Annotated in this window: 47 protein-coding genes and 9 pseudogenes; 17 read left to right on the forward strand and 39 right to left on the reverse strand. The window is 62.9% G+C overall.

Annotated elements, in window-relative coordinates; translation table 11 throughout:
* Positions 1–150 precede the first annotated feature (150 nt).
* The 3 genes from choV to choX all read right to left on the reverse strand — a co-directional run bounded on the left by choV (position 151) and on the right by choX (position 3,146).
* Entirely contained in the window at positions 151–1,182 is a 1,032-nt protein-coding gene (gene choV, locus QNO18_RS11670) for a choline ABC transporter ATP-binding protein (protein ID WP_283177794.1), read from the reverse strand.
* Positions 1,179–2,045: a choline ABC transporter permease subunit gene (gene choW / locus QNO18_RS11675; RefSeq protein ID WP_283177795.1), complete on the reverse strand. Its 867-nt coding sequence runs from the start codon at positions 2,043–2,045 to the stop codon at positions 1,179–1,181. The genes choV and choW overlap by 4 nt, the downstream gene beginning before the upstream one ends.
* A 171-nt stretch (positions 2,046–2,216) precedes the next feature.
* Positions 2,217–3,146 carry a choline ABC transporter substrate-binding protein gene (choX, locus tag QNO18_RS11680; protein ID WP_198836355.1) on the reverse strand — a complete coding sequence of 310 codons (930 nt, stop codon included), beginning with the start codon at positions 3,144–3,146 and terminating at the stop codon, positions 2,217–2,219.
* 145 nt (positions 3,147–3,291) lie between these two features.
* Between choX and betI the strand changes: the two genes are divergently transcribed.
* The 4 genes from betI (at position 3,292) to QNO18_RS11700 (ending at position 7,419) form a co-directional block, all read left to right on the forward strand.
* Positions 3,292–3,879 carry a transcriptional regulator BetI gene (betI, locus tag QNO18_RS11685; RefSeq protein WP_283177796.1) on the forward strand — a complete coding sequence of 196 codons (588 nt, stop codon included), beginning with the start codon at positions 3,292–3,294 and terminating at the stop codon, positions 3,877–3,879.
* Positions 3,876–5,330: a betaine-aldehyde dehydrogenase gene (gene betB / locus QNO18_RS11690; RefSeq protein ID WP_283177797.1), complete on the forward strand. Its 1,455-nt coding sequence runs from the start codon at positions 3,876–3,878 to the stop codon at positions 5,328–5,330. Before betI ends, betB begins: the two co-directional genes overlap by 4 nt.
* Before the next feature lie 117 nt (positions 5,331–5,447).
* The gene (betA, locus tag QNO18_RS11695) at positions 5,448–7,097 is read left to right on the forward strand and encodes a choline dehydrogenase (protein ID WP_283177798.1); all 1,650 of its coding nucleotides are present in this window, start codon (positions 5,448–5,450) and stop codon (positions 7,095–7,097) included.
* 82 nt (positions 7,098–7,179) lie between these two features.
* A complete protein-coding gene (locus tag QNO18_RS11700) occupies positions 7,180–7,419 on the forward strand; it encodes a DUF465 domain-containing protein (RefSeq protein ID WP_198836351.1) in 240 nt (79 codons plus the stop codon).
* 109 nt (positions 7,420–7,528) lie between these two features.
* Here QNO18_RS11700 and QNO18_RS11705 read toward each other — a convergent pair whose 3' ends face one another.
* The 13 genes and pseudogenes from QNO18_RS11705 to QNO18_RS11765 form a co-directional block, all read right to left on the reverse strand.
* Positions 7,529–8,860, reverse strand: a complete 1,332-nt coding sequence (locus QNO18_RS11705) for an FAD-binding oxidoreductase (RefSeq protein ID WP_283177799.1) — start codon at positions 8,858–8,860, stop codon at positions 7,529–7,531.
* Positions 8,860–10,215, reverse strand: coding sequence for a glutamine synthetase family protein (locus QNO18_RS11710; protein WP_283177800.1), 1,356 nt, complete (start codon positions 10,213–10,215; stop codon positions 8,860–8,862). Before QNO18_RS11710 ends, QNO18_RS11705 begins: the two co-directional genes overlap by 1 nt.
* A gap of 35 nt (positions 10,216–10,250) precedes the next feature.
* Positions 10,251–10,964: a type 1 glutamine amidotransferase gene (locus QNO18_RS11715; RefSeq protein ID WP_283177801.1), complete on the reverse strand. Its 714-nt coding sequence runs from the start codon at positions 10,962–10,964 to the stop codon at positions 10,251–10,253.
* 93 nt (positions 10,965–11,057) lie between these two features.
* Positions 11,058–12,391 (reverse strand): annotated as a pseudogene (locus tag QNO18_RS11720) (glutamine synthetase family protein).
* A 228-nt stretch (positions 12,392–12,619) separates the two neighbouring features.
* On the reverse strand, positions 12,620–13,450 hold the full coding sequence (locus tag QNO18_RS11725; RefSeq protein WP_283177802.1) for an ABC transporter permease subunit: 831 nt from the start codon (positions 13,448–13,450) through the stop codon (positions 12,620–12,622).
* Entirely contained in the window at positions 13,447–14,328 is an 882-nt protein-coding gene (locus QNO18_RS11730; protein WP_198836346.1) for an ABC transporter permease subunit, read from the reverse strand. The genes QNO18_RS11725 and QNO18_RS11730 overlap by 4 nt, the downstream gene beginning before the upstream one ends.
* Before the next feature lie 181 nt (positions 14,329–14,509).
* Entirely contained in the window at positions 14,510–15,223 is a 714-nt protein-coding gene (locus QNO18_RS11735; RefSeq protein WP_283177803.1) for a transporter substrate-binding domain-containing protein, read from the reverse strand.
* Between the two features lie 49 nt (positions 15,224–15,272).
* Positions 15,273–15,983, reverse strand: a complete 711-nt coding sequence (locus tag QNO18_RS11740; protein ID WP_283177804.1) for an ABC transporter substrate-binding protein — start codon at positions 15,981–15,983, stop codon at positions 15,273–15,275.
* A 7-nt stretch (positions 15,984–15,990) separates the two neighbouring features.
* Positions 15,991–16,760, reverse strand: a pseudogene (locus QNO18_RS11745) (amino acid ABC transporter ATP-binding protein).
* A gap of 199 nt (positions 16,761–16,959) precedes the next feature.
* Positions 16,960–17,724, reverse strand: coding sequence for a PhnD/SsuA/transferrin family substrate-binding protein (locus QNO18_RS11750; RefSeq protein WP_283177805.1), 765 nt, complete (start codon positions 17,722–17,724; stop codon positions 16,960–16,962).
* Positions 17,721–18,160, reverse strand: a pseudogene (locus QNO18_RS11755) (TerB family tellurite resistance protein). Before QNO18_RS11755 ends, QNO18_RS11750 begins: the two are co-directional and overlap by 4 nt.
* Positions 18,161–18,337: 177 nt before the next feature.
* Positions 18,338–19,115: pseudogene (gene rlmJ, locus QNO18_RS11760) on the reverse strand (23S rRNA (adenine(2030)-N(6))-methyltransferase RlmJ).
* A gap of 27 nt (positions 19,116–19,142) precedes the next feature.
* Complete coding sequence (locus QNO18_RS11765; protein WP_092897328.1) at positions 19,143–19,574, reverse strand: Lrp/AsnC family transcriptional regulator; 432 nt, start codon at positions 19,572–19,574, stop codon at positions 19,143–19,145.
* Between the two features lie 210 nt (positions 19,575–19,784).
* Here QNO18_RS11765 and QNO18_RS11770 point away from each other — a divergent pair, with 210 nt between their 5' ends.
* The gene (locus tag QNO18_RS11770) at positions 19,785–20,930 is read left to right on the forward strand and encodes a type III PLP-dependent enzyme (RefSeq protein ID WP_249495660.1); all 1,146 of its coding nucleotides are present in this window, start codon (positions 19,785–19,787) and stop codon (positions 20,928–20,930) included.
* A 251-nt stretch (positions 20,931–21,181) separates the two neighbouring features.
* Positions 21,182–22,207, forward strand: coding sequence for a DUF2235 domain-containing protein (locus QNO18_RS11775; protein ID WP_283177807.1), 1,026 nt, complete (start codon positions 21,182–21,184; stop codon positions 22,205–22,207).
* Here QNO18_RS11775 and QNO18_RS11780 read toward each other — a convergent pair.
* The 3 genes from QNO18_RS11780 to gltX form a co-directional block, all read right to left on the reverse strand.
* A complete protein-coding gene (locus tag QNO18_RS11780; protein ID WP_283177808.1) occupies positions 22,147–22,869 on the reverse strand; it encodes a heparan-alpha-glucosaminide N-acetyltransferase in 723 nt (240 codons plus the stop codon). The two genes, QNO18_RS11775 and QNO18_RS11780, sit on opposite strands and share 61 nt — an antisense overlap.
* A 264-nt stretch (positions 22,870–23,133) precedes the next feature.
* Positions 23,134–24,423, reverse strand: coding sequence for a citrate synthase (locus tag QNO18_RS11785; RefSeq protein WP_283177809.1), 1,290 nt, complete (start codon positions 24,421–24,423; stop codon positions 23,134–23,136).
* 106 nt (positions 24,424–24,529) lie between these two features.
* Positions 24,530–25,933 (reverse strand): glutamate--tRNA ligase, encoded by a 1,404-nt coding sequence (gltX, locus tag QNO18_RS11790; RefSeq protein WP_283177810.1) that lies wholly within the window; start codon positions 25,931–25,933, stop codon positions 24,530–24,532.
* 184 nt (positions 25,934–26,117) lie between these two features.
* Between gltX and QNO18_RS11795 the strand changes: the two genes are divergently transcribed.
* The 3 genes from QNO18_RS11795 to QNO18_RS11805 are packed head-to-tail and all read left to right on the forward strand — an operon-like array spanning position 26,118 to position 28,341.
* Positions 26,118–27,113: a ComEC/Rec2 family competence protein gene (locus tag QNO18_RS11795; protein ID WP_283177811.1), complete on the forward strand. Its 996-nt coding sequence runs from the start codon at positions 26,118–26,120 to the stop codon at positions 27,111–27,113.
* Positions 27,041–28,057, forward strand: coding sequence for a ComEC/Rec2 family competence protein (locus QNO18_RS11800; protein ID WP_283177812.1), 1,017 nt, complete (start codon positions 27,041–27,043; stop codon positions 28,055–28,057). Before QNO18_RS11795 ends, QNO18_RS11800 begins: the two co-directional genes overlap by 73 nt.
* A 53-nt stretch (positions 28,058–28,110) precedes the next feature.
* Positions 28,111–28,341 carry a hypothetical protein gene (locus tag QNO18_RS11805; protein ID WP_283177813.1) on the forward strand — a complete coding sequence of 77 codons (231 nt, stop codon included), beginning with the start codon at positions 28,111–28,113 and terminating at the stop codon, positions 28,339–28,341.
* Positions 28,342–28,540: 199 nt separating this feature from the next.
* On the opposite strand, the pseudogene QNO18_RS11810 reads toward QNO18_RS11805, so the two are convergent.
* Both QNO18_RS11810 and infC read right to left on the reverse strand, forming a co-directional pair.
* Positions 28,541–31,582, reverse strand: a pseudogene (locus QNO18_RS11810) (valine--tRNA ligase).
* Positions 31,583–31,845: 263 nt separating this feature from the next.
* A complete protein-coding gene (gene infC, locus QNO18_RS11815; protein WP_198836417.1) occupies positions 31,846–32,385 on the reverse strand; it encodes a translation initiation factor IF-3 in 540 nt (179 codons plus the stop codon).
* A gap of 324 nt (positions 32,386–32,709) precedes the next feature.
* On the opposite strand from infC, the gene QNO18_RS11820 reads away from it, so the two are divergent.
* Positions 32,710–33,387, forward strand: coding sequence for a hypothetical protein (locus QNO18_RS11820; RefSeq protein ID WP_283177814.1), 678 nt, complete (start codon positions 32,710–32,712; stop codon positions 33,385–33,387).
* Between the two features lie 179 nt (positions 33,388–33,566).
* On the opposite strand, the gene QNO18_RS11825 is transcribed toward QNO18_RS11820, so the two are convergent.
* From QNO18_RS11825 to cobA, 6 genes and pseudogenes are all read right to left on the reverse strand, one after another.
* Positions 33,567–34,388: a ferredoxin--NADP reductase gene (locus QNO18_RS11825; protein WP_283177815.1), complete on the reverse strand. Its 822-nt coding sequence runs from the start codon at positions 34,386–34,388 to the stop codon at positions 33,567–33,569.
* Between the two features lie 106 nt (positions 34,389–34,494).
* Positions 34,495–34,899 carry a DUF934 domain-containing protein gene (locus QNO18_RS11830; RefSeq protein ID WP_283177816.1) on the reverse strand — a complete coding sequence of 135 codons (405 nt, stop codon included), beginning with the start codon at positions 34,897–34,899 and terminating at the stop codon, positions 34,495–34,497.
* A gap of 89 nt (positions 34,900–34,988) precedes the next feature.
* Positions 34,989–35,738 carry a phosphoadenylyl-sulfate reductase gene (locus QNO18_RS11835; protein WP_283177817.1) on the reverse strand — a complete coding sequence of 250 codons (750 nt, stop codon included), beginning with the start codon at positions 35,736–35,738 and terminating at the stop codon, positions 34,989–34,991.
* A complete protein-coding gene (locus QNO18_RS11840) occupies positions 35,728–37,398 on the reverse strand; it encodes a nitrite/sulfite reductase (protein WP_283177818.1) in 1,671 nt (556 codons plus the stop codon). The genes QNO18_RS11835 and QNO18_RS11840 overlap by 11 nt, the downstream gene beginning before the upstream one ends.
* The gene (locus QNO18_RS11845; protein ID WP_198836328.1) at positions 37,391–37,699 is read right to left on the reverse strand and encodes a DUF2849 domain-containing protein; all 309 of its coding nucleotides are present in this window, start codon (positions 37,697–37,699) and stop codon (positions 37,391–37,393) included. Before QNO18_RS11845 ends, QNO18_RS11840 begins: the two co-directional genes overlap by 8 nt.
* Positions 37,696–38,418, reverse strand: a pseudogene (gene cobA / locus QNO18_RS11850) (uroporphyrinogen-III C-methyltransferase); the annotation flags it as partial. The pseudogene cobA and the gene QNO18_RS11845, both read right to left, overlap by 4 nt.
* Before the next feature lie 217 nt (positions 38,419–38,635).
* Here cobA and QNO18_RS11855 point away from each other — a divergent pair.
* Entirely contained in the window at positions 38,636–39,097 is a 462-nt protein-coding gene (locus QNO18_RS11855; RefSeq protein ID WP_092897358.1) for an Lrp/AsnC family transcriptional regulator, read from the forward strand.
* Here the strand turns inward: QNO18_RS11855 and QNO18_RS11860 are convergent.
* From QNO18_RS11860 to ssb, 5 genes and pseudogenes are all read right to left on the reverse strand, one after another.
* Positions 39,094–40,050, reverse strand: coding sequence for a DMT family transporter (locus QNO18_RS11860; protein WP_283177819.1), 957 nt, complete (start codon positions 40,048–40,050; stop codon positions 39,094–39,096). The two genes, QNO18_RS11855 and QNO18_RS11860, sit on opposite strands and share 4 nt — an antisense overlap.
* Positions 40,051–40,226: 176 nt before the next feature.
* Positions 40,227–40,969: pseudogene (gene tpiA, locus QNO18_RS11865) on the reverse strand (triose-phosphate isomerase).
* A gap of 183 nt (positions 40,970–41,152) precedes the next feature.
* Positions 41,153–41,523, reverse strand: a pseudogene (locus tag QNO18_RS11870) (iron-sulfur cluster assembly accessory protein).
* A gap of 225 nt (positions 41,524–41,748) precedes the next feature.
* Entirely contained in the window at positions 41,749–42,120 is a 372-nt protein-coding gene (locus tag QNO18_RS11875) for an SUF system Fe-S cluster assembly protein (protein ID WP_198836416.1), read from the reverse strand.
* Between the two features lie 385 nt (positions 42,121–42,505).
* A complete protein-coding gene (gene ssb / locus QNO18_RS11880) occupies positions 42,506–43,093 on the reverse strand; it encodes a single-stranded DNA-binding protein (protein ID WP_283177820.1) in 588 nt (195 codons plus the stop codon).
* Between the two features lie 338 nt (positions 43,094–43,431).
* Between ssb and QNO18_RS11885 the strand changes: the two genes are divergently transcribed.
* From QNO18_RS11885 to QNO18_RS11900, 4 genes are all read left to right on the forward strand, one after another.
* A complete protein-coding gene (locus QNO18_RS11885; RefSeq protein WP_283177821.1) occupies positions 43,432–44,073 on the forward strand; it encodes a transglycosylase SLT domain-containing protein in 642 nt (213 codons plus the stop codon).
* Positions 44,074–44,311: 238 nt separating this feature from the next.
* The gene (locus QNO18_RS11890) at positions 44,312–44,965 is read left to right on the forward strand and encodes a protein-L-isoaspartate O-methyltransferase (RefSeq protein WP_283177822.1); all 654 of its coding nucleotides are present in this window, start codon (positions 44,312–44,314) and stop codon (positions 44,963–44,965) included.
* 97 nt (positions 44,966–45,062) lie between these two features.
* A complete protein-coding gene (locus QNO18_RS11895; protein WP_283177823.1) occupies positions 45,063–46,499 on the forward strand; it encodes a TolC family outer membrane protein in 1,437 nt (478 codons plus the stop codon).
* 208 nt (positions 46,500–46,707) lie between these two features.
* Positions 46,708–47,634 (forward strand): hypothetical protein, encoded by a 927-nt coding sequence (locus QNO18_RS11900; protein WP_283177824.1) that lies wholly within the window; start codon positions 46,708–46,710, stop codon positions 47,632–47,634.
* Positions 47,635–47,751: 117 nt separating this feature from the next.
* Here QNO18_RS11900 and QNO18_RS11905 read toward each other — a convergent pair whose 3' ends face one another.
* The 5 genes from QNO18_RS11905 to QNO18_RS11925 form a co-directional block, all read right to left on the reverse strand.
* A complete protein-coding gene (locus QNO18_RS11905) occupies positions 47,752–48,078 on the reverse strand; it encodes a DUF6280 family protein (RefSeq protein ID WP_112310018.1) in 327 nt (108 codons plus the stop codon).
* Positions 48,079–48,476: 398 nt separating this feature from the next.
* On the reverse strand, positions 48,477–49,304 hold the full coding sequence (locus QNO18_RS11910; protein ID WP_283177825.1) for a folate-binding protein: 828 nt from the start codon (positions 49,302–49,304) through the stop codon (positions 48,477–48,479).
* A 78-nt stretch (positions 49,305–49,382) separates the two neighbouring features.
* Positions 49,383–51,137: an ABC transporter ATP-binding protein gene (locus QNO18_RS11915; RefSeq protein ID WP_283178795.1), complete on the reverse strand. Its 1,755-nt coding sequence runs from the start codon at positions 51,135–51,137 to the stop codon at positions 49,383–49,385.
* 182 nt (positions 51,138–51,319) lie between these two features.
* Positions 51,320–51,898, reverse strand: coding sequence for an exopolysaccharide biosynthesis protein (locus tag QNO18_RS11920; protein ID WP_283177826.1), 579 nt, complete (start codon positions 51,896–51,898; stop codon positions 51,320–51,322).
* A 378-nt stretch (positions 51,899–52,276) separates the two neighbouring features.
* Positions 52,277–52,669, reverse strand: coding sequence for a DUF305 domain-containing protein (locus QNO18_RS11925; RefSeq protein ID WP_283177827.1), 393 nt, complete (start codon positions 52,667–52,669; stop codon positions 52,277–52,279).
* A 256-nt stretch (positions 52,670–52,925) separates the two neighbouring features.
* Here QNO18_RS11925 and QNO18_RS11930 point away from each other — a divergent pair, with 256 nt between their 5' ends.
* Positions 52,926–53,747, forward strand: coding sequence for a gamma-glutamyl-gamma-aminobutyrate hydrolase family protein (locus tag QNO18_RS11930; RefSeq protein WP_283177828.1), 822 nt, complete (start codon positions 52,926–52,928; stop codon positions 53,745–53,747).
* A gap of 164 nt (positions 53,748–53,911) precedes the next feature.
* A complete protein-coding gene (locus QNO18_RS11935) occupies positions 53,912–54,598 on the forward strand; it encodes a D-lyxose/D-mannose family sugar isomerase (protein ID WP_283177829.1) in 687 nt (228 codons plus the stop codon).
* A 111-nt stretch (positions 54,599–54,709) separates the two neighbouring features.
* Here the strand turns inward: QNO18_RS11935 and QNO18_RS11940 are convergent, their stop codons facing one another.
* Positions 54,710–55,798, reverse strand: coding sequence for a L,D-transpeptidase (locus tag QNO18_RS11940; RefSeq protein ID WP_283177830.1), 1,089 nt, complete (start codon positions 55,796–55,798; stop codon positions 54,710–54,712).
* Positions 55,799–56,006: 208 nt separating this feature from the next.
* A pseudogene (kynU, locus tag QNO18_RS11945) lies at positions 56,007–57,217 on the reverse strand (kynureninase).
* Between the last annotated feature and the right edge of the window lie 18 nt (positions 57,218–57,235).

The raw sequence follows: 57,235 nt of genomic DNA on the forward strand, positions 1-57,235 counted from the left end.
TTTGCCTTAGGCCTGAATAGGTTTGTCAGGGTGAAATGAGGGAAGGGCCTGCCGGTGGAACGGCGGGCCCCTTCTTCTTTGCTCTGGCTGCGGCTGGATGCCTCTGGCGGGCGTATTTTTTGTCAGGAGGAAAGGCAGCGCGGGGCAGGGTCAGCCGCGCGGGTTGAGCAGTTTACTAAGAAGCGCATTGGCGCGGATCGTGCCGAGGCGCGCGCCATTCTCAATGACGGCGAGGGTTTCGGTGCCGGAGGTGATCGCCTCCATCACATCGCGCACCGGCATTTCGGGATGGATCTCGCGACCGGCGGGGAGCGAGGTGCCCGGCTCCATCACATCTCGCGCGGTCAGCACGCCCAGTGGGTTCATATGGGCCACGAAATCGGCGACGTAATCCGAGACCGGGTTTGCGATGATCTCGCGTGCGGTGCCACATTGCACGATGCGTCCGCCCTCCATCAAAGCGATGCGGTTGCCGAGTTTGAACGCCTCATCAAGGTCATGGCTGACGAAGATGATGGTGCGTTTCAGCCTTGCCTGAAGATCGAGGAGCTCGTCCTGGAGATGGGCGCGGATCAGCGGGTCGAGGGCCGAGAAGGGCTCGTCCATCAGAAGTATAGGTGCTTCTGTGACAAAGGCGCGCGCAAGGCCGACACGCTGCTGCATACCGCCCGAAAGCTCTCCCACCTTGCGGTCGGCCCATTGGCTGAGATTGACCAGTTTCAGCTGACGGTCGACGCGGTCGCGGCGCTCGGACGGGCTGATCCCGGCAAGTTCGAGGCCGAGGCCTACATTGTCGCGCACGCTGCGCCAGGGCAGCAGGCCGAATTGCTGGAAGACCATGGCGATGCGGTTGGCACGCAAGCCGCGCAGCCCTTCGGCGCTGGCCTTGGTGACCGAGACCATCTGATTGCCATCATGGACCCGGACCTCGCCGCGCACCACCGGATTGAGCGCATTGACGCCCCGGAGCAGCGTTGATTTGCCCGAGCCCGAAAGGCCCATCAGCACGAGGATCTCGCCCTCGGCCACGCTCAGGCTGCAGTCATGCACCCCCAGCACCTGGCCGGTGCGGGTCTGGATCTCGGCGCGGGACAGGCCTTCGTCCATCAGCGGCAAAGCGCGGTCCGGCCGGTCGCCGAACACGATTGAGACGCGGTCGAATTCTACAGCTTTTCTGGTCATTTGCGTCTCACCCGCAGCATACGGTCCAGCATGACGGCGACCACCACGATGATCAGCCCCGATTCAAAGCCGAGCGCGGTATTGCCCTGCTGCAAGGCGCGCACCACCGGAATGCCAAGCCCATTGGCACCGACCATGGCCGCGATCACCACCATCGACAAAGACAGCATGATGGTCTGATTGAGCCCCACCATGATCTGCGGCAACGCCCAGGGCAGTTCGACCTTGAGGAGCTTCTGGCGCGGTGTGGCGCCAAAAGCGGTGGCCGCTTCGGTCAGGGCGAGGGGGGTCGAGGACACGCCAAGATAGGTCAGCCTGATCGGGGCCGGCAGCACGAAGACGACCGTGGCCAGAAGCCCGGGCACCATGCCAAGGCCGAAGAACACCACCGCCGGGATCAGATAGACGAAGGTCGGCAGGGTCTGCATCAGGTCAAGCACCGGCGAAAGCGCGGCATAGAGCTTTGGGCGATGCGCGCAGGCGATGCCGATGGGAACGCCGATGGCCATGCAGGTGATGCAGGAATAGAACAACAAAACAAGGGTTTGCGTGGTTTCCTTCCAATATCCCTGGTTCAGGATGAACAGAAAGCCAAAAAGGACCAGCAGGCAAAGCTGCCACGATCTTTGCCGCCACCAGGTCAGCGCCATGAAGGCCGCCACCACCACCAGGGCATGCGGATATTGCAGCACATCAAGCGTGCTGTTGATCAGCCAGCTCAGCGCGTCACTGATGGCGTCGAACAGCCAGCTGAGATTCAGCTTGAGCCAGTCCACCACTGTCTTCGCCAGGGCGCCGATGGGGATTTTTGCGATCTTCTCATAGCCGAAAAAGGCGAGAACCGAGGCGAAGAATGAGTCCATTGCTGCCTGTCCAGGAAGGAAACCGGGCGGCCGGAGCAGGGGGCGGCGGCGCGTGCGCCTGAGGCGACCCTCTCCGGCTGCGGTGTCAGGGGCCGGCCCCGGCCGGGTTTGCCGGTGCGTCAGGGGGCCGGTTGGGCAGGGCCGGGCGCCTGGCCCGGCCCCTTGGCTGCATCAGTTCAGGCCGGCTTCGACCGCCGCCACTGCGTCACCGCCGTCTTTGGTGGTCACACCGGCAAGCCAGGGCTTCCAGGTGTCGGGGTTGGCTTTGAGCCAGGCTTTCGCCGCCTCATTGGGATCAGCGCTGTCATTGAGGATCGCGCCCATGATCTCATTTTCCATCGCCAGCGAGAATTCCAGGTTTTCGAGGAACTTGCCGGTATTGGGGCATTCGGCGACATAGCCCTTACGGGTATTGGTGTTGACGATAGCGCCGCCGAAATCCGGGCCGAAGACATCATCACCGCCCGAGAGATAGGTCAGTTTGAAGTTCGAGTTCATCGGATGCGGCTCCCAGGCGAGGAAGACGATCGGTTTACTGGCCGCGCTGTTGCGCTCCACCTGGGCCAGCATGCCCTGTTCCGAGCTTTCGACGATATCGAATTTGCCAAGGCCAAACTGGTCGGCACCGATCATGTCGAGGATCAGGCGGTTGCCGTCATTGCCGGCCTCGATCCCGTAGATCTTGCTTTCCAGCGCATCGGCCTGGTCTTTGATATTCGAGAAATCCGAGATCCCCGCAGCCGCCCCGGCCTCATTGGTCGCAAGGGTATATTTCGCGCCGGTGAGGTTCGTGCGCACGGTGTCAACGGTGCCTGCCTCGCGGTAGGAGGCGATATCGCCCTCCATCGTCGGCATCCAGTTGCCGAGGAAGACATCAATATCGCCCTCGGCGAGGCCGGCATAGGTGACCGGGACCGAGAGGATCTTGACCTCGGTCTCATAGCCGAGCGCTTTGAGCACTTCGGTCGTGGCGGCGGTGGTTGCGGTGATATCGGTCCAGCCGACATCTGAGAAAACGATTTTGTCGCAGCCTGCCGCCTGGGCGGCGCCGGAAAGGGTGAGGGTTGCGGCACTGGCGAGGAAGATGGAACGCAGGGTCATTTCGGCTCCCGGTCTGTTGGACAGTTTGCGGGCCAGTCTGTCGGCCGGTCTGTCAGGTGGTGTCATTTAAAAGTTATTGTTGATTGACGAGTCAATAAACTTCATGCTTTTCCCATATGGCAAGAGTTTTGTTGGATATGGGCGGATGCCGAAGCTTGGAATGGAGCCTATCCGAAAGGATGCGCTGATCAAAGCCACCATTGTCGAGATCGGGCGCACCGGCTCGCTGGATGTGACGGTCAGTCAGATCGCGAAACGGGCCGGCATGTCTTCGGCGCTGGCGCATCATTACTTTGGGTCCAAAGAAGAAATCTTCCTCGCGGCGATGCGCCATATCCTGTCGCTTTACGGCGCCGAGGTGCGCGGTGCGCTTGCGGTGGCCGAGGGCGACGAGGCACGGGTCAGGGCGATTTTGCGGGCCTCTTTCAGCCCTGGAAATTTTCGCCGCGAGGTGGTCGGGGCCTGGCTGAATTTCTGGGTTCTGGCCCAGACATCTGACGGCGCACGGCGTTTGCTGGCGATTTATCAGGGGCGGCTCAGGTCGAATCTGCTGGCGCCGCTGCGCGGGCTGGCGGGTAGCCGGGCCGGCGAACTGGCCGAGGCGCTTGGCGCGATGATTGACGGGCTCTATCTGCGCGAGGTCCTGAAAAAGGGCACGCCGGATGGGGCGAGGGCGGCGCGGATGGCGCTGGCCTATCTGGATGCGGAACTTGGAAGGAAAGACAGGGCATGAAGGCGCAACCGAAAGCCAGCCATTTCATCGGCGGCGCATATGTCGAGGATATGGCAGGCGCAGAGATCCAGGTGATCTATCCCGGCACCGGCGAGGTGATCGCGCTTTTGCATGAGGCAACGCCCGCTCTGGTCGAACAGGCGGTGGCATCTGCCGCGCGCGCACAGAAGGAATGGCGCCGCATGCGCCCGGTCGAACGCGCCCGGGTGCTGACCCGCGCGGCCGCGATCATCCGCGAGCGCGGCGAGGAACTGGCGCAGCTTGAGACCCTCGATACCGGCAAGCCGATCCAGGAAACGCGGGTCGCTGACTGGCCTTCGGGCGCGGATGCGCTGGAATATTTTGCAGGCCTCGCGCCCACCGTGACGGGCGAGACGATCCCGCTGGGTCAGGACATGGTCTATACGATCCGCGAACCCCTGGGCGTCTGTGTCGGTATCGGCGCCTGGAATTATCCCAGCCAGATCGCCTGCTGGAAATCGGCCCCGGCGCTGGCGATGGGCAATGCGATGGTGTTCAAACCGTCCGAAGTCACGCCCCTTGGTGCTTTGAGGCTGGCGGAGATCTTCATTGAGGCGGGTCTTCCGGCCGGGCTTTTCAATGTGCTGCAGGGCAGGGGCGCGGTCGGCGCCAGCCTGATCTCTGACAGCCGCGTGGCCAAGGTCTCGCTGACCGGCTCGGTTCCTACCGGGCAAAAGGTCTATGCCAAAGCCGCCGAAGGGCTGCGTCACGTCACGATGGAGCTTGGCGGCAAATCGCCCCTGATCATTTTTGACGACGCGAGCCTTGAGGATGCGGTCGGCGCGGCGATGCTCGCCAATTTCTATTCGGCAGGGCAGGTCTGTTCCAATGGCACAAGGGTTTTCGTGCAAAAGGGGCTGAAAGACCGCTTCCTCGCGCGTCTGGCCGAACGGTCCCGGCTGATCCGTATGGGCGATCCGCAGGAGGACGACACCCAGATGGGACCGCTGGTTTCGCAGGCCCAACTGGAGAAAGTCACGGGCTTTATCGCAAGGGCAAAATCCGAAGGCGCGCAGCTGGTCACCGGCGGCGGGCGCGGTGCCTCGAATGATGGCTGGTTTGTTGAACCCACGGTCTTTGCCGATGTCACAGATCAGATGGAGATCGCGCGCGAAGAGGTCTTCGGCCCGGTGATGGCGGTTCTTGATTTCGAGACCGAGGACGAGGTGATCACCCGCGCCAATGCGACCGAATTCGGCCTCGCCGCAGGGGTCTTTACCAAAGATATCGCCCGCGCGCATCGCGTGATTGCAGAACTTGAGGCCGGCACCTGCTGGATCAACGCCTATAACCTGACGCCGGTAGAGGCGCCTTTTGGCGGGTCGAAACTGTCGGGAGTCGGGCGCGAAAACGGCCATGCGGCTGTCGAACATTACTCTCAGGTAAAGTCGGTCTATCTGGGTCTTGGCCCGGTCGACGCGCCTTACTGAGCGGAACAGGCGCCGGGTCGCAGATCCCGGAACATCGATGAAACAGAGGGCGCCTGGCCCGGCTGTCGGACCCCGTTCCGGCAGGCGGTGAGGGCTTGTCCGGCCGGAGGTAAGAAGATGGTCGCGGATTATGTCATCGTGGGGGCGGGGTCAGCGGGTTGCGCCATGGCGTATCGCCTGACCGAAGCCGGCAAGCGGGTAACGGTGATCGAACATGGCGGATCGGATTTCGGGCCCTTCATCCAGATGCCGGGCGCGCTGTCTTATCCCATGAATATGGGCATTTACGACTGGGGCCTGAAATCCGAGCCCGAGCCGCATCTGGGTGGGCGCGTTCTGGCGACCCCGCGCGGCAAGGTGATCGGGGGCTCTTCCTCGATCAACGGCATGGTCTATGTGCGCGGCCATGCCAGAGATTACGACACCTGGGCGGCGATGGGCGCGGATGGCTGGTCTTATGCAGATGTGCTCCCGTATTTCAAACGGATGGAACATTCCCATGGCGGCGAGGGGCCGGAATGGCGCGGCACCGATGGCCCGCTGCACATCACCCGGGGTCCGCGTGACAATCCGCTGTTTGACGCCTTTATCGAGGCCGGGGCGGCGGCCGGCTATCCGGTGACACAGGATTACAACGGCCGCCAGCAGGAGGGCTTTGGCCCGATGGAGGCGACGATCTGGAAAGGCCGGCGCTGGTCGGCGGCCAATGCCTATCTGAAACCGGCGCTGAAGACCGGAAATCTGCAGGTTATCCGCGGCCTCGCCCGTAAGGTGGTGATCGAGAATGGCCGCGCGGTGGGCGTCGAGGTCGATACAAAGGCCGGGCGTCAGGTGATCCGCGCGGGTTCGGAAGTGATCCTCGCCGCCTCATCGCTCAATTCGCCAAAGCTCCTGATGCTGTCCGGGATCGGCCCGGCGGCACATCTGAAAGAACACGGGATCGAAGTTCTGGCCGACCGGCCAGGTGTCGGTGCAAATCTCCAGGACCATATGGAGATCTATATGCAATTCCAGGCGACGCAGCCGATTACGCTTTATAAATACTGGAACCTGTTCGGCAAAGCCTGGGTCGGCGCGAACTGGCTGTTCCTTGGGCGCGGCCCGGGCACGTCGAACCAGTTCGAGGCCTGCGGTTTCATCCGATCGCGCGCAGGCGTCGAATATCCCGATATTCAGTACCATTTCCTGCCCATTGCCGTGCGCTATGACGGCAAAGCGGCGGCGGGCGGCCATGGGTTCCAGGTGCATGTCGGGCCGATGCGGTCGAAATCGCGCGGCTCGGTGACCTTGCGTTCGGCCCGCCCCGAAGATGCGCCGGTGATCCGCTTCAACTACATGTCGGACCCCGATGACTGGGTCGATTTCCGCGCCTGTGTGCGGCTTACGCGGGAGATTTTCGCGCAGGATCCCATGGCGCAATATGTGAAATCCGAGAACCAGCCTGGCCCGGGTGTCGGGAGTGATGCCGAGATCGACGCCTTCATCCGCGAACATGCCGAAAGCGCCTATCACCCCTGCGGCACCGCCCGGATGGGGCGGCGCGATGACCCGATGGCGGTGGTCGACCCGGAATGCCGGGTGATCGGGGTCGAAGGGCTGCGCCTTGCCGACAGCTCGATCTTTCCCCAGGTGACCAATGGCAATCTCAACGGCCCCTCGATCATGACCGGTGAAAAGGCCGCCGATCATATCCTGGGCCGTCAGCCCTTGCCGGCGCTGAACAACGAGCCCTGGATAAATCCCGCCTGGGCGAGCAGCCAACGCTGAATTTTACTTATTTGATCAGCGTCAAAGTGGTGTGATGGCATATGTTTTAACCTCTTCTCAACACGGAAGAAGGAGACTGCCGATGTCGAACACACCGCATACGCTGCAAGAGGAATTTCCGGGCAAAGAGGCGCGCATCACCGAGCTGAAAGTCTCGAATCCCCGTTTCGCGAAGCTGCTTGAGGAGTATGATACGGTGAATGATCAGGTTCACCGTGCCGAGACGCGGATCGACACCGTGTCGGAAGACCATGAGGATGCGCTGCGCCGGTCGCGCTCGCGCATCAAAGATCAGATTTATGCGATGATCCAGGACCAGTAAGGATCCGGGCGCCGTAGACGGCTCTGAACGGAAAACGGGCAGGGGCCATCATGCCCCGCCCGTTGTCATTCTTATGCCCACCAGCCCCTGCAGCGCGCAGGGCACATTGTCACCAGCCCAGCCGGTCGCGCAGCGAGAACCAGGTCATGGCGGTGACCAGCAGGGGCCAGCGCAGCGCCTGGCCGCCCGGAAAGCGACGATGCGGCAGGTCTGCCAGCAGATCAAAGCCGCCCCTTGGTTTTCCCCCCGCCTGCCCGGAGGCCTCGCCGGCAACCGCTTCGGCAATCATCTTGCCCGCAAGTGTCGCCAGCGCGACGCCATGGCCGGAATAGCCCGAGGCCGAGAGCACATTTTTCGCCGGTCGCGCGAAGCACGGCATCCTGTTGACGGTGATCGCCAGCGTGCCGCCCCAGGCGTAGTCGATCTTCGTGTCTGCAAGCTGCGGATAGATCTCCAAAAGCGGTTTGCGGACCACCTTCGCCACATCCGGGAAACGGTAGCCGTAGCTTTCTGCACCGCCAAAGATCAGCCGGTCATCTTCTGACAGGCGCCAGTAATTTACCACGAATTTGGTGTCATGCACCGCAATGGGCTCGGCCAGGACCTCGCGCGCGCGCGCGCCCAGCGGCTCGGTTGCCACAACGAAATTGTTGATCGGCATCACCCGCGCCGCGATGGTCTTTTCCAGGCTGCCGACATAGCCATTCACCGCCAGCACCATGTGGTCACAAGTGACGCGGGCCTGGGCCGTTTCGGCGACCGGCTTATCGCCATAGATCAGCCTGGTGACTTCGCTTTCCTCGAAAATCTGCACCCCGGCGGCCACTGCCAGCTTTGCGAGGCCGATCACGAAATTCAGCGCATGGATATGGCCGGCCCCGCGGTCGATATCGCCGCCTTTGAACGCCTCAGACCCCACAAGCGCGCGCAGGCCCTCGCGGTCGAGGGGCTCGACCTCGTGGTAATCGTAATCCCGGGCAAGCTTTTCGGCGTAACGCTGCGCGTGATCAACTTCGCTCTCATGCCAGCAGGCATGGGCGATGCCGGGGCGGTAGGCGACCCCCTCCATTTCTGATGCCAGGTCACGCACAAGCGCCTTGGCGTCCTGCGCCATATCCCAGAGGCGCCGTGCGTTTTCACGCCCGGCGTGCTTTTCCAGCCAGTCCTGGTCCTGACGCTGCCCGGAGCCGACCTGGCCGCCATTCCTGCCCGAGGCACCAAAACCGACGCGATGCGCCTCGAGCACCACGACTTTCAGCCCCTTTTGCGCCAGATGCAGCGCGCTTGAGAGGCCGGTATAACCGGCCCCCACCACGCAGACATCGGCACGGATTTCGCCCGTGGCGCGCGGGAAGGGCGCAAGTGCGACACGGGTCGCCGCATACCAGCTGTCGGGATAGTGCCCTTGCCGGTCATTGGCGTGCAGAAGATTGACCGCCATCACACGTTCAGGAGCAGATGCTCACGCTCCCACGGGCTGATGACCTGGAGGAACTCTTTGTATTCGTTGCGTTTCACCGAATCGTAGCATTTGACGAAATCGACGCCCATCACGTCTTTCAGCGCCACGTCCTCATCCAGAAGATCCAGTGCATCGCCAAGGTTGACCGGGATCTCATCCGAATCGATATAGGCCGATCCGGTGAATTCCGGGCGCGCGGCTTTCTTCTCCATCAGCCCGAGATAGCCGCAGGCCAAAGTCGCCGCGATGCCGAGATAGGGGTTGCAATCCATCCCCGGCAGGCGGTTTTCGATCCTGCGCGCGGCGGGGCCCGAAATCGGGACGCGCAGCCCGGTGGTGCGGTTGTCGCGGCCCCATTCCAGATTGATCGGCGCCGCGAAATCCGGGACGTAACGGCGGTAAGAGTTCACATAGGGCGCCATCAGCGCGATCGCCGCCCCCATATGGTTCTGCATCCCGGCGATGAAATGGTTGAATTCCGGCGTCTCGGCGCCTTTGGCGGCGGAGAAAATGTTCTTGCCGGTTTTCACATCCACGACCGAAGTGTGGATATGCATGGCAGATCCCGGCTCGCCCGCGATGGGCTTGGCCATGAAGGTCGCAAAACAATCATGGCGCAAGGCAGCTTCACGGATCAGGCGTTTGAAGAAGAACACATGGTCCGACAGTTCAATCGGGTCGCCATGCGCAAGGTTCAGTTCGATCTGCCCGGCGCCGCCTTCCTGCAATATTCCGTCGATCTCCAGGCCCTGGGCTTCGGCGAAATCATAGATATCGTCGATCACCTTGCCATATTCGTCGATGGCGGAAAGGCTGTAGGCCTGTTTCCCGGCGGCACGGCGCCCCGTGCGGCCCATGGGCGGGATCACCGGCATATTGGGATCGATATTGCGCGCGGTCAGGAAGAATTCCATCTCGGGCGCGACAACCGGCCTCCAGCCCTGGGCCTCGTAAAGACCCACGATGCGGCGCAGCACATTGCGCGGCGAGAACGGCACCAGATTGCCCTGCTGATCTTTCGCATCATGGATCACCTGGAGCGTGATATCGGCGGTCCAGGGCGCGGCGGTTGCGGTGGACCAGTCGGGCTCAAGGATCATATCCGGCTCGGTGAAGGCATCAAACGGGCTGTCGGCCCATTCACCGGTGATGGTCTGCAGGAAAATGGAATTGGGCAGGAAGTAATTGGTTTGTTTTGCGAATTTCGCGGCAGGCATCGCCTTGCCGCGTGCCACGCCGGCAATATCGCCGATCACGCATTCCACCTCATCGACGCGACGCTTGCCGATATAGTCCCGTGCTGCCTTGGGCAGTTTTTCCGTCCAGTTGGACATGTTTCACACTCTGGTTTGGGGCCCCGGCCTGCGCTTCATGCGCGGCGCTGAGCGGCCCTTGTCTGGTGAGAGAGAAAGAAATCCGCGATCCTTTCCGCCATTTTCGTCGTGCCAAGGGGGGCGTCGATCTTCTCGGTCGCGGCATCGAGTGTTTCTTGAGGCACCAGCCCCGGGCCGCGGTATTTGATCAGACCTTCGATGAACTCTTTCCTGAATTCCGGATGCGGCTGCACGGTGAACATGCGGTCATCATATAAAAGCCCGGCATTGGAGCAAAAATCGGTCGAGGCGATGACCGCGGCCATTTCGGGCTTTTCCACCACCTGATCCTGGTGCCAGGCGTTCAGTGTGATGGTCTCCGCCTCAGGGCCGGACCCGAAATGGTAATCGGTCGGGCCGACCGACCAGCCGCCTTTGTATTTCTCGACGCGGCCGCCCATCGCCTGGGCGATGATCTGATGGCCGAAGCAGATGCCGACGACCGGCACATGTTCGGCATAGGCCTCGCGGATAAAGGCCTCGAGCGGTTTGATGAACGGGTGATCCTCATAGGCGCCAAAGCGCGAGCCGGTGATCAGCCAGCCGTCGCAGTCATGGACGGATTTCGGGAAATCCATCTCCATCACGGTGAAGCGGCGGAATTCCAGCCCGCGATCCGCGAGCAGGCGTTCGAAGAAATCGGGATAGTCGCCCATGCTGGGTTTAAGGGCGTCGGGGGAGGCCCCGGTTTGCAGGATGCCGATGATCATTGGGGCGCTCTGGGTCACGAAGTTGCGGTCATTAGGATGGTGGGTGCGGCCCCGCCTCTGGTCAAGGGGGGCCGGACTGTATCGCGGTTCAGATCATACGGTATCGAGATAAAGCTCGACCAGTTCCTCGGGCGAAAGCTCGGCGGTGTAATGCAGCTCCTGGCGCTTGGTCATGACCATATTGGCGATCAGCTCGGGCGGCAGGAAGCGCGCCACATGTGGCGAGAATTCAAAAGCGTCGATGGCCCCCTGCCAGGTAGTAGGGATCTGCGGCAGGTCAAGTGCATAGGAATTGCCGCTGATCGGCGCGACGGGTTCCTTGCCGTCTTCGATGCCCGAAAGCGCCGCGCCAAGGATGGCCGCAAGCATCAGATAGGGGTTCACATCCCCCCCGCCACGCGATGCTCGATCCGCCGCGCCGCCGGATTGCCCGAGGGAATACGGATCGCAGCGGTGCGGTTCTCATAACCCCAGCAGATCGCGGTGGGCGCATGGGCATCGGGCACCAGCCGGTCGAAGCTGTTGGCATGGGGGGCAAAAAGCAGGGTCGAATCATGCATCGCCTCAAGGCAACCTGCCACGGCATGGCGCAGGACGGCAGTGCCTTTGGGGCCACCGGAATCGAAGATATTATCGCCCTTCTGGTCCAGCACCGAGAAATGCGTATGCAGACCCGAGCCCGAATAATCGGCATAGGGCTTTGCCATGAACGATGCAGCAAAGCCGTGACGGCGCGCGAGGCCCTTGACCAGCATCTTGAAGAACCAGGCATCATCTGCGGCGCGCAGCGCGTCGTCGCAATGCATCAGGTTGACTTCGAACTGGCCAAGCCCGGTTTCCGAAGTCGTGGTATCCGCCGGGATATCCATCGCCTCGCAGGCGTCATAGAGATCGGTGAAGAAGACGTCGAACGCGTCCAGCGCGCGGATCGACAGCGCCTCGGCCGCCTTGCGGCGTTTGCCGGAACGGGGCGAAAGCGGCACCTGCATCGTCTTGCCGGAATCGTCGATCAGGAAAAACTCCAGCTCCATCGCGCAGACCGGCGTCAGGCCGCGTGCCTTATAGCGGTCGACCACTGCGCGCAAAGCATGGCGCGGATCGCCCTCATAGGGTTTGCCGTTTTCGCGGTACATCCAGATCGGCAGCAAAGCCGAAGGGCTTTCCAGCCAGGGCATCGGCATGAAACCACGCTCGGTCGGGCGCAGGGTGCCGTCCTGGTCGCCCTCTTCAAACACCAGCGGGCTGTCGTCGATATCTTCCCCCCAGATGTCGAGGTTCAAGACGGAATAGGGGAAACGAACGCCGCTTTTCACCACATTATCGGCGAAGCGCGCCGGAACGCGCTTACCGCGCGCCTGCCCGTTGAGATCAGCCGCAGCCACACGAATCGTGCGGACCTGCGGATGTTTTCTGAGCCAGTCCTTCATCATTGATTAAAACCAGCAAGCATGGACGCGTCCCCGCGCCATCGCTCGTGGTGGCCTGGCGACAATCCCGGAAGACGGCCGGCCCACAAGATGCGCAAGGAGCCGGACCATGCCCTGGTCCTTCCCTTGGTTTGATCGCCTCTCCCGCCGGGCATATGGCCCCGATTGAAACGCTGTGGTCGAGCGGGTCCGGGCGGGTGCCCGGATAATTTGATCAAATATAGGATACTAGCGGATCAACTGAGGACGCAAGCGAATTCTTTTCTTCTGATGCGAGGGGAGGTGACGGTTCAGCCGGCTGTTCACCAGGCCGAAGATCCCGATCAGCGTGAGTGTCAGGAGGATGAAATAGAAGGCGACGATCGGATAGGGGACAAAGGGGTTGAAGGTCTTGTCGGCGAAGTAATTCGCGTAATAGAGCGCGTCGCCGCGTTGCTGAAACGCCGGGAAACCTGAGAAGAACACCAGCGTCGTGGCGTGGAACAGAAAGATCGCCTCATTGGTATAGGCGGGCCAGCCGAGCCGCAGCATGGTCGGCCATTCGATGCGGAAAAACCGGTCGCGCCCGGTGATACCATAGGCATCGGCGGCCTCGAGATCGCCTTTCGGCACGGTCATCAGCGCGCCGTAGAAGATCTCGGCACTATAGGCGGAGGTGTTGAGGAAAAGGGTGAGGGCCGCCCCCGCCCAAGCATTGGCCAGCCAGGCGGTCGGGAGGGTGAAGAGCCCAAATACATCGACCGAGCCGCGCAGCACGGTGGTGATGAAGAAATACACGAGGAAGAACTGGATGAAGAGCGGCGAGCCGCGAAAGATGAAGATATACCACCCGGCGGGCTTGCGGATCCATTTATGGCGCGAGGCCTTGGCCATGGCGAGGCCGACGGCGAAAACAAAGCCGAGGGACAGCGCCAGCAGGCCGAAATAGAGGTTCCACAGCATCCCGGACCCGATCAGCACGAACTGATCGCAAAGCGAGATATTGGTGATGGGCAGTGCATTTTCGCCAAAGCCCAGCGAGCGCAGCCAATAGGCCTGAACAGTGTCCCAGCAAGTCATGCCGCATCCTTCCTGAGGGTTTCGCCGGCGCGGGTGGCCTGGCCATGCGAAAGGCGGCGGGTAAGGCGGCCGAGGCCAATCTCGGAGACCCGGGTCAGCGCGAGGTAGAAGACCAGCAGGCCAAGGAAGTAATAAAGCCGCCAGTCACCATGCGGATAATCGAACCGCGCGGATTTCGACCCGCCCAGCTCGCGCGCCCAATAGACGATGTCCTGGATCCCCAGAAGGAACAGCAAGGGCGTCGCCTTGATCAGGATCAGCCAGAGATTTGACAGGCCGGGCAGGGCATAGGTCCACATCTGCGGCACCAGAATGCGGCGGAAGGTCTGACGCGGCGAGAGGCCATAGGCCTCGGCGGTTTCGATCTGGGCGCGCGGCACGGCATCCATCGCACCTTTCAGAACATTGGCCGCGAAAGCCCCGAAAACAATGGCAAATGTCAGCACGGCCAGCAGGAAGGCATAGGATTGGTGCACAAAGAGCGACGCGTTATTGGGCGGCACTTTCGCCGCCGGGCAGACGCGGAATTCAAGCCCCTGACGGATGGGTTCAGACCAGTCCGGACACCGGACCTGATGCATCAGCCATTCGATCCCCTGATCCAGCGCGATGACGAAGAACAGGAAAAAGACGATATCTGGCACACCGCGCACCATGGCGGTGTAGATCTTGCCGAGCCACCGGATCGGCGCGATATGCGACCGCGCCGCCATGGCACCGCCAAAGCCAAAGGCCAGCGCTGCCGGGGCGGTCACCAGCAAGAGCGCCATCACCGTCAGGAAGGAGAAATAGAACTCCATATGTTTGGGCGTGGTGAGATAGCAGGAAAGCCAGCTCAGCCCTTCGATGGTCTTTGGATCGGCGCAGAATTCGAACATGGGCTTGCCCTGGCGCGGCGGCTCCGGTCAGGGCATTCACAATGCGGCTGACCAGTGGCAGACGGGTGAGGAGGGGCACCTTGCCCCGGTCTGGGCGACCAGGCGCAAGGCGCGAAAGGGATGCCCGCGCGGGTCCGGGAAGGCCTCAGCCCTCCCGGAGATCACGCGGGCGAGGCCCGGATCAGAACGGCGTGTAATTGCCGTCGAACCACTCATCCGTCAGTTTGTTGAGCGAGCCATCGGCCTTCATCGACTGGATGGCCGCGTCGAATTTTGCCTTCAGCTCGGTGTCGGATTTGCGCAGCCCGATGCCGATGCCGTCGCCAAGCAGCACATCATCGCCGATGATCTCCAGCCCATCGCCGATTTGCGACAGAAGATAATCTTCATCGGCCATGACCGCAGCTGCCTGACCATTGCGCACTGCGGCAATGGTCTCGTCGGGCGTTGCAAATTCAAGGAGCTTGGCGCCCGAAGCCGCCACATGCGCCGCCTGGATGGTGCCGGTCTGCGCCGCGATCACACCGCTGTCGATCGGCGTGTCAGCCGACATCGCGGCATAGGACGAAGGCGCGGGCTGGGTGTAGTTTTCCGAGAAGGCGATCTTTTCGCGGCGCTCGTCGGTGATCGACATGCCGGCCATGATGGCATCGTAATTGCCCGATTGCAGGTTCGGGATGATCGAATCCCAGTCATTCTTGACGAAGATACATTCCAGCCCGGCGCGCTTGCACAGCTCATTGCCAAGCACGATCTCGAACCCGTCCAGCTCGCCCTTGTCATTGATGAGGTTATAGGGCTCATAGGCGCCCTCGGTGGCGATCCGCACCGGATCGGCAGCAGCTACACCGGCGCCAAGCGCGGTGAGGGCGGTCGCAAGCAGCAGTTTCTTCATTGTCATCTCCCGAAGGTTGCTTTTCTGGGTTTTATGCCGGTTCCGGGGGTCAGAACCAGGTGTCGTGAAGAGAGTCGAGCGTGCCATCGGCTTCCATCGCCGCGATGGCGCTGTCAATTTCGGCCTTGAGCGCATTCCCTTTGCACACGGCTATGCCGGTGCCCTCATCGGGGATCTCCTGGCTGTAGACATATTCCAGGCCCTGGCCGGCGATCAGCGTCTCAAGATCGGTGCGGCCTGAAAAGGGCCCGAGTGCCAGGTCGGCCGCGCCCCGGGCGACGGCGTTCAGCACCGCCGGCTCTGATGTATAAGACCGGTAATCCAGCTTTTCCTTGCGCAGCCATGTTTCATGCATGGTGCCCGCCTCGACCGCGATCCGGGCCGCGTCTGGCGGCGGCGCTGCGGCATAGCCGACAAACCATTCCAGAGAATTGCCAAAGGTATAGGGGATCGACATATCCACCACCGCGCGGCGCTCCGGCGTGATCGCCATGCCGCCCAGCACCACATCGAATCGCCCCTCGGCGACGCCCGGGATCAGCTCGCCGAATTGCGCGACCTCCCATTGGCAGTCATGATGCGTCCGGTTGCAGATCTCGGCCATCACCTCGTAATCAAAGCCCGAAAGCGACCCCGCATCATCGCGCAGGATATAGGGCGGAAACGTGTCTTCGGTGCCGATCACCAGCACCCGGTCCTCGCCGGTCGAGGCGAGCCAGATGCTGGCGGTGATGGCGGAGATGGTGGCAATGCAGGACATGGCCCGGTCAGACCATCGTCGCCGAAAGGAAGCCGCGCAGGCGTTCCGATTTTGGCTGGCCGAAAAGCTGCGACGGGGCACCTTCCTCTTCGATCCGCCCCTGGTGAAGGAAGATCACATGATCCGAGCAATCGGAGGCCAGCTTCATATCATGGGTCACAAGGATCATGGTGCGGCCCTCATCGGCCAGCGCCCGGATCACCTTGATGACCTCCTGCTCCAGTTCGGGGTCAAGCGCCGAGGTTGGCTCGTCGAACAAAAGCGCGCGCGGCTCCATGCACAGGGCGCGGGCGATGGCGGCACGCTGCTGCTGGCCGCCCGAAAGCTGCGCCGGCCAGGCATCGGCCTTGTCGGCAATGCCCACCTTGGCGAGATATTCGCGCGCTTTCGCCTCGACCTCGGCCGGGTCGCGCTTCATCACCGTGACCGGCGCCTCCATGACATTCTGGAGAATCGTCATATGGGCCCAGAGGTTGAACTGCTGGAAGACCATCGAAAGATTGGTGCGGATGCGGGTGACCTGGGCGCGGTCGGCCGGGTGGCGGCGCAGACCTTCGCCCTTCCAGCGCACGGCTTCGCCTTCAAATTTCACATCACCCTGCTGGCTGTCTTCCAGCAGATTGCAACAACGCAACAGCGTGGATTTCCCCGAACCCGAAGAGCCGATCAGCGAGATCACATGACCACGCGGCGCGACAAGATCGACACCTTTGAGCACTTCGAGCGGGCCATAGGACTTATGCAGCCCCGGATCTCGATTACGGGCACCTCTGCCATAAACCTGATATCTTCCCCTGTTGTACTTTTCGCCCGCGCCCGTCTTTTTGTCGGGTCGCCCTATGACAGGTCGCAGGTATAATTCTGTCAGTAGGACGCAGATCTGCGCGGTTTGCAACGTGGTTTTGCAGCATCCTGCGCCCGCATTCCGGCAATCCGTCGTCTGAGTTGCGGCAATCTGTCTGATCGGAGAATCGGATCAGGCTGCAGGGACGGGCGGGCCGGGATCGGGCACCGCGAGGTAATCCGCCTCAGGGACGGTGACAAGCCCGTAGAGATGCAAAACCGCACGGTCCTCATTCGTCAGGCCCCGGATCGCAGCGTCAAGCGCCGCAAAAACCGCCTCCGCATCGAGATCCTTCCCCGCGATGAAAGGTAAGGCAGGGGTGGCCCCGGTACGGCCGATCTCTTTCAGCCCGGCGGCGTCGCCGCTGCCATCCTCGCACATGATCGCCCAGGTCACGGCATCAAGCGCCGCGAGATCGGCCTTTCCAGCGCGCACCCCCCGGGCCGAGGCGCGGTGGCCGCCGCTGCGCCAGGCCGGTATAAGCCTGATGCCAGACTGTGCCGCATGATGCGCCGGCGCCGCCCAGCCTGATTGTGAGAGATCGTCATTCCAGGCAAAAGCCGCACCGTCGAAATCGGTAAAATCCGTGCGCGGGTCATCGTCCCGGGCGACCAGAACCGAATGGTACTGCCCGGCAGGGGTTCCGGCCAGGCGGTGATCTCCCGCCCCGATCAGCGTCACCCGGCCTCTGAGCCGCGCGCGAAACGGGTAGCCGCAGCATTGCGCCAACACGAGATCTGGGGAAAGCCAGCCCGCCATATAAGCGCCGTCCCCGCGCGTCAGCGCCTCTGGCGCGGCAATCCCGCGCGCGCGCAGCCCCTCGCGGATCAGCGTCCAGAGCCGGTCATTCGCACCTTCGGTCCGCCCGGTATCATACATGCCAAGCGCGGCAATCACAGGCTGCGCTCCGCCCGCTGCCGTGCTTCGGCGCTTTCGACATCGGAAAGGCCGAAGAGGCTCGACACCATGCGCAACAGCCGGTCCTCATCCGGATCGCGGCTGCCATCGGCCAGGGCTACCGACCAAAGCGCCTGCATAAGCTCGCCGCGTTCTTCGGGCGAGGTGGCGGATTTGAGGGCGCGCGTGAAACGGACAGTGTCCGGCGCCTCGGCCTCCACCGCCTCGGCCTCGGTCCTGAGCGCGGCTGCGGCGAAAGCGTCCAGCTCGTAACGGGTCATCAGGATCCGGTCGATGCGCTCCACCTCTTCAATGGCATATAGGCCGTCAGTGCGGGCCAGCCGGACCAGAAGCGCCGCAAGCGCCAGCCGGGCATCGGTATCTTTCAGGGGCTCGGGGCGGGGGCCAGCAAATGGCGCAGAAGGTTCTGAATCATGCCCGCGAGAGTAGCGTGAAGATAAGTCCCGCGCCAGCGCCGTAACCCCGCGGTTCTGACAGCTGCGGGAGCCTCCGGCGGGGATATTTAAGGGACAGATGAAAAGCTCCTTCATCTGTCTCTAAATATCCCGGGGGTGAGCGGCTTTGCCGCGAGGGGGCTGGCCCCTCCGCGCGTTCAGCCCAGATCGGCGAAGATGCCGTCAAGGCGCGCGGTCTCGGTTTCGATGCCGAAAGGCGGGTTCACGATGAACATGCCCGTCCCGATCATCCGATGGCCTTCGCGGGCGGGGGAAAGCGCAGCTCGTGGCGCAGGGCATCGGGGAACTGCGCCGCCAGCGTCCTGAGCATCGGCACATGCGGCGCATCCCGCAGGATCGGATACCAGAGCATCAGGACCCCCACATTCCATTTCCGCGAGACTTGCGCGAAAAACTTGGGAATATGGTCGTAGTCGGATTTCACCTCATAGGGCGGATCGACCAGCATCAGCCCGCGCCGCGGCGTCGGTGGAGTCAGAGACAGCGCGAAATCAAAGCCGTCTTCCTTGCGGATATGCGCGCCCCAGGAGCCAAGTACCTCTTTCAGCGCCGCATTTTCCTGGGGATGCAACTCTGCCAGATGCAGCCTGTCGGTCTCGCGCAGCCCAAGCGCCGCGATCAGGGGCGAGCCGGGATAGGCATCGGCGCCGAACATCGCACGGGTTTCTTCCAGCCGCTCGGGATAGGGGTGGCCTTCGGGAAGGCATCCGCCAGCCGCCCGATCCCCTGCGCGGCCTCGCCGGTTTTCAGCGCTTCGGGGCCGGAGAGCCGGTAGAGGCCGCGCCCGGCATGGGTCTCGATATAGGAAACCGGCTTGTCCTTTTGCACCATGTAATCCAGCACCCAGGCCAGCAGCGCGTGTTTTTGCACATCGGCCAGGTTCCCGGCGTGAAAAGCGTGTTGATATGACAGCATGACAGGCCCCCTGGTTCAGCGCCCGCCTTACACCGCCCGGTCGATGCGGGTCGAGAGGTGGATCAGGCTTTCCGAGCTTTTCACGCCTGTCATCGCGCCGATCTGATCCAGCACCTGATCGAGGATCTGTGTATTGGGGCAGGAGATCTGCAGCAAAAGATCGAACCGGCCCGATGTCGTATAGACCTTCTCGACCTCATGGATCGATTTCAGCCGGGTCAGAATCGCGGCCTGACCGCGCGGCTCGATCGTCACCAGCACCGAAGCCCGCAGCCGCCCTTCGCGTGCGGCCTCGCCCAGTTTCAGCGTGTAACCTGCTATGATTCCTGTGTTTTCCAGCCGCTCAAGCCTGGCCTGGATCGTCGAACGCGCCACTTTCAGACGCCGCGCCAGCGTCGCCACCGAGATCCGCGCATCAGCGCTGAGAAGGCCGATCAGGCTTCTGTCGAGATCATCCATGCAGTTTGTCTCCCCGTATCGTCATAATAACGATGATTTCAGTCATTTCTATAGTTTTGTTCGGTGAGATTGTCACACATATGCAGCATCCTTCTGGCAGGAAAAGGGCGGCTCATACGCACCTGGCCTGGTTTCTTTAAACCACGCAGGTGCCCGACCCGGAATGCAGGGGAAGGGCGAAGCGTCTTGTTGGCTGAAAGGGAAACGCCGATGGGACTTTCACGGACGATCTTCAACAATCCGACCGAATTCATCCGGCTGCATCAGCCTGAAAATCCGGTCCTTTTTTTCGCGCCCAGCGTGGCTCAGGCCGCGGCGCGACGCTTTCTCCAGGGCTTCCCCGGGCTGGTCACCTATGCGGTGAAGTCGAACCCGGGCGAAGAAATGGTCGAGAACCTGGCAGCTGCCGGGATCCGCGGGTTTGACTGTGCCTCGCCTTTTGAAATCGACCTGATCCGCGATCTCGTGCCGGATGCGGCGATCCATTACCACAACCCGGTTCGCTCGCGCGCCGAGATCGCGCATGCGGTTGCGAAAAACGTCAAAAGCTACAGCGTCGATTCGCGCTCTGAACTCGTGAAGCTGATCGCGCTGGTTCCGGCGGAGGGCTGCGAGATCTCGGTCCGGTTCAAGCTGCCGGTCGGCGGCGCGGCCTATAATTTCGGCGCGAAATTTGGTGCGACGGCCGAGCTGGCGGTGGACCTGCTGAAAACCGTGGCCGGGGCCGGTTATATCCCCTCGCTGACCTTCCATCCGGGCACCCAATGCACCGATCCGGAAGCCTGGGCGACCTATATCCGCAAGGCGGCTGAGATCGCATCTGAGGCCGGTGTGAAGATCGCGCGCCTCAATGTCGGCGGTGGCTTCCCGAATCATCGCCTTTCGGCAGTGATGCCCGACTATGACGCGATCTTCGCCGCCATCGGCCGCACCGCCGATGAGGCGTTCGGCGAGGGCCGTCCGGCGCTTGTCTGTGAGCCGGGTCGCGCGCTTTGTGGTGATGCTTTCACCCTGGTCGCCCGCATTAAGGCGATCCGCGACGATGCCCATGTCTTTCTCAATGACGGGGTCTATGGCTCGCTGAATGAGATGCCGCAGATCGGTATGATCGACCGGCTTCAGGTAATCTCGCCGGAGGGCGTTCTGCGGACAGGCGATCCGAGCCCGCGCATCACCTTTGGCCCGACCTGCGATTCGGTCGACCGTCTGCCGGGCGAGATGGCTTTCCCGGTTGATGCCGAGGAAGGCGATTTCGTCGTGCTGCATGGCATGGGGTCTTATTCGGTCGTCACGAACAGCCGTTTCAACGGTTTTGGCGAATTGCAGATGGCGACTGTCCTGTCCCTTGCGATCTGAGCCTGCGCTGACAATCTGACGTGATTTCCGCACCTTCTGCACGCCCCGCCGCTGGACAAAACCTGCGGCGGGGCTAGTCTTTTCCAGGACATTGGCCCGGCAGGGCCGCCCGCAAGGGATTGCCCGGAAAGGACAGCATCATAGGCCTGCGTGCTTTCCTCACGCGCTTTTTCCGGCCGCGCCCGCGCGCCGAGGTGGAGCCTGCGAGCCCCGCGGCCCCGGGCTTTGCGCGGCGCCGGGTGGATCATGTGGTGATCCTTGACGGCACCATGGCCTCGCTGCGCCAGGGCGAACGCACCAATGCCGGAAGGGTCTTTCTGCTCCTCTCGACCGGCAAGTCCCAGGCGGGTCGGTCGCTTTATTATGATGAGGGTATTCCCTGGCGCGGCTGGAAGCGCATCATGGATGTCATCGAGGGGCGGGGGCTCGAGGAACAGATCCTGCGCGCCTATGGTCATCTCGCCAGCCATTACCGCGAGGGCGACCGGATCTTCCTCTTCGGCTATTCGCGCGGCGCATTCGCAGTGCGCAGCCTGGCCGGGGTGATCGCGAAAGTGGGGCTTTTGCGTCATGAGGCAGCGACCGAGCGCAATCTGCACCTCGCCTGGCGCTGGTATCAGCGGCGCGGCAATGACGACGGTCTCAAGGCCTTCCGTCAGGCCTCCTGCCATGCGCGGGCGCCGATCCGGATGATCGGCGTCTGGGAGACGGTCAAGGCGCTTGGCCTGCGCTTTCCGCTTTTGTGGATGCTGACCGAGGGGCGCTATGCCTTCCACGACCCGCATCCGGTAGAGGACCTGGATTTCGCGCTCCAGGCGCTGGCGCTGGACGAGACACGCGTGGTTTTTGAACCGGTGCTCTGGCAAAGCAATCCGGGCGGTGGCACCCATATCGAACAGGTCTGGTTTCGCGGCGCACATGGCGATATCGGCGGCCATCTGGGGGCTTTTGCCGCAGCGCGGCCTTTGTCGAATATCCCGCTGGTCTGGATGCTGGACCGCGCGGCCCAGGCGGGGCTAGAGTTGCCAGAGGGCTGGCGCAAGCGGTTTCCCTGTGACCCCGCCGCGCCGATGGTCGGCACCTGGCGCGGCCTTGGCGCAGCCTTTCTCTATCGCAGGCGACGTGTGATCGGGCGCGATCCCAGCGAGCGGCTGCATGAAAGCGTGCCGGAGACGGAACGGCTGCGCTGGCATCTGGCGCGGCAAGGGGCGGGGGATCAGCTGGCGACCGAGATCAGCCAGACCAGTGAGGCCAGCGCTCCGATCAGCAAGGGCTGATGGATCAGATAGATCGCGAGCGAATGGCGGCCAGGCCAGGCCAGCCAGTTCAGCACCCGCGAGGGCGGCAGGGACAGCCGCTGCCACAGATTCAGATCCCCGAATATCCGCGCCGTGGCCATACCGGCGAGGAAGGGCGCGAACCAGGGAAACAGCGGCTCGAAATCGGCGGTGACGGGTACCTCGCCGGAGAGCCCCGTCCAGACCAGCACTCCGCCGAGTGCCGGATGCGACCAATACCAGGGCAGGGCAAAGACCAGGGCCGCGATGGCAAGCAGGGCGACCGCTGGCAGGCGCAGGAAAAACAGTCCGAGGATTGAGGAAACCGCGATGGAATGCAGGATGCCGTAAAAGATCCAGACCTCCGGCATCGCGAAATAACTCGCGACCGAAACCAGAGCCGCCGCTGCGCCGATCTTTACAAGACGGCGGAAGAAGGCAGGCCAGCGGATCGCCGGCGCATGCGACATGTAAAGCCCGACACCGGCAAGGAAAATGAAACTCCCGGCAGTAAGACGCGCGAAATACCAGAAAAAGCCGGTAAAGGCGGTGCCGGGCGGGATCAGGCCGAACATGCCCAGATCCCAGGTGAAATGAAATATAACCATGCATAAAAGCGCAAGGCTGCGGGCGAGGTCGATCAGGATCAGTCTTTGCGGCACGGATTTGGCTTTCTTGCAGCGCTCCTCTTACCTGACGCCAAATCCGCTGACCGGCAAGGGCCTGTCCCGCCTTTGGCGGGATGCCTCCGGCGGGGATATTTGAGGACAGATGAAAAGCCAAAGACGAGGGCCATTTCATCTGTCCATAAATATCCCGGGGGAGAGGCTCGGCAGAGCCGAGGGGGCTGGCCCCCCTTCTGTCTACATTGGCCAATGCAAAAGGCGGCCCGCACAGGAGCCGCCTTTCCGCAACGTGTTGACCGATCAGCGCGACCGCAGCTCGGTATAGTCGCGTTTCTGCGGGCCGACATAGAGCTGGCGCGGACGGCCGATCTTGCCGGTCGGGTCGGAGATCATCTCTTTCCATTGCGAGATCCAGCCGACCGTGCGCGAGATCGCGAAGATCGGGGTGAACATCGAGGTCGGGAAGCCCATCGCTTCGAGGATGATGCCTGAATAAAAATCGACATTCGGATAGAGTTTCTTCGAGACGAAATATTCGTCTTCCAGCGCGATGCGCTCCAGCTCTTTCGCGACCTGCAGCAGCGGGTTGTTATGGACGCCCAGCAGCTCGAGCACCTCGTCCGCCGATTCCTTCATCACCTTGGCCCGCGGGTCGAAGTTCTTATAGACCCGGTGGCCAAAGCCCATCAGCCGGAAGCCGGAATTCTTGTCTTTCGCCTTGGCGATGAATTCCGGGATCCGCTCGACGGTGCCGATTTCTTTCAGCATCTCGAGACAGGCCTGGTTGGCGCCGCCATGTGCCGGCCCCCAGAGGCAGGCGATGCCGGCCGCGATACAGGCAAAGGGGTTGGCGCCCGAAGAGCCGGCCAGACGCACGGTCGAGGTCGAGGCGTTCTGCTCGTGATCGGCATGGAGCATCATGATGCGGTCCATGGCCTTTTCGAGGACCGGATTAACGACATAATCCTCGGCCGGAACCGAGAAGCACATATGCAGGAAATTGCCGGCATAGCTGAGCGAGTTCTTCGGATAGACGAAGGGCTGGCCGACCGAATATTTATAGGCCATCGCCGCAATGGTCGGCAGCTTTGCGATCATCCGGATCGAGGCGACCTCGCGGTGCCATTCATCGGTGATATCAAGGCTGTCATGATAGAAGGCGGACATCGCGCCAACCACACCCACCATGGTCGCCATCGGATGAGCATCGCGGCGGAAGCCACGGAAAAAATTCATCATTTGCTCGTGAACCATCGTGTGACGGGTCACGCGGGTATTGAAGTCGGCCAGCTGCGCCGCGGTCGGCAGCTCGCCATACATCAGCAGGAAACAGGTCTCGAGATGGCTGGATTTCTCGGCCAGCTGTTCAATCGGATAGCCGCGATACAGAAGCTCGCCCAGATCGCCGTCGATATAGGTGATCGCGCTTTCGCAGGATGCGGTCGAGGTGAAGCCGGGGTCATAGGTAAAGACATCAGCCTGCCCATAGAGCTTGCGGATATCCAGCACGTCGGGGCCAAGCACCGGTTTCATAACCGGCAGGTCGAACTCCTTGCCGTCGAGCGTCAGTGTCGCTTTTCTGTCAGACATTTTCCCAGGTTCCCCGTGTGGCAAACCGCCCGCGTAAGCGCGGCGGTTTCGTGGCTTCTTCCCTGCTCCTTGCGGAGCGTACACCTGGCCCGGGGGCCGTCGCAGATCAGACTGCGGCGTCCGAGAGCCTGGCGATAGTTTCGTCGCGACCGATGACCAGCATCATGTCAAAGACTGAAGGCGTCGCGGCCCGCCCCGCCAGTGCAGCCCGCAGCGGTGCAGCAAGCTTGCCGAATCCGATGCCGTTTTCAGCCGCCACCGCGTTGAGCATGGTCTCAAGCGCTTCCTTCGTCCAGCTAGCATTTTGCAGCTGCGGCGTCAATGAATTCAGTATACCACGGGATACCGCATCAAGGCTGGCCGCGGCTTTCTCATCAGGAACGATCGGGCGCGATACCATCACAAAATGCGCCTTTTCAATAAGTTCCGGGAAAGTCTTCGCGCGGTCTTTCACGCAGTACATCGCTTTGTGCAGCAGCTCAGACTGGGTCTGCGTCAATGCAGGCTTCCCCGCCGCCGCCAGATATGCCTCAATTTCATGCAGCAGTGCGGCATCCTCCTCCATCGCGATATGATGGCCGCAGGTGTTTTCCAGTTTCTTAAAATCCAGCCGCGCCGGGGCTTTTCCGATGCCTTTCAGATCGAAAACCTCCATCGCTTCCTGGCTGGTGAAAATCTCCATGTCGCCATTGGCCCAGCCCAGCCGGGTCAGGTAATTGCGCATGCCAGAGGCCGGGTAGCCCATGGCCTGATATTCCTCGAGCCCGGTCGCGCCATGGCGTTTCGAGAGCTTTTTGCCATCCGGCCCGTGGATCAGCGGGATATGCGACCAGACCGGCACTGCCCAGCCCATCGCGTCATAGACCATCTGCTGACGTGCAGCATTGACGAGGTGGTCATCCCCCCGGATCACATGGGTCACGCCCATATCATGATCATCCACCACCACCGCCAGCATATAGGTCGGCGTAGCGTCCGAGCGTAACACGATCATGTCGTCGAGCGTGTCATTTCGGATCACCACATCCCCCTGAACCTGATCGCGGATCACGGTCTCGCCGTCGCGCGGTGCCTTCATACGGATGGCATAGGGCGCATCGGGGAAACTGGCCGGATCGGCATCGCGCCAGGGCGAGACGAACACCGGATAGCTCACGCCGCGCGCCTTTTCCGCCTCTTTGAAGGCGGCGATTTCTTCGGGCGTCGAGAAGCATTTATAGGCCGTGCCGCGCGCCAGCATCTCGCGCGCGACCTCGGCATGGCGATCTTTCTGTTCGAACTGGCTGACCACATCGCCATCCCAGTCAAGGCCGAGCCAGGTCAGCCCCTGCAGGATCGCCGCCGTTGCCTCGGGGGTCGACCGTTCCCGGTCGGTATCCTCGATCCTGAGGAGGAACCTGCCGCGCCGCCCGCGCGCGTAAAGCCAGTTGAACAGCGCCGTGCGCGCGCCGCCGATATGGAGATAGCCGGTCGGCGAAGGCGCGAAACGGGTGACGACGGGGGTGGACATGGCGGGTGTTAACCTTTCGGAAACCATAGCGGAGGAAGATCGCCGCGCTGGCTGGCTGTTATATGGCGGGCATTTCTGGCGGGTCGGGGAGCGGTTGACTGCTTTCCCGGAGGAAGATCGGTGACTGCGGCAAAGTCAGGCGCAGTTGCGCTGCATTTATGCGCGGTCGAGGGGGAAGGGCAAGGTGGCTGACAGCATTGCCGCCACAGGCGCAGGCGAGGTGGTGTCCGGCGGGGCGGATCATCCGGCTGGGTTGCCAGGTCAGCTCTGGCGGCACCTCGCCAGATGCTGCCGGGGGCTGATCCGGGCGCTGATCGGGCCGCTGATCGTACTGGAGGACGCGCGCGGGCATCTTCTGCCGCTGGCGGTGATGCTTTTTGGCAGCGGTATCGGGCTGTGGTTCGCTCTGGATACCGAGCCGGGAGCGCTGGTCTATGGCGGGCTTGCCATTCTGGCGGTTCTGGCGGCGGTCGCGGCCCAGCTTGCGCCCTTTCCTTTTCGCAGCATCGGAGCCGCCGTGCTGGCGTTGTCTCTGGGCCTGATCGTGGCGGGGCTGCGCGCTCATCTGATCGCGGCCCCAATGCTTGATTTCCGCTATTACGGCCCGGTCGAGGGGCGGGTGGTCGAGATCGACACATCCGCCTCGGATGCGGTCAGGATCACGCTGGACCAGGTTGTGCTCGAGCGCACCGATCCCGCGCGGGTGCCGGATCGCGTAAGGGTTGCGCTGCACGGAAATGACTATGGCCATAGCCCCGCCGCCGGCGAAACGGTGATCCTGACCGGGCATCTTTCGGCCCCTCAGGATGCGGCAGAGCCCGGCGGCTTTGCCTTCCGCCGCATGGCGTTTTTCCAGGGGCTCGGCGCGGTTGGCTACAGCCAGACCCCGGTCCTGCTGCTGGAGCCGCCGCGCGACGGAGAGGAATGGATCGGCCGGCTCCGCGCCTGGTTTTCCAGTGGCATCCGCGCCCAAATTCCTGGTGAAGCGGGGGCCTTTGCCGCGGGCGCGATGACCGGCGACCGGTCGGGCATCAGCCAGAAGACGGTCGAGGATCTGCGCGATTCCTCGCTGGCGCATATCCTTGCGATTTCGGGGATGAACCTCGTTTGCCTGACGGCCTTTGTTTTCGCGCTGTTGCGGGGGGGATCGCCTGTTTCCCCTGGCTCGCGCTGCGGGTGAACGCGAAGAAGCTCGCGGCCCTGGTCTCGATCTTCGTCGCCTGGTTCTATCTGCAGCTCTCCGGCGCCAATGTCGCGACCGAGCGTGCCTTTGTCATGACCCTGGTGATGCTTATGGCGATTTTGATGAACCGCAGGGCGATGACGATCCGCAGTGCCGCGATTGCCGGCGCGGGACTTCTGGCGCTGAAACCCGAAAGTCTGCTCGCGCCCGGTTTCCAGATGTCGATGGCGGCGACCATCTCGCTGATTGCCGGGTTTCAGGTGATGGATCGCTGGTTGCAACGGGGCCGCCTTGCCCGCTGGCAGATTGTGCTGATCACAGTGGTCATGAGCTCGGTGATCGGCGGTTTCGCCACCGCGCCCTATGCGGCGGCGCATTTCAACCGCTTTGCCGATTACGGGCTCATGGCCAATATCCTGACCGCACCGGCCATGGGCGTCGCCATCATGCCGATGGGGGTTCTGGCCTTCCTGCTGGCGCCGGTCGGGCTGGAGGCTCTGCCGCTCTGGCTCATGGGCAAGGCCTCGGAATGGATCCTCTGGGTTGCCGCCTGGGTTGCCGGGCTGGAAGGCTCAGTGACAGCGATCCCGGCGCCACATTGGCTGGCGCTGCCGGTGATCAGCTGGGGCGGGCTCTGGCTGATCGCCTGGCCGGGAAGGGCGCGGCTTGCCGGGGTCGGGCTGATCGCGTTCGGCATCGCGCTCTGGCCGCTGGCGGACCGGCCGGGGCTGCTGATCTCCGCTGACGGGCGGCTGGTGGGGCTGATGGGGCCGAGGGCAGGGCGCTGTCGACGGCCACAGGTGGCGGCTTTTCGGCAAGCAACTGGCTGGAAAGCGATGGTGATCTGGCGCCGCAAAAAGCCGCCGCGCTGCGCCCGGGCTTCACCGGCGCCCGTGACGCGAAGACCTTTGAGTTTTCTGGGCGAAAGGGCGTCGCGTTAAGCGGTAAGGCCGGGCTTTCACAGCTCGCGGCGGCCTGCGCCGGCTTTGACCTCGTGATCCTCAACGCGCGGGCGGAACACCCACCGCCCGATTGCCCGCTGATCGACCAGCATCTGCTGGCCTGGACTGGTGCGATTGCGCTGCGGAGGCGAGGCGCGCAGATCGAGGCCACATTCTCTGCCCGTGACAGGATCTGGTCCTCGGGGTCGGAGGAAACCAGTTCTCACGGCGTGGAAGGGATGGATCGGCTTGACCGCATGTTCCGGCAAGGCGTATCGCCCTAAGGGGCAGCGCTGTCGGGATATGCCTGCGGGCGGACCGGCGCATGGCGTGCAGCAGGAAAGACAAGTTTCTCCGCTTTGCCTGAGGTGCGGCTGGTCCTATGCTTTAGCCATCATATTGACCTGCGCGGCACCGGCGGCTTGTGCTAAACCTAAAGCGCGCGCCTGTTTTCAGGCGCGCGCATTGCTGAAATAGCTGAGGTCAGGCCAGTTCGGACAGCCGCTTCAGCGCAGTCTCGACCTTGGCGCGCTCATCCTCGCGTGCTTCCAGATTGGCGCGGGCCTCATCCACCACCTCTTCCGGCGCGGAGGCTGCGAATTTCGGGTTATCGAGCCGCCCCTTCAGCCCGCCGATCTCTTTCCCGAGCTTCTCCAGCGTCTTGGTCAGTCGCGCCTTTTCTTCGGCAATGTCGATCAGCCCTTCCAGCGGGATGGCGAAACCGGCGCCGCTCGCGGCCACCAGGATCGAGCCTTTCGGCGCAGATCCCTCGCTGAAACCCTCGATCCGTGCCATGCGGCGGATCAGCGCCTCATTGCGGCTCCAGGCTTCACGCGCCGCACCGGCAAGTTCGGTCGCGACGATGTCGATTTTCAGCCCCGCCGGCACATGGTCGATCTCGCGCCGGGCGATATTCCGGCCAGTCGGTATGAATGAGCAGCTTTTCGCGCGTGCCGGTCGTTGCCCAGAGCTCTTCGGTGATGAAAGGCGTGAACGGATGCAAGAGGATCATGCACTGGTCAAGCACCCAGGCCATGGTCGCGCGGGTCTCCACGGCGGCGTCACCGTCAAAGAGCGGTTTTGCGAATTCGACATACCAGTCGCAGACCTTGCCCCAGACGAATTTATAAAGCGCGTCTGCCGCCTGATCAAAGCGGAACTCGGCCAGCGCGAGATCAACTTCGGCCAGCGCTTTCGCAGTCTCGCCGATGATCCATTTATTGGCGGTGGCGGTCGCAACCGGCGGCTCTGCCTTGGTCGCATGACCTTCCCAGACACCGTTCATCTCGGCGAAGCGGCAGGCATTCCAGAGCTTGGTGCCGAAATTGCGATAGCCCGCGATGCGGTCCTTCGAGAGCTTCAGATCGCGCCCCATCGCCGCCATTGCAGCCAGGGTGAAGCGCACCGCATCGGCGCCGTAATCGGCGATCAGATCCAGCGGATCCAGCACATTGCCCAGCGACTTCGACATCTTCTTGCCCTTCTCGTCGCGGACAAGGGCATGAACATAAACGGTTTTGAACGGCACCTGATCGACCACGGCCAGTTGCATCATCATCATCCGGGCGACCCAGAAGAAGATGATGTCAAAGCCGGTGACCAGGACGCTCGTCGGGAAATAGCGCGCGAGTTCCGGCGTCTGCTCGGGCCAGCCCAGCGTCCCGATCGGCCAGAGCCCCGAGGAGAACCAGGTGTCCAGCACATCGGCATCGCGCCAGACCGGATAGACCAGCTTTGTCGGGTCCTGGCTCAGGTTGTATTCCGCCAGCGCCGCCGACAAAGCAGCCTCGGCGGCCTCGCGGTTTTCGACCTCGATGATGCGGGCATGGTTCAAGGGTATCGGCAGCGGCGCCAGCGCGTCCTGGAACTGGCCTGTCACCTCTTCAATTGAGGGGGCGCAGAAATAGACCGGATCCTGGGCGTTGAACCCGCCGTCAAAGAGGAAGCGGAACAGCTCCACCTCATCCAGCGCATTGTCGCCCTGATCGTCCTTGAACCCCGCCGGGCGCAGGTCAAGACCATACCAGACCGGGATCTGATGCCCCCACCAGAGCTGACGCGAGATGCACCAGGGTTCGATATTTTCCAGCCAGTGGAAATACACTTTCGCATCGCGCTCGGGCAGGATCGTGGTCTCGCCATTGCGCACGGCATCCAGCGCCGGGCCGACGATTTTCGAGGTCTCAACGAACCACTGATCGGTCAGCATCGGCTCGATCACCACTTTCGAGCGGTCACCGAAGGGCTGCATGATCTTTTTATTCTCGACCACCGCCACCCGTTCCAGATGCTCGGCATTGGTCTCTTTGTCGATCGACTTCACCAGCTTTGTGACGGCGAGACCTTCGTCATTGATCTCGGCCACCACCAGCTTGCGCGCCTCATAGCGGTCGAGGCCGCGCAGATGGTCGGGCACCAGGTTGATGCGGTCGACATCGGCCTCGGTATAGCTCGCGCCATCGAGGATCGCTTTGGCGTTCGCGCAGCTTTCCTCATAGGGCAGCCCGTCCTCGCGCATCCGCGCGCGGGTATCCATCAGCCGGTAAAGCGGGATGCCGTTGCGCTGCGCGACGCCGTAATCGTTGAAATCATGCGCGCCGGTGATCTTCACCGCGCCCGAGCCGAATGTGGGATCCGGGTACATATCGGTGATGATCGGCACCAGACGGCGCTGCGCGCGCGGACCAACCGGGATCTCGCACAGCTTGCCGACAATCGGAGCATAGCGGCTGTCAGAGGGATGCACCGCAACCGCGCCATCGCCGAGCATCGTCTCGGGCCGGGTGGTCGCAATCGAGATATAGTCGCGGGTTTCCGAGAAGGTGACGTTCCCGTCTTCGTCCTTCTCCTCGTAAAGATAGGTCTCGCCGCCGGCGAGCGGATATTTGAAATGCCACATATGGCCGTCGACCTCGGTCTGCTCGACTTCGAGATCAGAGATCGCGGTTTCGAAATGGGGATCCCAGTTCACCAGCCGCTTGCCGCGATAGATCAGGCCCTTGTTGTAAAGATCGACAAAGACCTTGATCACGGCATCATGAAAATTGCCGTCCTCGCCCTCGGCGCGCCGGGCGCGCCGGACATGGTAAAGGCCTCGCGGTCCCAGTCGCAGGTGGCGCCAAGGCGCATCAGCTGGCCAATGATATTGCTGCGCGACTTCTTCTTCTGCTCCCAGACGAGACCCAGAAACTCCGGGCGCGAAAAATCCGAGCGCCGGCGGTTGGTCTTTGCCAGTTCCCGCTCGACCACCATCTGGGTTGCGATGCCGGCATGGTCGGTGCCGGGCTGCCAGAGCGTGTCAAAGCCGCGCATCCGGTGCCAGCGCACCAGCACATCCTGCAAGGTGTTGTTGAAGGCGTGGCCCATATGCAGGCTGCCGGTGACATTCGGCGGCGGGATGACGACGGAAAAGGCAGGCTTTCCGGGTTTGGCATTGGCTCCGGCGCGGCCGACCTTCTGGTCGATCCACAGATCCATGATCCGGGCTTCGGCTTCCTGAGCGTTGAAGGTCTTTTCCATTGCCATCGCGCGTCCCCTTTTGCTGCAGGGGATTTAGCCAATGCAAAGCGCAAGGGAAAGGGGCAGGGTGCTGCTTAACACCTGATCGGGCCATCTCTGGCTGACTGCGGATGCCTTTGGGGGTGTCCGGTACAAAGACGGGGCAGCGCCGTCTTTTGTGCGATCAGGCGCGGGAGATGAGGCCGGAGAGATTGGAAGGGGATCGGCTTCCCGGATATGCAAAACCCCGCCAAAGCGGGGCTTTTACATATCAGGATATCAGGCGCCGGTTATCTCGGCCCGATCATCATCACCATCTGGCGGCCTTCAAGCTTTGGCATGCTCTCGACTTTGCCGGCATCGCCGACATCAGCCGACACGCGGTTCAAAAGCTCAAGCCCAAGCTGCTGGTGCGCCATTTCGCGTCCCCGGAAGCGCAGGGTGACCTTTACCTTGTCGCCCTCTTCAAGGAATTTCAGCACCGAGCGCATCTTGACCTGGTAATCATGCTCATCCGTACCGGGACGGAACTTGATTTCCTTGATCTCGATGATCTTCTGTTTCTTGCGGGCTTCGGCTTCGCGCTTTTGCGTCTCGTATTTGAACTTGCCGAAATCCATGATCTTACAGACCGGCGGCACGGCATTCGGCGAGATCTCGACCAGGTCGAGCCCGGCCTCTTCCGCCAGCGCCATGGCACGCGCCGGAGTGACAACACCGACATTTTCGCCATCTGCGCCGATCAGACGGATTTCGGGCGCGCGGATACGATCGTTTACGCGCGGGCCGGTCTCACGTTGCGGCGGGGCGTTATGGGGTCTGCGTCCTATGGTAGTATTTCCTTCTGAGGTGAAAACCGGTCGCGAACTTACTCCCGAAGGCGCTGGCTTTCAAGCGCCCGGGAGCAGGGAATTCAGGGGCGGCGGGCTGTCCTGAGAAAGAACTGCCGTGATTGCGGCTTTGTGGGCTCCGAGACGCTGCGGTTGTCCGGAGCGGTGGTCGTGATCGGGCGGTTGGGCGCAAATTCGCTGATCCCAGGGCTGAGCGGGATTCTTCCCTTTTTGACTGGCGTTCGGGGCTGAGACTTTTCAATTCGGGCAGATCCTGCCATATCCGGGCAATCCGGGCTGTTTTCCGGCAATGGGAGATTCATCATGAACAGAAGCGTAATCATCGGCGCCATCGTCGTCCTGCTGGCGGCGGGTGGCTACTACCAGTTCAGCTATAAGCCGGCCCAGGAACAAGCCGCAGCGGCAGAGAAGGTGAAAGCCGAAGCTGCGGCCAAGGCCGCAGAAGATGCAAAGCTCGCTGAGGAAGCTGCGAAGAAAGCAGAAGAAGAGGCGGCTGCTGCCGCAGCTGCCACTGCTGCTGCAACCGAAGAAGCCGCCACCGATCTCGGGAATGCTGCAACCGAAGCGGCAGGCGAGGCCGGTGCGGCTGTCGCCGGCGCGGCGGAATCGGCCGCCACTGCTGCGGGCGAGGCCGTTGATGGTGCCGCAACCGCTGTTGGAAATGCTGCAGAAGCCGCTGGCAATGCTGCAACCTCGGCCGGTGAAGCTGTGTCGGAAGCGGTCGAATCCGCCACCACCACAACCGAAACCGCCGTGGAAGGCGCCGCCGCACCCGAAGGCACCGCTGCTCCGGCATCGGATGCGAATGCCGCACTCGATCCGGCCAATTTCGATGCGGATAAGGTGAATGCACTGATCGACGCGTCCTCGCTGGATGCGGCGAGCAAGGGTATTCTGAAAACCGCAGTCGAAAGCGCGAAAGCGAACCCGGCTCTGGTGGCAAGCGTGCTGGCTCAGGTCCGGACCGCACTCGGCCTGTGATTGCAGGGCCCTGCCGGTCCAGGCCGGAGGTGTGAAACAGGAAAACGGCTGCAGGGACGATCCTGCAGCCGTTTTTTTTATTTGGCAGGCCCGGGCTCAGAGCGGAGACAGAGATCAGATAGGCAGAAGGCCGCAAGGTGGGATCCCTGCGGCCTTTGCGTCTTAACCTGTCTGAGGTGTCAGATCCCGTCGCCCACAAAAGCCTTCTCGACCACGAATTGCTTCGGGTCGGAATTGGCACCCTCCTCAAGCCCGAAGCTCTCCAGCGTCGCCTTCACATCGACGTTGAATGCGAGCGAGCCACAGACCATGGCGCGGTCTTCTTCCGGGTTGATCTTCGGCAGGCCGAGATCCTCGAAGACCTTGCCCGAGGCGAGGTTATCGGTGATCCGGCCCATATTTGGCGACTCTTCGCGGGTGGTGGTCGGATAATAAAGGAGCTTGTCGCCGATCAGCTCGCCGATCAGCGGGTCCTCCTTCAGCCCCTCGATCAGCGCGCGGCCATACTCCAGCTCGGCATTCTCGCGGCAGGTATGCATCATGATGACCTGGTCATATTTCTCCCAGGTCTCCGGCTCGCGCAGCAGCGAGGCAAAAGGCGCGAAACCGGTGCCGGTGGCAAGGAACCAGAGCCGCTTGCCCGGAAGCAGCGCGTCATGGACCAGGGTGCCGACGGGTTTCGGGCGCAGGATGATCTGATCGCCCGGCTTCACATGCTGCAGTTTCGAGGTCAGCGGGCCATCGGGCACTTTGATCGAGTAGAATTCCAGCTCTTCATCCCAGGCGGGCGAGGCGATGGAATAGGCGCGCAAAAGCGGTTTGCCATTTTCGCCCATCAGCCCGATCATCACAAACTCGCCCGAACGGAACCGCAGCGATTGCGGCCGCGCGACGCGGAAGGAAAACAGCCGGTCGGTCCAGTGTCTGACCGAGGTGACGGTCTGGGCATCGGGCAGATGCGGTTTTGCCGGGCGCTCAGTGGTTGCGGCGGTCTCGGTCATCTCGGGCTCCGTCTCGGGCGCCATCCGGGCGCGGTCTCATTTAAGGCACAGGCGGGGCCGGGGTAAACCGGGCCTCGCTGTGGCATATCTTCGCGTGGCCAATGGATCAGGCGCGCAGGCGGCCCTGGTAATCATGCGCCATCCAGTTGGCGCGGAATTTCCATTGCTCTTCCGGCTGGCGTTGAGCGAGCTCATCCGGGATCTCGACCCCGTCAAAGCCGACCCGGCGGCACATTGCATATTGATCGGAGATAACAGGCCCGAGTGCAAGCAGCTGCCCTTTGTAGCCGAGCATCCGGAGCCTGCGCGCGATGGTAAAGGCGCGGCCATCCGAAAAGGCCGGGAAGGCGACCCGGATCAGGGTGAGCCGGTCAAGATATGGGATCAGTGCCTCGGGACTGTCGGTATTCGACAGATCGACGGCGATGTCGGTCGCGGTCAGCTCGGCCAAAGCCGGGATCTCGCGGGCGGGGGCCGGGGAGAAACCGGCATCGGTGACAATAATGCTCATGTCTCAGTCCTCTTTTTGCTGTCGGTCGGGCAGGGAGCCCGGTTCCTGTACAGGAACCGGACCGATTTCTGTGCAGAAATCGGCGCCGCTCATGCGGCGCTCTCGCTGGTATTGCGCACGGGCTTGCCGCCCGCGAAATGGATGCCGCATTCGGTTTTCTGCTGGCCACGCCAGCGCCCGGCGCGCGGGTCTTCGCCGGGCTTCACCGGGCTGGTGCAGGGCGCGCAGCCGATGGACGGATAGCCTTTCGCGACCAGCGGATGGCGCGGCAGGTTGTTATTGGTGATATAGTCTTCCAGATCCTCGCGCCCCCAATGCGCCAGCGGATTGACCTTGATGCGGAAATCGCCCTCATTCTCGAAGAAATCCAGCGTGCCGCGATCCGAGTTCTGAAAGCGTTTGCGCCCGGTGATCCAGCCCTCAAACGGTTTCAGCGCGCGTTCCAGCGGCTCGACCTTGCGCACATTGCAGCAGGCATCCGTGCTGTAGAGATGCAGCGTATTGTCCGGGTCTTCGAAGTGAAGCCGGTGCGGATTGGCGCGGATGGTGCGGATGTCACAAAGATCGAGACGCTCGGCCAGCTCGCGCTGATAGTCCAGCGTTTCCTTGAAGAGCATCCGGGTGTCGACGAACAGCACCGGGGTTTCCGGCGCCAGCAGCGACACCAGATGCAACAGCACCACCGATTCCGCGCCGAAAGACGAGACCAGGGCCACCCGGCCCAGGTCATCATCCTGCAAAGCATGTTCCAGCACATCATGGGCCGAATGGTGTTTGTAGCGCGCGTTCAGCGCGGCCACCCGGTCGGCAACCGGATAGGCGCTCAGATCACGCGGCATCCTTCGCGTCTCCGCTCTCATAAAGGGCGGCCTTGAAGGGCTCCATCCCGAGGCGACGGAAAGCGTCGAGGAAGCTTTCCTGCGGCCCTTCACGCTCGCTCAGATAGGCGCGCACGATCCGCTCCACCGCCGGCACCACCTGGTCATAGGCAAAGCCCGGGCCGGTCTTGTCGCCGATTGCGGCATCTTCGGCACCCGAGCCACCGAGGGTGATCTGGTAATTCTCGACCCCCGCCCGGTCGAGCCCGAGAATGCCGATATGACCGACATGGTGGTGACCGCAGGCATTGATGCAGCCCGAGATCTTGATCTTCAGCGGTCCGATCTCATGTTCGAGGTCGAGCTCTTTGAACCGCATGGCAATTTCCTGCGCCACGGGGATCGAGCGCGCGGTCGCCAGCGCGCAGTAATCCATGCCGGGGCAGGCGATGATATCCGAGATCAGCCCTACATTGGCAGTGGCAATGCCGCCCTGGACGAGCGCTGCATGAAGCGCCGGCAGGTCGCCTTTATGGACATGCGGCAGGATCACATTCTGCTCATGGCTGATGCGGATATCGTCATGGCCGAATGTCTCGGCCAGATCCGCGATCAGCTTCATCTGGTCCGAGGTCTGGTCGCCCGGCGTCTTGCCCTGTTCCTTCACCGAGATCGTCACGATCGCATATTGATCGTTCTTATGGGCGGCGAGGTTGGTATTGGCCCAGGCCCGGAACACCGGATCGGCCTTGTAGAAATCCTCATGGGCGGTGACCGGAGCATCGCGGAAGGAGGGCGGGGCGAAAGCGGCCTGGATATCTTCCAGCAGCGCCTGATCTGCGCCGCCAAAGAGCGGGCGCAGCTCTTCAAACCGCTCTTCCACCAGCCGGGTGATCTCTTCCTTGCCGGTCTCATGCAGCGTGATCTTGATACGCGCCTTGTATTTATTGTCGCGCCGGCCCAGCACGTTATAGACGCTGAGGACCGCTTCGACATAAGGCAGCAGATCGGCCTCGGGCAGGAATTCCCGCACTACCATGCCGATCAGCGGGGTGCGGCCAAGGCCGCCGCCCACAAGCACGCGAAAACCGATCTCGCCCTGATCGTTCTTCACCAGTTGCAGACCAATGTCATGCGCCCGGATCACCGCGCGGTCATGCACAGCGCCGGTGATGGCGATCTTGAACTTGCGCGGCAGGAACTGGAATTCCGGGTGATCGGTCGACCACTGGCGCAACAGCTCGGCATAGGCGCGGGGATCGGCGATCTCATCAGCCGCCGCACCCGCGAAATGGTCGGCGGTCACGTTGCGGACGGTATTGCCCGAGGTTTGGATCGCATGCATGCCGACATCGGCCAGCGCGGTCAGGATCGCAGGAATATCCGGCAGTTTCGGCCAGTTGAACTGGATATTCTGCCGCGTGGTCCAATGGCCATACCCCTTGTCCCAGGTCGCGCCGATCTTCGCCAGCTGGCGCATCTTGCGCGCGTTCAGCGTGCCATAGGGAATGGCGACCCGCAGCATATAGGCATGGAGTTGCAGATAGAGCCCGTTCATCAGCCGCAAGGGCCGGAACTCTTCCTCGGTCAGGCTGCCATCGAGCCGGCGTTCGACCTGCTGCGAGAACTGCGCCACGCGCTCGCGGACGAAACGCTCATCGAAGTCGGTATAATCATACATGATCGAGGTCTGCCTGTTTCCCGTGGTGATAGTTCGAGGGGCCGCGCGTGCGGAAGGCCTCACGGAAATGGGTGGGTTCGGGGCCGTTCGGGCCCGGTTTCGCATCTGCAAGATAGGCACCGACGATCAGCCGCCCCTGCGCATTGGCATGGAGAAGGCGCAGCTGGGCATGGGCCTCATCTTCGATCAGCTCGGCCTCTGCATGGACAAGGGTCCAGCGGTCATCGGCGGTAAGATAGACGACATCCCCTTCGCGCAGGCGATTGGCGGTGACGACTTTCGGGGTAAAGCGGCGGCTCATGCGCGGGCCTCCTCGTGACTGGTCATGGCGGGAATGGCCGCGCGGGGCGCGAGGCCGAAAAGGATGATGGCGGGGCCGGTGCAACACAGCGCCAGCGCGGGCAGCGACGAAAGCGTCCCGGCATGGACCCGCTGATCGGCGCGCGAGGCGTTCTCGACCAGGGTGACCGGCGTTTCCGGCCCTGCGCCATGCATCAGCAGCCGGCCTTGGATGAAACGGGCCGATTTCTTGCCCATATAGATCGCCGCAACCTCAGTGGCACGGGCGAGACCGCGCCAGTCCTGTTCGGCAAAACCGTCCATGTCATGGCCGGTCAGAATGCGCAGGCTCGCATTGCGGCCGCGCTTTGTCAGCGCCTGGCCGATTGCCGCCGCCGCAACCGGCGCGGTCGAAAGGCCGGGCAGGATGCGAAAGCTCAGTCCAGCGGCCTCCAGCGCCTCGATCTCTTCGTCGAGACGGGCGAAAATTCCCGGATCGCCGCCTTTGAGACGAACGATGCGCGCGCCGGTCTGAGCGGTTTCAACCAGAACCCGGTTGATCGTCGATTGCGCGACCGAAGGGCCAAAGCCCTCTTTGCCAACGTCAATGCGGCGGACATGGGCCGGGATCAGCGCCATCACCTCTTCGCCGACGAGACGGTCATGGATCACCACCTCAGCCGCCTCAAGCGCGCGCAGCACGCCGAGCGTAAGGTGATCGGCCGCGCCCGGGCCAGCCCCGCGAAGGTCACGGGCGGCAGATCCTTAAGGGGGGCGCTGGCTGTCAACATGGCTTGGATCCTGGCTTTCGGGCAGGTTTGGCGGCGGGGCCGGTTTGCACTGGCAGCAATATAGGACTTTTTCCTCTGAATCGGCCAGATCCCCTTGCAGATAAGGAAGAATGTTCCGATACTCTGGCCTCTGGGAACGCAGTTCTGCGTCAGAGGGGAAATCAGGAATGGCAGCCGCGCTGGACGATCTGGACCGGAAAATCCTGTCCGAACTGCAACAGGATGCAGAGCAGTCGCTGGACGAGATTGCCCGCAAGGTGGGCTCGTCGAAAACACCGGTCTGGAACCGGATCCGGCGCATGAAAGAACAGGGCGTGATCTCGCGCCAGACGGTGATCCTCGATGCCGAGGCCCTCGGGCTTGAGGCCTGTTTTTTCGTGCTGATCCGCACCTCGGAACATGAGGCGGACTGGCAGCGCAAATTCCTCCACGCGCTGCGCGAACGCCCCGAAGTGCTTGAGGCGCATCGGCTGGCGGGGGATATCGATTACATCCTCAAGGTGCGGGTGAAAAACGCCCGTGCCTATGATGAATTCTATCAGGCGCTGATTTCCGAGGTGAAGATTTACAATGTCACCGCGCTTCTGAGCATGGAAGAAATCAAGTCGACCACAGTCCTGCCGGTTTAACGGAAGCGCGGCAGGGGGATGACGCCCTGCGCCACCAGCACCCCAAGCGCGACAAGCCCCGCCGCCCCGGCCTGGAGCCAGTTCCAGGGCGCGGAAAGCCAGAGGAACATGATCAGCATGACGTAAAACGGAGAGGCATTGGTATGCAGCGATGACATGCCGATGCCGATCCTGTTGATCGAGATGATCCATAAAAGCTGACACAGGGCGAGCCCGCCTATGGCGAACAGGCCGAGCGAGATCACCTCGCGCATTCCCCAAAGGCCAGGATCGGCCAGCGGCGCGCCCAAGGCGAGATTGGCCCCGGCGATGACCAGCATGGAAATGGCTGCCCCCGCCATGGTCAGCGCGGTGCGCCCGATCAGGGAAAGGGTTGGAAAGCTGGTCACCGTCAGCCGTGAGCCAAGCGTATAGAGCAGCACCGAGCCGCAGCAAAACAGCGCGCCAAGCGCCACATTGCTGCCTCCGGCGCTGAAATCCAGGGCAAGCAGGCCGCCGGCCATGGAAAGCGTAATTCCGGCAATGAGTTGCAGGCTCAGCCGTCGTCCGTCGAACAGCACCTCAAGCGCGATGGCCACCACCGGCATCGCTGCGGTAATCACCGCCGCCGTCACCGGTCCGCCCGCCGCCTGGCCCATGATCAGACACCAGGCCGCGATCCCGATCAGCGCCCCGACCGCGATCCCGCGCAGCCAGTCCGCCCGCAAAATCGCGCGCGGCCCATCTGCCAGCACCCAGACCGGCAACAGAACCAGCGCCGCGAGGCCGATCCTTACGGCACCCAGCTGGTCCGAGGGCATGATCGGAATTAGAAACTCTGCCGCCGGCAACCCGGCCGCCCAGACCACCATAGAGATCATGCAGATCAGATGCCCGGACAGAAGCCGGTTCCCCGGCAGATGCTGGCCGGGGATCGGATCGGAAGGCGGGGCAGGGCGCGCGAGACTTGTCATAGGATGAAGGCTGTCACGCGGCAGCTCTGGCCACTGTTCCAGGTGCGACCGGTTCTGGCGCGTTCTGGCCAGCCGGGCTGAAGATGTGTATTTAACTCAGGAGGAAGAGGCTTTGATTTCCTCGTGACAGAAATACGCCCGCCGGAGGCATCCGCAAGTTGTCAAAGACGCTAAGCTCAGGCAGCCGAAAGCGCGGCAACGATCGCGCCAAAATCTGACGCTTTCAGGCTCGCGCCACCGACCAGGGCACCATGAACATGCGGCACCGCAAAGATTTCGGCGGCGTTCGAGGGTTTGACCGATCCACCATAGAGAAGCCGGATCGCGCCCGCCGCAGTGCCAAAGCGCGCATTCAGGGATCTGGAAATGAAATCATGCACTTCCGCAATCTGCTCAAGTGTAGGCACGCGGCCGGTGCCGATGGCCCAGACCGGCTCGTAGGCGATCACCGTATTGGCGCCTGTTGCACCATCCGGCACCGAACCTGCCAGCTGCGCGCCGATCACATCGAGGGTCCGCCCGGCATCGCGCTCGCCTTCTGTCTCGCCGAGGCAGATCACCGCAACGAGGCCTGCCTCGCGTGCCGCAAGTGCTTTTTGCGCCACCAGCTGATCGGTTTCCCCATGATCAGCACGGCGTTCGGAATGGCCGAGGATCACATAGGTGGCGCCGGCATCTTTCAGCATCGCGGCCGAGATATCGCCGGTATGCGCGCCCGAGGCGTTCTGGTGGCAATCCTGGCCGCCGACCGAAAGCGCCGTATCCGACGCCAGCACCGCCAGGGGGCGAGCAGGGTTGCGGGCGGACAGATCAGCATCTCGCAGGCCGGATCGGAATGGAGCGCCAGCAAGGCGCGTATCTCGTCAAGCGAGGCCGAAACGCCGTTCATTTTCCAGTTGCCCGCCGCCAGTCTGCGCATTCGATCTCTCCCTGTTACCGCTCCCATCTGGTCGCAAATTCAGGAGCGTCATGCAATGGGGGCATTGCGGAATGAGGCGCCAGACCGCCGGTCAACACTGCTGGCGCGCGGTCGTCGGACAAGGCAGATCAGGGCAGGCCTGATCCGTGCAGGTCAGTTCCGTGCAGGTCAGTTCCGTGCAGGTCAGATCCGGGACGGGGCCGTGGCCGGTTCGTTAAAGCGGATCGATTCGCCGCAGCCGCAGGCCTCGGACACGTTCGGATTGCGGAACACGAATTTTGATTCCAGCAGGCTGGTCTCGTAGTCGATGATGGTGCCGATCAGGAACATCTGCGCCATCGGCGCGATCAGCACCCGCGCGCCATCCTGTTCGACGATCTCGTCCAGCGGGTTCACCTCTGCGACGTAATCCATTGTATATTCCATACCGGCACAGCCGCCCTTTTTCACGCCGATCCGCAAGCCCTGGCTGCCATCGCGCGCCATCAGGCGGGCGATCTGTTTCGCAGCGGGCGGGTAATGGAAACGGCGGCTTTGCCGGGGATGCCGAACATGATGGAAATCCTTTGTCTGAGGTAAAGGTAATCCCGCAGGCGCTCTGCTTCAAGAGGGCTGCGCTGTCCTTGCTTTATGGGAGGCCCCTGTGATGCGCTCCGGTCCTGCTTTCGGCTGGTCGCATCGCGATCCGCGCGGGTGCAGCGCCCGGTGCCGCGCGCAGCCGGGATCGCGGTCTGCGCGGCGGATGTGTTTCAGGGGAGAGGCGTCAGGGTGGTGGCCGTTTACATGAAGCCCAGCTCAAGGCGCGCCTCATCAGACATCATTTCCATGCCCCAGGGCGGATCAAAGGTCATCTCGACCTGCACCTCGCGCACGCCGGGCGTGGCCTCAACTGCCTCCTGCACCCAGCCGGGCATCTCGCCCGCTACAGGGCAGCCCGGCGCAGTCAGCGTCATCACAATCCGCACCGCATTCTCGTCATCAATGGCGATGGTATAGACGAGGCCAAGATCGAAAATATTTACCGGAATCTCGGGGTCAAAGACCGTCCGACAGGCATCGGCGACAGCGTCATAGAGCGGGTGATCGACAGAAGAAGGCGCAATCAGTGGGGCGCCTTCGGCGGCGGTCTGATCGGCGGTCGAGGTGGTCATGTCCATCTGCGTGGTCCCGGTCCGGAAAACTTCTGCCATCAATATAGGGATTGCGTGCCCAAGGTCCAGATCCGGTGGGCCGTTTCCTCTCCGGGTGGCCGCGCGGCGAGGCGCGCACCCTTCTTCGCGCTAATGGGGTGCCCGCTTCAAAGATATACCGCGCGCAGTGCGGCACCCCGGATATTGTCCCTAAAGGAACAGGCCTCGCACCATTGCGGGCCGTGCTGAAAAAAAATGCGGCCGCCACCGCAAGGAAGCAGCCGCTGCTTTCAACACCTGTTCAGGGCGGGGAAACTGACGGTGGCGCTCCGTCGCCAGGAAAGAGCTATGTGGCTCCGGAGTTCCGTATGTCCGGTTCCGTGTCTTCGCGTCTTAGTCGCACGGATCAGAACGGGATTTCGTCATCCATATCGGAATTGCCACCCGAAGGGCCGCCATAGCCGCCCCGGCCACCGCCGGAACTGCCGCCCTGGCCACCACCACCCTGGCCACCGCCGCCCTGGGCGCCACCGCCATAGCCACCGCCACCGCCGCCATAGCCGCCGCCCTGGCCGCCGTAATCATCGCCATAGCCGCCCTGCGCGCCGCCGCCGCCACCCGCGCCGCCGCCCTGGCTGTCACCGCGACCGCCCAGCAGCGTCAGATTGCCCGAGAAGGGCCGCAGTACAACCTCGGTCGAATAGCGGTCCTGGCCGGACTGGTCCTGCCATTTGCGGGTCTCCAGCGCGCCCTCGATATAGACGGTCGAGCCCTTGCGCAGATATTGTTCGGCGATCTTTGCAAGCGGTTCCGAGAAGATCGCGACCGAATGCCATTCGGTGCGTTCCTTGCGCTCGCCCGTGTTGCGGTCGCGCCAGGTTTCGGAGGTTGCGATCCGCAGGTTGCAGACCTTGCCGCCATTGGGAAAGCTGCGCACCTCGGGGTCGCGGCCGAGATTGCCGATGATGATGACCTTGTTGACCGATCCGGCCATATGCGCCTCCGCTTTGCTGGCTGAGTGACCCCTGAACCTGATGCGGGATCAGGGTTACTATTGTGTTGACGCCCGTATCTAAAGACAGCCGCGCGGCCTCGCAACCGCGCAATGGCGCCGCTGGCTCCGGAAGCAGGGCCAAGGCGGCGGTTGCCCCGGCAGGGCTTGCGGCCCTGATCCTGATTTTTGGCCTGGATCCCGGGCGAATCGCAGCAGTTCTGCCCCGGATCGGCGGGGACTTGCCGGTTTGCCCAGCGGGGGCGGGGATTCCCCGCTGGCCGGATCGGCCCGTCGCGGCTATAGTCGCGCCGGATTAGGTGACTGTGGACGGCTTTCAGATGACCCTTCGGCTGAGTTTCCGGTTCCGGACAGCGCTGGTGCTGAGTGTTTCTTTTGCGATCGCAACGGGTGGGTTTACCGGCACTGTCGCCGCGGAACCGCTGAAACTCCATGGCTCCAGCAAGTCGCGCAATGCGGTGTTCGAATCGCAGACCGCATTGCTGGATGGCAAGCTTGCGAAGCAATATTCGGGCTCGGTCAAACTCACGCCGAACCATAAGGCGGGTAAGGATGGCGAGGTCGCCTCGGCCGAGGCAGTCCCGCGCTATAGTGGCCGCTACAAGGGCGAGCATCTCGAACATGCGAAGACCGTGGCCCGCAAACATGGTGTGCCGGAGGATCTGTTCCTGCGGCTCGTTCAGCAGGAAAGCGGCTGGAATGCCCGCGCGGTCAGCCATAAGGGCGCCACCGGCCTTGCGCAGCTGATGCCGGGAACGGCAAAGCTGCTTGGTGTCGATATTGACGACCCGAAACAAAATCTCGAAGGCGGCGCGCGCTATCTCAAGATGATGCACGCGAAATTCGGCTCATGGAAGCTGGCGCTTGCCGCCTATAATGCCGGCCCGGCGGCGGTTGAAAAGCATGGCGGCGTGCCGCCCTTTGCCGAAACCAAAGCCTATGTGAAGGCGATTCTCGGCTGATCCCGGCAAGGCTCAGGACGCAGGCGCGGTTGCCGCAGCGCAGAGGCGGTCTCTGCGGCACAGGGACTGCCATTGTCTCCTCCTTGTCACGACGGAAAATTTCGCCTGCGGCGTTTACACAACAGGCTTTTAAACACTGGCAAAATTGCGCTTTCCAGGGCAAAAGACTGCAGAGCCGGCGTTGCTTTCGGGTGGCGTTGCAGGCATTCAGATACAGAACTAAACCGCAGGGTTCAGAATGAGCGACTTCGCATCCCTCCGCATGACGATGGTGGACACCCAGATCCGGCCTTCCGACGTCACCAGGTTCCCCATTATTGATGCGATGCTGCATGTTCCGCGTGAGAATTATGTGCCGCCGTCGAAACGGGATGCCGCCTATATCGGCGCCAATCTCGACCTCGGCAGCGGTCGCGCTTTGCTCGATCCGCGCACCTTCGCCAAAATGATCGAGACGCTGGATATCCTGCCTTCGGATCTCGTGCTCGATATCGGGGCGGGATTTGGCTATTCGACGGCGCTGCTGGCACGGCTGGCGCAGACGGTGGTGGCGCTTGAGGAAGACGAGGCCATGGCGGAGGAGGCCGGGCGCATTCTGGCCGCCGATGGCGTTGATAATGCCGTTGTGGTCAAGGGCAGCCTGACCGGCGGCGCGGCGAAATACGCGCCTTATGATGCGATCGTCGTCGGGGGCGGTATCGAAGAGCTGCCCGAGGCGATTGCCTCTCAGCTGAAAGAAGGTGGCCGCATCGTTGCCGTGGTGATGACCGGCGCGCTTGGAACCGTGAAATACGGGCTCAAGACCGATGGCCGCATCGACTGGCGCTATGCCTTCAACGCCTCCGCTCCGGTCCTGCCGGGATTTGCCAAAGAAAAGACTTTCACGCTTTGACGGGCCGCCACCGAGAGACGGGCACCCTCTGACAGGTTGAACGGAATAGTGCCCTGGGCCCTGGCCCGGGACTTGCGAGCAGACAGGACAGAACAAGATGCGCAACTGGCTCAAGGTGATGACGATCAGCATGGCGGCAGCAGTGGTTGCGCTGCCGGCAAGGGCCGAGACCCTGGCCGATGCGCTGATCGCGGCCTATCGCAATTCGAACCTTATGCAGCAAAACCAGGCGGTGCTGCGCGCCGCCGATGAGGATGCCGCGATTGCCATGTCTGCGCTGCGTCCGGTTGTGGCCTATGCGGTGCGCGCCGGGTCAAGCTATTCCCATACGGAAGGCTTTGGCCCCAGCGGCTTTCTGGGCACGGGACCGGTTATTCCCACGTCAAGCTGGTCGAAGAATTTCAACGCGACCTTTGAGCTCAGCGTTTCGCTGACGCTGATGGATTTCGGCCGCCGCGCCATCGCGCTGGAAATCGCGCGTGAAAACGTTATGGCGACGCGCCAGGCGCTGGTTTCGGTTGAACAGGATGTGCTGTTGGCGGCGGTGCGGGCCTATGTGCAGGTGCGTCTCCAGCTTGAGATCGTGGCGCTGCGCCAGTCGAATCTGCGGCTGATCACCCAGGAACTGCGCGCGGCCCAGGACCGGTTCGAAGTGGGCGAGATCACCCGCACCGATGTCTCGATTGCCGAAGCCGCCCTGGCGGCCTCGCGCGCCAATCTGGCGGCAGCCGAGGGCGATCTGAAAGTCGCCCGCGAGACTTACAAAGCCGCGACCGGCGCCTATCCGGGCACGCTTGCGCCGCTGCCGAAAAGCCCCGCGATCGGCAAGTCGATGGAGGAAGCGCGCCGCGTCGCCGTCAGCACCCATCCGACGATCCGCCAGTCGCAGCACACGGTCAAGGCGTCGGATCTGAACGTCTCTCTGGCAGAAGCCGCGATGAAACCGGTGCTTGGCCTTTCGGCCGGGATCACCGGCAGCCGCACCGAAGCCGATGGGCTGCTGCGCGATTCCGATACTCTCGGCGGCAGCGTTGGTCTCAATCTGAGCCAGACAATCTATGCCGGCGGCGAGTATTCGGCGCGCTATCGCAAGGCGGTCGCACAGAAGGAAGGCGCGCGCGCCGGCCTGCACCAGACGGTGGTGATCATCGAGCAGAATGTCGGCACGCTCTGGGCGATGCTTGAGGTCTATAATGCCTCGATCGAAGCCTCGCGTCAGCAGATCGTGGCGGCTCAGGCGGCGTTTGACGGGGTGCGCGAAGAGGCGGCTCTGGGCGCGCGGACCACGCTTGATGTGCTGGATGCCGAGCAGGATCTGCTGAACGCCCGCGCCTCGCGGCTCGAATCCGAGGCGAACCGGTATTACGCGGTCTATCAGATCCTTGCGGGCATGGGGCTTCTGACGGTCGAACATCTCAATCTCGGGATCCCGACCTATGACCCGGCGGCCTATTACAACGCGGTGAGAAATGCACCGACCACCTCGGTTCAGGGCAAGAAGCTCGACCGGATCCTGAAGCGCGGCAATAACTGAGCCACCGCAACTGAGCCACGGCGCCCGAAAGGGCTGCCGGGAACAGTCAGGGGAAGTTCAGCTGAAATATTGCGGGCCGGAATGCGCAAGGCGTTCCGGCCTTTTGCATATCCGCCGCTCCGGGTTGCGATCTCGCGGCCTTCCTTGTCTGCGGGCCAAACTGGCAGTAGACTGATCGCCAAGAAAAGTCAGTGACGGGCAGGGCAACATGTCGGAACCACTTACATCGCATGAGATCGAGGATGTTCTGTCCTCGATTCGTCGTCTGGTATCCGCAGATCTGCGACCGACCGTGAAGCCGCCTGAAAGTACTGGCCCGGCTGAAAAGCTCTTGCTGACCCCCTCGTTGCGTATTGTCGAGGCCCAGGTGACACCGGTCGTTGCGAAGGCCCTCTCAGCCGCGCCAGTCGCAGCCTCGGTGCCGGTGACAGCCAGCCAGGAGGTCGCGGCAATACCCGACCCTGACGCTGACGACAGCGAGGCGCCGATGGCGGTGGTCGGCGATGAAGAGATCCTCGTTTTCTTTGGCGAGGCGGCGCCGCTCGGGCGATCCTATGGCGGTGAGGACTATGATGATGCCGGCCTGTCTGAGGGCGGCACGGGGTTGAGGGTGGTGCTCGACAGCCGTCCGGCGCTGACGGATGATCCCGAACCAACCGCAGCAGACGGTGTGCTGAGGCTTGAGCAGCCGATCCCGGCCAGGGTCGCCACCATTCCCGAAGTGGATTGGGGCCAGGGCAGCGACGCCTGGGATGGATCATTGGCGCCGGCGGCCCGGTCGCCCGCGCCACAGCCGCGCCGCGAAACCTCGGACGAGCCGCTGGCCAGGGCCTGGGCAGACCGTGCCGAGGCCCGGATCAGAGAAGAGCTTACCCAGCCCGAAGCAGCCCCGCGATTTGCGGCTGCGGCAGAGGCCCGGCCCCCTGTCGTTGCGGTCTCGTCAGATGACCTGACGCAGGATGACGACAGTGACGCAGATGAAGCCTGGATTGACGAAGAAACGCTGCGCGACCTCGTCACGGACATCATCCGCAAGGAACTCGCCGGCACGCTCGGAGAGCGGATCACCCGCAATGTGCGCAAATTGGTGCGGCTGGAAGTCAACCGCGCGCTGTCGACCCGGGATTTTGAATAACACGCTCTGAATCCGCCGCAGCGACCACAGATGGTTGAAAACAAAAAGCGCCCCGCAAGGGCGCTTTTTGTTTCAGGTCTGTCTTTACGGGATTGTTCCGGGGCAGAGACGCCTTGATCAGGCCGCTTCGGCCTGATCCGCTTCGAGGGCCGCACGGCGTTCGGATTCTTCGCGGCTGAGCGCGACCGAGGTGCGGATCCCTTTGGCGACGAATTCCATCAGCCCTTTGACGACGCGTTCATTCGGGTCGATACCCGCACAGGACAGCACTTCACGTCCGTCACGCGACCGCGCCCAGCGGGCGATCTGTTCCGGGCCATTGCCATATTTCTTGTCATCGGCAATGGCATCATCCAGAGCCGCAAGAACAACAGCGGCAAAAAGCTTACGAGCGCGCTGACCCTGCTCGAAATTGAAAGCCGTACTATCGATTGAATCGAGCATCACGCACATCCTTGGTCGTTTTTTGATCTTGCCTGGCCGCCTGCCGCTTGTAACGCCTTGATTACGATTCGGGCAGCCCTGTTTGGAATGCCCGTCATGCGAAATACGCATAGCTAAGAACAATGGCCACATAATCTGGGTGTCAGGCAGGGGGGCACCGCCGAAATATGGGCTTTGGGAGAAATTTTTCAAGCGCAGGCCGCAATCACCCCGCAGGTTTCAGCGGAATATCGGCTTGCCGTTGACAGAAAAAAATGTCTCCGCCCGATTTCCGGGCAGAGGTCTGCGCGAAAACTGGTCGATTCTGCAATCACAGGCCGAAACCGGCGGTGGGGCCGGCTGACCATCCGCGCGTAAAATCATCTGAAGCGCCGGTTTTCAGCCTGACGCCTTACGGCTCAGCTTTCGGCGCGCAGCTTTGCAGACCCGGCGCTCAGCTCGCCTGCCATCCGGTCGAACCGCATATAGGCCAGGGCCTTGCCTTCCGCCGAAGTGCCAATCTGGCCGGCCTCGCGCCCGTCAGGAAGCGTGATCGGTGTGCCGGGGGCGGCCTCGCCCTCGACCTGGAGCCGCACGAGGCCCTTGCGCAGCTCGGTCTTGTGTTTCATCCGCGCGGTGACCTCCTGGCCAACATAGCAGCCCTTGCGGAAATCGACGCCATGCAGCCGCTCAAAGGCCTGTTCCAGAATGAAGGTCTCATTCGGGCGCAGCTCATTGGGATATTCCGGAATGAGATGCGCAAGGCGGATCGCGTTCCAGTCTGTCAGGTCCGGGGTTGCAGGGGCCGGGGCCTCAGCTTCCGGCGTGGTCGGTGCCTGTGACAGGGCGGCGTCGCTGTAAAGCCGCCAGCCAAGCGCCGCGTGGCGCGGATCTGCCAGCGCAGCTTCCGGCGCGCTGCTGGTTCCCCGCGACAGGGCCAGATCGCTTTCGCCGATCGTCACCACCGCACGCAGTTTGTAAAGCGTCAGCAGCCGCTGCACCTGCGGTGCCAGCTCTGCGTCGATATCGAGGAAGATCAGCCCTTCGGGGTCTTCTTTGCGGCGAACCAGAAAGAAATCGGCGATATATTTTCCCTGCGGCGTCAGCAGCGCGGCCCAGACGAGGCCCGGCCCTTTCTGCAATGGCAAGACATCGTTGGTCACCAGACCCTGGAGGAAGGGAACCGCGTCCTTACCCTCAATCCGCAGGATTTTGCGGGGGCGCTGTGCAACGGCGGTCTCGGTCATGATCTGTTCCGGTTTCTCTGGTCGCTCTGGGGTCAATATGGGGCTTGCGGGCTGGCGCGGAAAGGGCGCGGGCGCCGGTCAGTCGCGAAATTGCAGCGCATAGAGCCGCGCATACTGGCCGCCGGCGGCGATCAGCGCGTCATGGGTGCCTTCCTCGATCACGCGACCCTGGTCGAGCACCACGATATGATCGGCCTCGCGCACCGTGGCGAGGCGATGCGCGATCACCAGAGTCGTGCGCCCGGCCTGGGCGCGCGCCAGCGCCCCGGTCACCGCGCGCTCGGATGCGGTGTCCAGCGCCGAGGTTGCCTCATCCAGGAGGAGGATCGGTGCATCTGCGAGCAGCGCGCGCGCGATGGCCACCCGCTGGCGCTGCCCGCCCGAGAGCGCCGAGCCGCGCGGGCCGGCGAGGTTGTCGAGCCCATCGGGCAGCCGGGCGAGGAATTCACTTACCCTGGCGTCATCAAGCGCATGGTCAAGCCGGGTCTCGGTAATGCCGTTGCGGCCAAGGATCAGGTTCTCGCGCAGCGTCTCATCAAAGAGCGCGGCCTCCTGGCTGACGGCGGCAATGAGACTGCGCTGATCGGTCAGGCTCATGCCGCTGGCATCGGCGCCGCCGATCAGGATGCGGCCCTGTTGCGGGTCGGCGAGTGCGGTCAGAAGGTGGAAGATGGTGGACTTTCCCGCCCCCGACGCGCCGACCAGCGCCGTGACTCGGCCGGCTTTGGCGGTAAAGCTCAGCCCGTTCAGGACCGGTGTCTCTTCATAGCCGAAGCTGACATTTTCCAGCCGGATCTCGGGCGGCAGGGCCTCGGGCAGGGCGCGGCTGACCGTGGGGCGGCTGGTATTCGGCTCGGTGTCGAAAAGCCCGTAGATCCGTTCCAGCGAGGCCAGTGCGATCTGGCGCTGGCCCGCGATTTCCGAAAGTTTGCGGATCGGCTGGAAGGTCAGGGCCATCGCGGTGAAAAAGGCCATGAATTCGCCGGTGGTGCGGGTGCCCTCGACCACTTGCGTCCCGCCAAAGATCAGCACTGCGAAAAAGCCGATCCCGGTGACGATATCGACCAGCGCAGGCATGGTGGACCGCCCCAGCGTCGATTTGATCTCGGCGCGGCGGATCCGGTTGACGATGCCCGAAAAACGGCTGGTCTGGTAATCTTCCATCCGGTTCAGCTTGACCTGCTGGATGCCGTGGAAGATTTCGTCGAGCCGCGTGGCGCGCAGCCCGGATTCGACCCGCATCTGACGTGTCTTGCGCCGGACATAGCGTTGCAGCGCCATGGCGGGCAGCAGCAAAAGCGGCGTGCCGATCAGCGCGACCAGCGTCCATTGCACATCGATCATCAGCGCCACAACAAAAAGCCCGATCAGCGAGACGAGGTCGCGCCCGATCCCGGCGATCACCAGCTGCGTCGTGGTCTGGGCTGCGATTGTGTCGCCCTGAACACGCTCGATCAGCGATCCGGGCGGGTTTTTTTGGTAGAAATTGCCGTCCAGCGTCAGCAAATGGCGCACAAGCGCGACCTGCATCTCGGTCGCATTGGTGAAATTCACGAGAGCCAGCAGCCAGCGCCCGAGGATCGAAGTCAGCGCCCGGAAGAGGAAGAGCGCAAGGATGCCCAGCCCGACCCAGATCAGCGCCGTTTCGGAACGCGAGGCGAAAACATCGTCAAACAGCGGCTCAAGCGTCGCCGACAGCAGGCCGAGTGTCGAGCCTTCCAGCGCCGAGACCAGCAGGGCCAGCAGCATCAGCCCGGCGCGGCGTTTCAGGAAATCGCGCCAGAAGCGGCGAAAGAGCTGGTCGCGCTGTTCCGGCGGCACCACTGCCGGCATCGGAACGTCAAGGCTGTGGGCAGCGGCGGGGACGACCTGCCCGGGGGCGATCTGCTCTGGAACGGGGGTCATGGGGCGGTGCCTCTCAATTGCCGTTTGCGGCGTCTGGCAGCGCGCATCCGTCCTGGAGGTTTAGCCCAGAGGGCGGGGCCGCTCAAGCCTCGCTGGTCCAGGTGGCGCGGTCAGAAGGCATTGTCGACCACAAAGATCAGCGAGCGCAGCACCGCATAGCCAAGCCCTGCGACCCAGGCCAGCGCGCCAGCCGCTCCGACAAGGCCTATCCCGATCCAGAGACCGTCACGCTGCAAAATGCCAAGGCCGATGACCGAAATGGCGGCAGCCGGCGCCAGGTTGGCAAAGGGCACCGGCAGCGCCAGTGCGATGGCAAGGATCAGGCAGATCAGGCCAAGCACCCGCTGTGCGCGCGCGCCGGCCAGGGGCTCAAACCGGGGATGCATGAGGGATTCGGCGCGTCTGATCCAGGGCAGGATCTTCGTCACCATCGTGGCAAAGACCTCGCGTGACATCGAGCGCTTTGCGATGACTTGCGGCAGCCAGGGCGCCTGGCCCAGCATCATCTGCGCCGCCAGAAAGATCAGCGGCAATCCCAGCACGCCGGCCAGGCCAGGCGGGGATGGCAGGATATTGGGAAAGGCAAAGATCAGCAGCAGCGCGCCAAAGGCCCGGGCGCGCATCAGATCGAGCATGTCACCAATCGCCACCCGCTCGCGGCTGTGGTCTTCGGCGAGCGCGGTGAGCATGGTGCTCAGCCCGGGCGGGCTTGCGCTTTGGGATGCCGTATCCGGCGGGGAAATTACCGCGGGTCGTGCAGGGCTACATTCGTTGTCCACGCCGGCGGCACTCTCGGGGCTGGGGCGCTGTGGCAGGAGGATGCGCCTGGGATTGGGTCAATCCCGGATCTTGTCCTTGCCGGGCCGCGCCGCAAGGGGGAAGACGGAAGGAACGTGCCGGATCGGCATATCCCCGCGTGGCGGGAACGCCCTCAGACCCCGATCCGCGACCGGATCGGGGCGGCAGCATGGCAGTGGCGCGCGGCTATTTCACCGCCAGCGTTTCACGGCAAGAGGGGGGGGGCGGTTCAGGCCCGCCACGCCCTGGCGGGGGGCAGGGCTGCAGCCTCATTCGGCGGGCGCGTTCTTTTCCAGCCAGGCCTGCATCCAGGCGATCTCGCTTTCCTGGGCCGCGATGATCTCTTCGGCCAGTTTGCGCAGTTCGGGGTCGGAGCCATATTCCAGCACCACCCGCGCCATCTCGACCGCGCCCTCGTGATGTGGGATCATGCCGCGCACGAAATCCACATCCGCATTGCCGCTGTAGTCTATGGTCATATCGCCATGCATTTTCGTTGCCGCCGCCTCATAGGCTGCGGTGGAGGCGGGAACCTCCGAAGCGGCGGGCGCGGCACTATGGGCGGAATGGTCCATCGCCGGCAGCTCTTCGGCCCCGGCGGGGGCTGCAAGGTGGGCCACAAGCACCATCGACAGCGCGGCAAGGGCGGGAAGTTTGAACATCTGACTTTCTCCTGTGGACAAAATTGCGGTGTGACAGGGCGGTCATGCGGCCTTCCAGCAGGGGGAAGGCAAGTCACGCTCGGGTGAGCGGCGGGACGACCTGACACCGGCTTCGGCCCCGCTGCCGGATTTCCGGGCATGGGTCCGGAATTCCGGCACTGTGCAGGGCAGGCCGGTTCATTGTGCAGCTGAGAGAGGTTCAATCCGCCGCGCCGTGTCGCTATCTTGCCGCCATAGCGTCGTATTGGATTGAGTCATGTCCCGCCCGCAGCCCGTTCCCGACCCCGGTTCCCGCGCCACAGGCCGCCGGCCCCTGATTGGCGTGATCGCCAATTCGCATCACGTCGACGGGCGATATGAGGTCCATGGCAGTGGCGTGATCAATACCGAGGCCCTGGCCCAGGTGTCAGGTGTGCTGCCGCTGATCGTGCCGACCGATCCGCGTCTTGCGCGGGTCGAGGATCTGCTGGAACAATGCGATGGCTTTTTGCTGACCGGCGGCCGCCCGAATGTGCACCCGTCTGAATATGGCGAGGACGAGACCCCGGCGCATGGTGATTTCGACCGCGCGCGCGATGCGATCACCCTGCCGCTGATCCGGGCCTGCGTCGAACGTGGCCAGCCGGTCTTCGGCATCTGCCGCGGCTTTCAGGAGGTCAATGTCGCGATGGGCGGCAGCCTTTTCCCTGAGATCCGCGACCTGCCGGGGCGGATGAACCACCGTATGCCGCCTGAAGGCACGCTGGAGGAGAAATTCGCCCTGCGTCACCCGGTGCGATTTACCGAAGGCGGCGTGTTCCATCGGGTGCTCGGGGCGTCAGAGGTGATGACCAATTCGCTGCATGGCCAGGGCATCAACCGCGCCGGCAAGCGCATCGTGATCGACGGCCATGCGCCGGATGGCACGCCCGAAGCCCTCTATGTCGAGGGCGCGCCGGGCTTCACGCTTTCGGTGCAATGGCATCCCGAATGGCAGGCCGGCGAAGACCCGGTATCGCGACCCCTGTTCGAGGCATTTGGCCAGGCGGCGCGCGCCTGGGCCTCGGGGCGGCGCCCGTTGGCAGCCGGGGCCGCCTGAGCCGGTTGCCCGGGCTGATCGCGGTGACGGCGCCGACAGTTTGGAATGCGGCTTGCACAATGCCGCTTTTCCGCCAGAGCTTCCACCGCTAGGTTAGCGCAAACGGAGCGGCTGGCGCCGGTTTTGCGCCGACCGCGCCGCATCAGAGCGAGAGCGGAGGGAAGATGAAGCGTTCGCGTATCAATGAGATCATGGCGGCAGCGGATGAAATGATCCGCCATTACGGCTTTGTCCTGCCGCCCTTCGCCCGCTGGAGCCCGGATGAGTTCCGCGCCCGCAAGGACAATGCCTCGCGGCTCATTGCCGGGCGCTGCGGCTGGGATATCACCGATTACGGCGAGGGTCGGTTTGACGAGCTCGGGCTTTTCCTCTTCACGCTGCGCAATGGCGAGCTTGCAGATCTGCAGCGCGGTGGCGGCATGTGCTATGCGGAAAAGCTGCTGATCTCGCGCCAGGATCAGATCTCGCCGATGCATACCCATGTCATCAAGGCCGAAGATATCATCAACCGGGGCGGTGCTACGCTGGTGGTCGAGCTGTTTGGCAGCGATGACACCGGCGCCTATGCTGCGGATCGTGGCGGGGTTGTGCGCTGTGACGGGGTAGAACGGCCCTATACTCCCGGCGATAAGTTGCGGCTTGCGCCAGGAGAATCGGTCACGCTGATGCCGGGCGACTGGCATTCGTTCTGGGGCGAGGGCGGCGATGTTCTGATCGGCGAGGTCTCGACGGTGAATGACGATCTCACCGACAATATCTTCCGGGAGCCGATTGGCCGGTTTGCCGAGATCGAGGAAGATGTCGCACCGACGCATCTGCTGGTCAGCGATTACGAGACCTGGCTCAGGTAAAACCGGGCCCGGCTGAACCTGCCGGCTGCCACATATGAAAAAGGCCGCCCCGAGAGGCGGCCTTTTGCGTCTGATGAGGTCTGGCGCGTGGCCAGACCAGGTAACCTTGTCTCAGTTAGCCGGGCAGTCGGTGCCGGTGCAGGCCGGAGCCGCCGGTGTAGCGGGCACAGGCGTCACAACCGCCGGAGCCGAAGCGGCTGGCGCCGCCGGGGCCTCGCTGGCCGCCGGCTGCGGCGCGGCCGGAGCGGCAGGTGCAGCGGGTTCGGTCACGGTGAAGGTATCCGCGGGCACCACCGGAGCGGTCGCGGCCGCAGGCGTCGCCGCATCTGGTGCCGCCGGCGCAGCTGCACCGGGCAATGCCGGGCCGATCATTGGCAGCACGGCAGGCGTTGCCGCCGGTTTCTTTGGCTCAGTCGGTTTTTTCGGGGCCACCGGTTTGGGGATGTTCAGACCGGTCGGCATCGCGCCGGTCGAGGTCAGGGTGATCACCCGCTCGCCGCCTTTGACCCGCTCATAAAGGTCCATCACATCCTGGTTGATCATGCGGAAACAGCCCGAAGAGGCGTTGCGGCCGATCGATTTCCATTCCGGGGTGCCATGGATTCGATAGCCATAATCGCGGCCGCCCGAGGTCAGGTAGATCGCGCGCGAGCCCAGCGGGTTGGTCGGACCGCCCGGCTGACCGCTCCGCCATTTCTCAAGCGAGGGTTTGCGGGCAATCATCTCGGCCGGAGGCGTCCAGGTCGGCCATTGCCGCTTGTTCGCGACGATGGATTCACCTGACCATCCAAAGCCCTCGGCGCCCACGGCGATGCCATAGCGCAGCGCCTTGTTCTTGCCGAGCACGTAGTAAAGGAAGCGCGGCGTCGGGTCGATCACGATCGTACCCGGCGCAAGATCGGTCGGGTAATCGACAACCTGGCGGCGATAGGCCGCGGGGATCTGCTCGACCGGCAGGCCGGGAACGGTGAAGGTCCCGTCAGAGCGCGCGGCATAGATCGTCGGATCCGTGCTGATCTCGGGCTGCTCAATAAGCTGGGCTGCGGGCTGGTCTTTGGCGTCGGTGCTGGTCATCGTATCGACACAGGCCGAAAGCAGCATAGCCGCAAGCAGCACGGCTTTGGCGGGGCTGGTCGCGATACCGCGCAGCGGGGCGACGAAACCGGTCATTCGCATCTGGATCTCGCAATAAATTTTCACACGGATCTTTCATCCGGACCCGATTAAGGGGCCGACTGATTTCCTTCGCTTTTCAGTGGGGGAGCAAGGCCCGCAGGTCAAGTCCCGTGATGGGCGGGACACTCTGATGTGAACACAGAAACGTGAGAAAAAGCCGGCTTCCCGGTCAAATTTCCTGCGTCTGGTATTCATTTACGCCCGGCAGCGCCGGATCCACGCTCAGATGACCTCAGGTCACCTTGGCGCGAATGCGGAATTCCGGACGGTCCCAGCGGCGCTCTGCCATGATGCGGGCAAGGATCTCAATGGCCCGCGCCACGTCATTCTGGTCGATGTAGAGCGGCGTGAAGCCGAATCGCAGGATGTCAGGGGCGCGAAAATCGCCGATCACCCCTTCAGCGATCAGCGCCTGCATGATCGCATAGCCCTCGGCATGGCGGAAACTGACCTGGCTGCTGCGCATCGCGTGATCGCGGGGCGTGGCGAGGCTCAGATCAGGGCAGGCGGCCTCGACACCCGCAATGAACTGGTCCTGCAATTCCAGCGAGACCCGGCGCAGGTCCTCAGGATCGACCCCCTCCCAGACATCCAGCGCCGCATCCAGTGCCGCAAGCTGCAGGATCGGCGGCGTGCCGACGCGCATCCGCTCGATCCCATGGCCGGGGCGGTAATCGAGGTCAAAGGCGAAAGGCGATTCGTGACCCATCCAGCCCGAAAGCCTCGGGCGGGCACGCGCCTGATGGCGGGGGCAACATAGATAAAGGCCGGGCCGCCAGGGCCGGAATTCAGGTATTTATAGGTGCAGCCGACCGCGAAATCGGCGCCATCCCGGGCGAGTTCCACCGGGAAAGCCCCGGCGGAATGCGCCAGATCCCAGACCAGCAACGCGCCGTTTTCATGGGCGATCCGCGCAAGCTCGGCCATGTCATGGCGCCGCCCGGTGCGGTAATCGGTTTCGGTGATCATCACGACCGCAATGGTCCCGTCGATGGCGCCTGCCACCTCTTCGGGCGCGACGGTCTTCAGGCTGTATTCCGGCCCGAGCATCCCGGTCAGCCCCTGGGCAATATAGAGATCAGAGGGGAAATTGCCGGTATCCGACAGGATCACCCGCCGGTCAGGCACCATCCCGAGGCCTGCGGCCAACGCCTGCCAGACCTTGATCGAAAGCGTATCGCCCATCACAACCGAGCCCGGCTCGGCGCCAATCAGGCGCCCGACGCGGTCGCCGATGCGTGACGGCATCTCCATCCATTTCGCCTCATTCCAGGCGCGGATCAGCATCTGGCCCCATTCGGCAGTTACCGTTTCAGCCACCCGCGCCGCGACCGCTTTCGGCAGCGGCCCGAGCGAATTGCCATCCAGATAGACCACCCCCTCGGGAAGGTCGAACATGGCCCTGGTTGCCTTGAAATCAGTGCGCACCGGCGTTTCTCCCATCTGCCTGTTCCGGTCTCG

Source organism: Gemmobacter sp. 24YEA27 (assembly GCF_030052995.1).
In the GTDB taxonomy this organism is placed as follows: Bacteria; Pseudomonadota; Alphaproteobacteria; order Rhodobacterales; family Rhodobacteraceae; genus Pseudogemmobacter.

Bases quoted from the DNA above. Each gene is read 5' to 3' on its own strand.
- gltX (WP_283177810.1), bottom strand. From the start codon at position 25,933: ATGTCCACCCCCGTCGTCACCCGTTTCGCGCCTTCGCCGACCGGCTAT.
- betB (WP_283177797.1), top strand. From the start codon at position 3,876: ATGAAGGCGCAACCGAAAGCCAGCCATTTCATCGGCGGCGCATATGTC.
- QNO18_RS11885 (WP_283177821.1), top strand. From the start codon at position 43,432: ATGACCCTTCGGCTGAGTTTCCGGTTCCGGACAGCGCTGGTGCTGAGT.
- QNO18_RS11705 (WP_283177799.1), bottom strand. From the start codon at position 8,860: ATGGCGGTCAATCTTCTGCACGCCAATGACCGGCAAGGGCACTATCCC.
- QNO18_RS11725 (WP_283177802.1), bottom strand. From the start codon at position 13,450: ATGACTTGCTGGGACACTGTTCAGGCCTATTGGCTGCGCTCGCTGGGC.
- betA (WP_283177798.1), top strand. From the start codon at position 5,448: ATGGTCGCGGATTATGTCATCGTGGGGGCGGGGTCAGCGGGTTGCGCC.
- QNO18_RS11735 (WP_283177803.1), bottom strand. From the start codon at position 15,223: ATGAAGAAACTGCTGCTTGCGACCGCCCTCACCGCGCTTGGCGCCGGT.
- choW (WP_283177795.1), bottom strand. From the start codon at position 2,045: ATGGACTCATTCTTCGCCTCGGTTCTCGCCTTTTTCGGCTATGAGAAG.
- choX (WP_198836355.1), bottom strand. From the start codon at position 3,146: ATGACCCTGCGTTCCATCTTCCTCGCCAGTGCCGCAACCCTCACCCTT.
- QNO18_RS11730 (WP_198836346.1), bottom strand. From the start codon at position 14,328: ATGTTCGAATTCTGCGCCGATCCAAAGACCATCGAAGGGCTGAGCTGG.
- QNO18_RS11765 (WP_092897328.1), bottom strand. From the start codon at position 19,574: ATGGATGATCTCGACAGAAGCCTGATCGGCCTTCTCAGCGCTGATGCG.
- QNO18_RS11845 (WP_198836328.1), bottom strand. From the start codon at position 37,699: ATGAGCCGCCGCTTTACCCCGAAAGTCGTCACCGCCAATCGCCTGCGC.
- choV (WP_283177794.1), bottom strand. From the start codon at position 1,182: ATGACCAGAAAAGCTGTAGAATTCGACCGCGTCTCAATCGTGTTCGGC.
- QNO18_RS11835 (WP_283177817.1), bottom strand. From the start codon at position 35,738: ATGCCGCGTGATCTGAGCGCCTATCCGGTTGCCGACCGGGTGGCCGCG.
- QNO18_RS11855 (WP_092897358.1), top strand. From the start codon at position 38,636: ATGGCAGCCGCGCTGGACGATCTGGACCGGAAAATCCTGTCCGAACTG.
- QNO18_RS11895 (WP_283177823.1), top strand. From the start codon at position 45,063: ATGCGCAACTGGCTCAAGGTGATGACGATCAGCATGGCGGCAGCAGTG.
- QNO18_RS11820 (WP_283177814.1), top strand. From the start codon at position 32,710: ATGAACAGAAGCGTAATCATCGGCGCCATCGTCGTCCTGCTGGCGGCG.
- betI (WP_283177796.1), top strand. From the start codon at position 3,292: ATGCCGAAGCTTGGAATGGAGCCTATCCGAAAGGATGCGCTGATCAAA.
- QNO18_RS11770 (WP_249495660.1), top strand. From the start codon at position 19,785: ATGGGACTTTCACGGACGATCTTCAACAATCCGACCGAATTCATCCGG.
- QNO18_RS11715 (WP_283177801.1), bottom strand. From the start codon at position 10,964: ATGATCATCGGCATCCTGCAAACCGGGGCCTCCCCCGACGCCCTTAAA.
- QNO18_RS11700 (WP_198836351.1), top strand. From the start codon at position 7,180: ATGTCGAACACACCGCATACGCTGCAAGAGGAATTTCCGGGCAAAGAG.
- QNO18_RS11905 (WP_112310018.1), bottom strand. From the start codon at position 48,078: ATGCTCGATTCAATCGATAGTACGGCTTTCAATTTCGAGCAGGGTCAG.
- QNO18_RS11920 (WP_283177826.1), bottom strand. From the start codon at position 51,898: ATGCTCACCGCGCTCGCCGAAGACCACAGCCGCGAGCGGGTGGCGATT.
- QNO18_RS11825 (WP_283177815.1), bottom strand. From the start codon at position 34,388: ATGACCGAGACCGCCGCAACCACTGAGCGCCCGGCAAAACCGCATCTG.
- QNO18_RS11740 (WP_283177804.1), bottom strand. From the start codon at position 15,983: ATGTCCTGCATTGCCACCATCTCCGCCATCACCGCCAGCATCTGGCTC.
- QNO18_RS11915 (WP_283178795.1), bottom strand. From the start codon at position 51,137: ATGCCGGCAGTGGTGCCGCCGGAACAGCGCGACCAGCTCTTTCGCCGC.
- QNO18_RS11840 (WP_283177818.1), bottom strand. From the start codon at position 37,398: ATGTATGATTATACCGACTTCGATGAGCGTTTCGTCCGCGAGCGCGTG.
- QNO18_RS11875 (WP_198836416.1), bottom strand. From the start codon at position 42,120: ATGACCACCTCGACCGCCGATCAGACCGCCGCCGAAGGCGCCCCACTG.
- ssb (WP_283177820.1), bottom strand. From the start codon at position 43,093: ATGGCCGGATCGGTCAACAAGGTCATCATCATCGGCAATCTCGGCCGC.
- QNO18_RS11830 (WP_283177816.1), bottom strand. From the start codon at position 34,899: ATGAGCATTATTGTCACCGATGCCGGTTTCTCCCCGGCCCCCGCCCGC.
- QNO18_RS11930 (WP_283177828.1), top strand. From the start codon at position 52,926: ATGTCCCGCCCGCAGCCCGTTCCCGACCCCGGTTCCCGCGCCACAGGC.
- QNO18_RS11935 (WP_283177829.1), top strand. From the start codon at position 53,912: ATGAAGCGTTCGCGTATCAATGAGATCATGGCGGCAGCGGATGAAATG.
- QNO18_RS11890 (WP_283177822.1), top strand. From the start codon at position 44,312: ATGAGCGACTTCGCATCCCTCCGCATGACGATGGTGGACACCCAGATC.
- QNO18_RS11910 (WP_283177825.1), bottom strand. From the start codon at position 49,304: ATGACCGAGACCGCCGTTGCACAGCGCCCCCGCAAAATCCTGCGGATT.
- QNO18_RS11710 (WP_283177800.1), bottom strand. From the start codon at position 10,215: ATGTCCAACTGGACGGAAAAACTGCCCAAGGCAGCACGGGACTATATC.
- QNO18_RS11860 (WP_283177819.1), bottom strand. From the start codon at position 40,050: ATGACAAGTCTCGCGCGCCCTGCCCCGCCTTCCGATCCGATCCCCGGC.
- QNO18_RS11785 (WP_283177809.1), bottom strand. From the start codon at position 24,423: ATGTCTGACAGAAAAGCGACACTGACGCTCGACGGCAAGGAGTTCGAC.
- QNO18_RS11900 (WP_283177824.1), top strand. From the start codon at position 46,708: ATGTCGGAACCACTTACATCGCATGAGATCGAGGATGTTCTGTCCTCG.
- QNO18_RS11925 (WP_283177827.1), bottom strand. From the start codon at position 52,669: ATGTTCAAACTTCCCGCCCTTGCCGCGCTGTCGATGGTGCTTGTGGCC.